This window comes from Microcoleus sp. S1D4, from assembly GCF_036700765.1.
Classification (GTDB): Bacteria; Cyanobacteriota; Cyanobacteriia; order Cyanobacteriales; family Microcoleaceae; genus Microcoleus.
This window is the reverse complement of record NZ_JAUBPP010000009.1, coordinates 150150-207820: the sequence shown is the minus strand read 5'-3', so window position 1 is coordinate 207820 and position 57671 is coordinate 150150. Positions and strand designations below refer to the sequence as shown.

At 45.5% G+C, this 57671-nt stretch carries 54 protein-coding genes, 1 pseudogene and 1 riboswitch (1 of these 56 only partly in view); of the genes and pseudogenes, 31 read left to right on the top strand and 24 right to left on the bottom strand.

Annotation, left to right across the window (positions count from 1 at the left end; all coding sequences use genetic code 11):
* Together QT998_RS12250 and QT998_RS12245 are read right to left on the bottom strand one after the other, a co-directional pair.
* Nucleotides 1-187 carry the beginning of an abortive infection family protein gene (locus QT998_RS12250; protein ID WP_333116888.1) on the bottom strand. 644 nt of this gene lie to the left of the window's left edge, so only the first 187 of its 831 coding nucleotides appear in the window; the start codon lies at nt 185-187; its stop codon lies beyond the left edge, outside the window.
* 215 nt (nt 188-402) lie between these two features.
* On the bottom strand, nt 403-1350 hold the full coding sequence (locus tag QT998_RS12245) for a class I SAM-dependent methyltransferase (protein ID WP_333116890.1): 948 nt from the start codon (nt 1348-1350) through the stop codon (nt 403-405).
* A 331-nt stretch (nt 1351-1681) separates the two neighbouring features.
* Between QT998_RS12245 and QT998_RS12240 the strand changes: the two genes are divergently transcribed.
* Entirely contained in the window at nt 1682-2584 is a 903-nt protein-coding gene (locus QT998_RS12240) for a hypothetical protein (RefSeq protein WP_333116892.1), read from the top strand.
* Nucleotides 2585-2643: 59 nt separating this feature from the next.
* On the opposite strand, the gene QT998_RS12235 is transcribed toward QT998_RS12240, so the two are convergent.
* Entirely contained in the window at nt 2644-2940 is a 297-nt protein-coding gene (locus tag QT998_RS12235; protein WP_172187606.1) for a type II toxin-antitoxin system RelE/ParE family toxin, read from the bottom strand.
* Nucleotides 2941-2943: 3 nt separating this feature from the next.
* On the bottom strand, nt 2944-3168 hold the full coding sequence (locus QT998_RS12230) for an addiction module protein (protein ID WP_333092869.1): 225 nt from the start codon (nt 3166-3168) through the stop codon (nt 2944-2946).
* Between the two features lie 234 nt (nt 3169-3402).
* Here QT998_RS12230 and QT998_RS12225 point away from each other — a divergent pair, with 234 nt between their 5' ends.
* The gene (locus QT998_RS12225) at nt 3403-4347 is read left to right on the top strand and encodes a glutathione S-transferase family protein (protein WP_333116987.1); all 945 of its coding nucleotides are present in this window, start codon (nt 3403-3405) and stop codon (nt 4345-4347) included.
* A gap of 389 nt (nt 4348-4736) precedes the next feature.
* A complete protein-coding gene (locus tag QT998_RS27490; RefSeq protein WP_442921610.1) occupies nt 4737-4922 on the top strand; it encodes a leucine-rich repeat domain-containing protein in 186 nt (61 codons plus the stop codon).
* Nucleotides 4923-5409: 487 nt separating this feature from the next.
* On the opposite strand, the gene purU is transcribed toward QT998_RS27490, so the two are convergent.
* Entirely contained in the window at nt 5410-6264 is an 855-nt protein-coding gene (purU, locus tag QT998_RS12220; protein ID WP_333092871.1) for a formyltetrahydrofolate deformylase, read from the bottom strand.
* Nucleotides 6265-6572: 308 nt separating this feature from the next.
* Here purU and QT998_RS12215 point away from each other — a divergent pair, with 308 nt between their 5' ends.
* A complete protein-coding gene (locus tag QT998_RS12215) occupies nt 6573-7112 on the top strand; it encodes an REP-associated tyrosine transposase (RefSeq protein WP_333092872.1) in 540 nt (179 codons plus the stop codon).
* 210 nt (nt 7113-7322) lie between these two features.
* On the opposite strand, the gene thyD is transcribed toward QT998_RS12215, so the two are convergent.
* Entirely contained in the window at nt 7323-8249 is a 927-nt protein-coding gene (gene thyD, locus QT998_RS12210) for a thylakoid membrane protein ThyD (RefSeq protein ID WP_333092893.1), read from the bottom strand.
* Between the two features lie 149 nt (nt 8250-8398).
* Between thyD and QT998_RS12205 the strand changes: the two genes are divergently transcribed.
* On the top strand, nt 8399-10030 hold the full coding sequence (locus tag QT998_RS12205) for a DUF3352 domain-containing protein (RefSeq protein WP_333116896.1): 1632 nt from the start codon (nt 8399-8401) through the stop codon (nt 10028-10030).
* Between the two features lie 394 nt (nt 10031-10424).
* On the opposite strand, the gene QT998_RS12200 is transcribed toward QT998_RS12205, so the two are convergent.
* The 3 genes from QT998_RS12200 to QT998_RS12190 all read right to left on the bottom strand — a co-directional run bounded on the left by QT998_RS12200 (nt 10425) and on the right by QT998_RS12190 (nt 11688).
* Nucleotides 10425-10622 (bottom strand): hypothetical protein, encoded by a 198-nt coding sequence (locus QT998_RS12200; RefSeq protein ID WP_172187588.1) that lies wholly within the window; start codon nt 10620-10622, stop codon nt 10425-10427.
* 198 nt (nt 10623-10820) lie between these two features.
* Nucleotides 10821-11237: a tetratricopeptide repeat protein gene (locus QT998_RS12195; protein ID WP_194066269.1), complete on the bottom strand. Its 417-nt coding sequence runs from the start codon at nt 11235-11237 to the stop codon at nt 10821-10823.
* Between the two features lie 97 nt (nt 11238-11334).
* The gene (locus tag QT998_RS12190; RefSeq protein WP_194011029.1) at nt 11335-11688 is read right to left on the bottom strand and encodes a HesB/IscA family protein; all 354 of its coding nucleotides are present in this window, start codon (nt 11686-11688) and stop codon (nt 11335-11337) included.
* Nucleotides 11689-11770: 82 nt separating this feature from the next.
* Here QT998_RS12190 and QT998_RS12185 point away from each other — a divergent pair, with 82 nt between their 5' ends.
* The 3 genes from QT998_RS12185 to ppk1 all read left to right on the top strand — a co-directional run bounded on the left by QT998_RS12185 (nt 11771) and on the right by ppk1 (nt 16894).
* The gene (locus tag QT998_RS12185) at nt 11771-11893 is read left to right on the top strand and encodes a hypothetical protein (RefSeq protein WP_333218018.1); all 123 of its coding nucleotides are present in this window, start codon (nt 11771-11773) and stop codon (nt 11891-11893) included.
* A 245-nt stretch (nt 11894-12138) separates the two neighbouring features.
* Nucleotides 12139-13785: a DUF6930 domain-containing protein gene (locus QT998_RS12180; protein WP_333092875.1), complete on the top strand. Its 1647-nt coding sequence runs from the start codon at nt 12139-12141 to the stop codon at nt 13783-13785.
* A 928-nt stretch (nt 13786-14713) separates the two neighbouring features.
* On the top strand, nt 14714-16894 hold the full coding sequence (gene ppk1, locus QT998_RS12175) for a polyphosphate kinase 1 (protein WP_333092876.1): 2181 nt from the start codon (nt 14714-14716) through the stop codon (nt 16892-16894).
* Nucleotides 16895-17216: 322 nt separating this feature from the next.
* Here the strand turns inward: ppk1 and QT998_RS12170 are convergent, their stop codons facing one another.
* Nucleotides 17217-17387 carry a hypothetical protein gene (locus QT998_RS12170; protein ID WP_194061315.1) on the bottom strand — a complete coding sequence of 57 codons (171 nt, stop codon included), beginning with the start codon at nt 17385-17387 and terminating at the stop codon, nt 17217-17219.
* 191 nt (nt 17388-17578) lie between these two features.
* Entirely contained in the window at nt 17579-17839 is a 261-nt protein-coding gene (locus QT998_RS12165) for a hypothetical protein (protein ID WP_194011035.1), read from the bottom strand.
* 319 nt (nt 17840-18158) lie between these two features.
* Here QT998_RS12165 and QT998_RS12160 point away from each other — a divergent pair, with 319 nt between their 5' ends.
* The 4 genes from QT998_RS12160 (at nt 18159) to QT998_RS12145 (ending at nt 20484) form a co-directional block, all read left to right on the top strand.
* Nucleotides 18159-18710 (top strand): DUF2854 domain-containing protein, encoded by a 552-nt coding sequence (locus tag QT998_RS12160; protein WP_333092877.1) that lies wholly within the window; start codon nt 18159-18161, stop codon nt 18708-18710.
* Nucleotides 18711-18799: 89 nt separating this feature from the next.
* Entirely contained in the window at nt 18800-18946 is a 147-nt protein-coding gene (locus QT998_RS12155; protein WP_333092878.1) for a hypothetical protein, read from the top strand.
* Nucleotides 18922-19992 carry an FAD-dependent monooxygenase gene (locus tag QT998_RS12150; protein WP_333092879.1) on the top strand — a complete coding sequence of 357 codons (1071 nt, stop codon included), beginning with the start codon at nt 18922-18924 and terminating at the stop codon, nt 19990-19992. The genes QT998_RS12155 and QT998_RS12150 overlap by 25 nt, the downstream gene beginning before the upstream one ends.
* Before the next feature lie 24 nt (nt 19993-20016).
* The gene (locus QT998_RS12145; protein WP_333092880.1) at nt 20017-20484 is read left to right on the top strand and encodes a hypothetical protein; all 468 of its coding nucleotides are present in this window, start codon (nt 20017-20019) and stop codon (nt 20482-20484) included.
* Nucleotides 20485-20624: 140 nt separating this feature from the next.
* Here QT998_RS12145 and QT998_RS12140 read toward each other — a convergent pair whose 3' ends face one another.
* The 4 genes and pseudogenes from QT998_RS12140 to QT998_RS12125 form a co-directional block, all read right to left on the bottom strand.
* Nucleotides 20625-20972 (bottom strand): DUF779 domain-containing protein, encoded by a 348-nt coding sequence (locus QT998_RS12140; RefSeq protein WP_333092881.1) that lies wholly within the window; start codon nt 20970-20972, stop codon nt 20625-20627.
* 158 nt (nt 20973-21130) lie between these two features.
* A pseudogene (locus tag QT998_RS12135) lies at nt 21131-22561 on the bottom strand (aldehyde dehydrogenase family protein).
* Nucleotides 22562-22955: 394 nt separating this feature from the next.
* Nucleotides 22956-24200 (bottom strand): sensor histidine kinase, encoded by a 1245-nt coding sequence (locus QT998_RS12130; RefSeq protein WP_333116899.1) that lies wholly within the window; start codon nt 24198-24200, stop codon nt 22956-22958.
* Between the two features lie 809 nt (nt 24201-25009).
* Complete coding sequence (locus QT998_RS12125) at nt 25010-25621, bottom strand: thylakoid membrane photosystem I accumulation factor (RefSeq protein WP_333116901.1); 612 nt, start codon at nt 25619-25621, stop codon at nt 25010-25012.
* 426 nt (nt 25622-26047) lie between these two features.
* Here QT998_RS12125 and QT998_RS12120 point away from each other — a divergent pair, with 426 nt between their 5' ends.
* Complete coding sequence (locus tag QT998_RS12120; RefSeq protein WP_333092884.1) at nt 26048-26950, top strand: undecaprenyl-diphosphate phosphatase; 903 nt, start codon at nt 26048-26050, stop codon at nt 26948-26950.
* Between the two features lie 80 nt (nt 26951-27030).
* Nucleotides 27031-27798: a class I SAM-dependent methyltransferase gene (locus QT998_RS12115; protein ID WP_333092885.1), complete on the top strand. Its 768-nt coding sequence runs from the start codon at nt 27031-27033 to the stop codon at nt 27796-27798.
* Between the two features lie 291 nt (nt 27799-28089).
* On the opposite strand, the gene QT998_RS12110 is transcribed toward QT998_RS12115, so the two are convergent.
* The gene (locus QT998_RS12110; protein ID WP_333092886.1) at nt 28090-28716 is read right to left on the bottom strand and encodes a Uma2 family endonuclease; all 627 of its coding nucleotides are present in this window, start codon (nt 28714-28716) and stop codon (nt 28090-28092) included.
* A 359-nt stretch (nt 28717-29075) separates the two neighbouring features.
* On the opposite strand from QT998_RS12110, the gene QT998_RS12105 reads away from it, so the two are divergent.
* The 9 genes from QT998_RS12105 to psbM all read left to right on the top strand — a co-directional run bounded on the left by QT998_RS12105 (nt 29076) and on the right by psbM (nt 37592).
* Nucleotides 29076-31634: a sigma 54-interacting transcriptional regulator gene (locus QT998_RS12105; protein ID WP_333092887.1), complete on the top strand. Its 2559-nt coding sequence runs from the start codon at nt 29076-29078 to the stop codon at nt 31632-31634.
* Between the two features lie 27 nt (nt 31635-31661).
* On the top strand, nt 31662-31883 hold the full coding sequence (locus QT998_RS12100) for a hypothetical protein (RefSeq protein ID WP_333116904.1): 222 nt from the start codon (nt 31662-31664) through the stop codon (nt 31881-31883).
* Nucleotides 31884-31966: 83 nt separating this feature from the next.
* The gene (locus QT998_RS12095) at nt 31967-32305 is read left to right on the top strand and encodes a hypothetical protein (RefSeq protein ID WP_333092889.1); all 339 of its coding nucleotides are present in this window, start codon (nt 31967-31969) and stop codon (nt 32303-32305) included.
* A 61-nt stretch (nt 32306-32366) separates the two neighbouring features.
* On the top strand, nt 32367-32699 hold the full coding sequence (locus tag QT998_RS12090; RefSeq protein WP_194066251.1) for a DUF433 domain-containing protein: 333 nt from the start codon (nt 32367-32369) through the stop codon (nt 32697-32699).
* A gap of 6 nt (nt 32700-32705) precedes the next feature.
* Nucleotides 32706-33059 (top strand): DUF5615 family PIN-like protein, encoded by a 354-nt coding sequence (locus QT998_RS12085; RefSeq protein WP_194066250.1) that lies wholly within the window; start codon nt 32706-32708, stop codon nt 33057-33059.
* Between the two features lie 239 nt (nt 33060-33298).
* Nucleotides 33299-34684 (top strand): TIGR03279 family radical SAM protein, encoded by a 1386-nt coding sequence (locus QT998_RS12080; RefSeq protein WP_333116908.1) that lies wholly within the window; start codon nt 33299-33301, stop codon nt 34682-34684.
* Between the two features lie 139 nt (nt 34685-34823).
* Nucleotides 34824-36719 carry a TolC family protein gene (locus tag QT998_RS12075; protein ID WP_333092891.1) on the top strand — a complete coding sequence of 632 codons (1896 nt, stop codon included), beginning with the start codon at nt 34824-34826 and terminating at the stop codon, nt 36717-36719.
* A 238-nt stretch (nt 36720-36957) separates the two neighbouring features.
* Nucleotides 36958-37254, top strand: a complete 297-nt coding sequence (locus QT998_RS12070; RefSeq protein WP_194065444.1) for a 2Fe-2S iron-sulfur cluster-binding protein — start codon at nt 36958-36960, stop codon at nt 37252-37254.
* 224 nt (nt 37255-37478) lie between these two features.
* Nucleotides 37479-37592: a photosystem II reaction center protein PsbM gene (gene psbM, locus QT998_RS12065; RefSeq protein ID WP_193970859.1), complete on the top strand. Its 114-nt coding sequence runs from the start codon at nt 37479-37481 to the stop codon at nt 37590-37592.
* 581 nt (nt 37593-38173) lie between these two features.
* Here the strand turns inward: psbM and QT998_RS12060 are convergent.
* Nucleotides 38174-39028, bottom strand: coding sequence for a universal stress protein (locus QT998_RS12060; protein WP_333091536.1), 855 nt, complete (start codon nt 39026-39028; stop codon nt 38174-38176).
* Between the two features lie 146 nt (nt 39029-39174).
* On the opposite strand from QT998_RS12060, the gene QT998_RS12055 reads away from it, so the two are divergent.
* From QT998_RS12055 to QT998_RS12040, 4 genes are all read left to right on the top strand, one after another.
* Nucleotides 39175-39675 carry an acyl-CoA thioesterase gene (locus QT998_RS12055; protein ID WP_194012814.1) on the top strand — a complete coding sequence of 167 codons (501 nt, stop codon included), beginning with the start codon at nt 39175-39177 and terminating at the stop codon, nt 39673-39675.
* 188 nt (nt 39676-39863) lie between these two features.
* Nucleotides 39864-40928, top strand: coding sequence for a DMT family transporter (locus QT998_RS12050; protein ID WP_333091533.1), 1065 nt, complete (start codon nt 39864-39866; stop codon nt 40926-40928).
* A gap of 22 nt (nt 40929-40950) precedes the next feature.
* Entirely contained in the window at nt 40951-42126 is a 1176-nt protein-coding gene (locus tag QT998_RS12045) for a D-alanine--D-alanine ligase family protein (RefSeq protein WP_333116910.1), read from the top strand.
* Between the two features lie 418 nt (nt 42127-42544).
* A complete protein-coding gene (locus tag QT998_RS12040; RefSeq protein WP_333116912.1) occupies nt 42545-45550 on the top strand; it encodes a right-handed parallel beta-helix repeat-containing protein in 3006 nt (1001 codons plus the stop codon).
* A 183-nt stretch (nt 45551-45733) separates the two neighbouring features.
* Here QT998_RS12040 and QT998_RS12035 read toward each other — a convergent pair whose 3' ends face one another.
* The 7 genes from QT998_RS12035 to metE form a co-directional block, all read right to left on the bottom strand.
* Nucleotides 45734-46690 (bottom strand): DUF6282 family protein, encoded by a 957-nt coding sequence (locus QT998_RS12035; protein WP_333091528.1) that lies wholly within the window; start codon nt 46688-46690, stop codon nt 45734-45736.
* Nucleotides 46691-46749: 59 nt separating this feature from the next.
* Complete coding sequence (locus QT998_RS12030) at nt 46750-47655, bottom strand: alpha/beta fold hydrolase (RefSeq protein ID WP_333116915.1); 906 nt, start codon at nt 47653-47655, stop codon at nt 46750-46752.
* 14 nt (nt 47656-47669) lie between these two features.
* The gene (locus QT998_RS12025) at nt 47670-48116 is read right to left on the bottom strand and encodes a SufE family protein (protein ID WP_333091524.1); all 447 of its coding nucleotides are present in this window, start codon (nt 48114-48116) and stop codon (nt 47670-47672) included.
* 357 nt (nt 48117-48473) lie between these two features.
* Nucleotides 48474-48668, bottom strand: coding sequence for a hypothetical protein (locus tag QT998_RS12020; protein ID WP_333116918.1), 195 nt, complete (start codon nt 48666-48668; stop codon nt 48474-48476).
* Nucleotides 48659-49123, bottom strand: a complete 465-nt coding sequence (locus QT998_RS12015) for a hypothetical protein (protein WP_333116920.1) — start codon at nt 49121-49123, stop codon at nt 48659-48661. The genes QT998_RS12020 and QT998_RS12015 overlap by 10 nt, the downstream gene beginning before the upstream one ends.
* Before the next feature lie 79 nt (nt 49124-49202).
* Entirely contained in the window at nt 49203-49643 is a 441-nt protein-coding gene (locus QT998_RS12010) for a hypothetical protein (RefSeq protein ID WP_333116922.1), read from the bottom strand.
* A complete protein-coding gene (gene metE, locus QT998_RS12005; protein WP_333116925.1) occupies nt 49627-51873 on the bottom strand; it encodes a 5-methyltetrahydropteroyltriglutamate--homocysteine S-methyltransferase in 2247 nt (748 codons plus the stop codon). The genes QT998_RS12010 and metE overlap by 17 nt, the downstream gene beginning before the upstream one ends.
* 568 nt (nt 51874-52441) lie before the next feature.
* Nucleotides 52442-52588, bottom strand: a riboswitch (cobalamin riboswitch).
* 718 nt (nt 52589-53306) lie between these two features.
* Between metE and QT998_RS12000 the strand changes: the two genes are divergently transcribed.
* The 4 genes from QT998_RS12000 to QT998_RS11985 form a co-directional block, all read left to right on the top strand.
* Nucleotides 53307-53561 (top strand): hypothetical protein, encoded by a 255-nt coding sequence (locus QT998_RS12000; RefSeq protein ID WP_333218015.1) that lies wholly within the window; start codon nt 53307-53309, stop codon nt 53559-53561.
* A gap of 59 nt (nt 53562-53620) precedes the next feature.
* Entirely contained in the window at nt 53621-54229 is a 609-nt protein-coding gene (locus tag QT998_RS11995; protein ID WP_333116930.1) for an adenylate/guanylate cyclase domain-containing protein, read from the top strand.
* A 108-nt stretch (nt 54230-54337) separates the two neighbouring features.
* Complete coding sequence (locus QT998_RS11990; RefSeq protein ID WP_333116932.1) at nt 54338-55273, top strand: spermidine synthase; 936 nt, start codon at nt 54338-54340, stop codon at nt 55271-55273.
* Between the two features lie 201 nt (nt 55274-55474).
* A partial coding sequence (locus tag QT998_RS11985) for a HEAT repeat domain-containing protein (RefSeq protein ID WP_333116935.1) occupies nt 55475-57671 on the top strand: 2197 nt, incomplete at its 3' end.

The window sequence follows — 57671 nt, the reverse complement described above, 5'->3', positions numbered from 1 at the left end:
AAAAGGTCCTTAATCGATTAGCTTTAGATCCGCTAGCGTAATCGTACTTGCCGTCATATATGTTAATCTTTGTATTTTCAATTATGAATTCCCGGAAAGTTCTGTCGGTAAAATCAAGAACATAACCACCTTCCATCTCAAACATTTTTTCAAGTTTTACTTTATCAAAGCTCGACAAGTCAGACATTTGCAGTAACCTGTTAATTCATAATTGATTGTAACTACTCAAGACCAATTAGATATGCGCTCGCTTTACTGCTTCCTGATGAGCCTCGGAGCCTGATACATAGCTTTACTGGAAGTTCCTCAGCCATAGGATGAAGCAGGCTAACTATTAATTGTACCGCAGTTGCGGTATAATAGACTTAAAATTTTTATTATACCGCAAACATTTTTAAAACATCAAACCGGACTATTTATTGCCTTAGCAACAATAGTCCGGTGTCGGACTGTATTGCAAGTGATTGTCGGCGCAGCAAAACCAGAATCAACTAAAGCTTGCTCAATATCCAACCCAAAATACTGATCCAAATAAGGCTCCGTACTCTTGAGCAAAGTCAAAATGTAAGGAGGCATTTTGGCATAAACTTCCGACCGAGGATTCATATCCATAATTGTCAAATGTCCGCCAACACGCAGCAAACGCCTCGCTTCCCGGAACACTTCTCTAGTAGCTTTCTGCGGCAATTCGTGACAAACTAGACAAATAGAAACTAAATCAAAAGCAGCCGCCGGCAAACCAGTAGATTCAGCAGCAGCGTGAACCCAAGTCGGAGATTTTTGATTTAAAGATTGGGATTCTCGCTGCTGGGAACGGTATTTAGCAACTGCTAAAAAATAAGGCGACAACTCCACCCCAGTCATCTTCGCTTCCGGGTAAACCTCGCCAAGAGCAAAGGTACTCATTCCCACACTGCATCCCAAATCAACAATATCCTGCGGTGAAGAAGCAATTTGAGATTTGATAATTTCGTGATAGCTGGCGCGGAGTTTAGCATCGCCTTCTGCACCCGCTTCCGGCCAAATTCCCGCGTGAACTGTACGGGCGGCTACTTCAACTTCTGTAGCAGCTTCCCAGCTCATATTACCTTGTTCGTAAGCGTGAAATGAAGTTAGATAATATTTCGGGTAAACCAGATCTGGATTTTGGACGCTGAGCAATTCTGCATCCCAATTTCGAGCTAAAAGTGCTTGGGCTTCTTGTCGCCAATGCACTCCGATTTTTTCGGCTCTTGTTATCATCATTTCCCGCGCTTGGTGCTTGGCTAGATTAGCCAAAGGTTTGATGGAAAGGATGCCATTTACTAAACGCGAAGCTAATCCTGGAGTTTTGTTAATTGCAACCGTCATATTTTATGTGTTTCTATTTTGCGCCATCTATTTTAACACAGTGCGAGGATTTTGAGTTGTTCGATATAATGAAACTTAACTTGGTGAGGGCGAGTGAAATGCAAATGTTTTGGGGGAAAGACTTTTTTTAATGAACCGCAGAGGGCGCAGAGAACGCAGAGGAAGAAAAGAGAGAAAAGATAAGAGTAGGGCAAAAGTGGCTCGGCTGGTATAATATTTATTTGTGCTTGCCTACTTAGTTCTGGGGAATTCATCTGGAATCTGGAATCGGATTTGCCGAAGTTGGAGTATTTGGAAGAACACTTTAAATCTGGCTATTAAGGAGTTTGTGATGAGCAAATCTATTGTGGAATTGGTTGACAATTTGCCGTCTGGTGGCGTCACTGTGAAGATGTTAAAATCTCTCGATTTTGTGGTTCCGGGAGAGTGGAACAATCTGACGGGTTTTGATAATACTATTGAAGCGGTGACAGGGGAAACAAAGCGCAAATTAGTGGGGAAAATTCGCGATCGCGCGATCGAGCTTTACGCCAACCCCAACGAGCCATATCAAGGCGTAGTCAGGCTTTACCAGTTAGCAGACAGCGCCGACAGTGCGTTAGGTGCAACGGCTATGGCGAATAAAATCGGCGAAAACATCGGCTTTCTTTCCTTTCTCAACCGCCTCACTCCCAAAGCTGACACAACTCAAACGATCGACTTGTGCGTCAAAGTGGCGATCGAGCTAATTGCCTACTGCAAACTTAACAATATTTCCCTTGACAATGTGGGAAGCTTTGGTAATTATTTATCTCATTACAAAGGCGAATCTCTGATGCGGATGGCTGCTTTAGTTTGTGCTGACGGTTTAATTCCCCTTGGCCCGGACTTCATTAGAGTAGCACAAAATACCATAGGCGGATTGAATCCTTCAACCTTGCAGCAAAACTCAACATTCCAAAATATCAGCAACCTAATTCCCGGCGCAAATAATTCACAAAAGTTCGGATTCGTGACAACAACTTTCGCTTCAGCCCAAGGTTGGATGAACAATTTAGTACAGTCTCGCGGCTTAACTCCGGCCATAGTTTTAGGCCATCTCAAACAATACGTTGATGTTACTGATGACAAATTGGATTATGTGGCGGCGTTTTTAGACATGACTACCAATTATTACGAACATACGGGAATTCAGACGGTTGCTCGCCAATTGATCGATCGAGCTTATGCCGAAATAGCCTTTGGCAGATTCTAGAAAAATCGTTCCCAGGCGAGGGAAAACAGCGAGGCAGAGCATGGTAACGAGGGAACTTGTTAGGTTCGCGTTTGCCATGCTGTTGAGTCTCTGCGACCATGAAAAATGGCGGTCACTATCACTCGGCTTGATACAATGCGATAATACACAGCATAGGGAAAGCGACGCACCACCGATCGCCGAACATCGCGATAGACAACTGGATAGGACTCCGGCATCTGGCAAATTCGATCGAGCATTTCGTCAATACAGTCTAAAAACTCGTCACCAAGTCCTAGTTGCTGACTTTCATACCAAGTGTATGCTTCATCAACTTCTTCACGAACTTCTGGACGGAATACTAACGCATAATTCATAGTTTATTTTCGTGCTTTGACTGAAGCTTTAACTTCTTCCCAAGTCAGCACATTATCAGGATTTGCTTCAGAATCATCAATTCGGCGATCGAGTTCCTGCTTTTGAAAGTCTGTCAGGTCTGGGTGAACCTGTTCTGCCGCTATACTCTCTAAGATTGCTTGTACAAGACGAATCCGATCTTGAACACTGAGGGCGACGATCTGATTTAAAGTGCCTTTGAAATCCATAAATTTAAGTTAAGCGCCAAGGACTTAGTAGATTATTATAACTCAAAACCAACATCGAGGCATAGCCTCGGGATATGCGTTCCCAGGCAGAGTCTGGGAGCGAGGGAATAAATATCGCAATGTGAGTTAAAATAAGCAGATTATGTTTAGCAAACCTCTTTTAATCGCATTGTGAAAAACAAATCGCTTCCTTCATCGGTAACAGTCAAGCTAGGCAAATTTGTCTGGACATCAATGTGGCAATTAATGATGTCAAAACTAGCGCCGCCCGATCGCACGGGAGCATACATTCGCCCCAGCAGCAGTTTCCGCAACTTTGTCAGCAATGCACCAGACAACCCTCACGGGCCCGCTGCGGGACGGTATCGCCTCTTCGTGGGTAAAGGGTGCCCTTGGGCGCACCGCACTCTGGTGACGAGGGCGCTCAAAGGGCTGGAAGATGCGATATCCGTGTCTCTTGTCTATCCCTCGGAAGGGGGAATGTGGGTGATGGAGTCGGAGACTTTTGGCTGCAATACGGTGCCGGAACTTTACCAGTTGGCTTTACCGGGCTATCAGGGGCGGTGTACGGTGCCGGTGCTGTGGGATGACTCGAAAAAGACGATCGTCAATAACGAGAGTTCGGAAATAATTGTGATGCTAAACTCGGAGTTTAACGAGTTTGCTAGCAATCCTCAAATGGATCTTTATCCTCTGGATTTGCGAGAACAAATTGACGAGTGGAATGAGAAAATTTACCAATCGGTGAATAACGGCGTTTATCGCTGCGGTTTCGCCCAATCTCAAGCTGCTTATGACTCGGCTTGCAGTGAATTGTTTGCTGTTTTAGACGAGATCGATCGATCGCTCTTGAGGAGTCGTTATCTTTGTGGCGATCGGGTGACATTAGCAGACGTGCGGCTTTTTACTACTCTATTCCGTTTTGATGCAGTTTACTACAGCTTGTTCAAATGCAATGTGCGCCGCATTCAAGATTACGAGCATTTGGGAGCTTATCTGCGCGATTTGTACCAGTTACCGGGAGTTGCGGGCACTTGCGATTTGGAGGCTGTGAAGCGCGATTATTACGGCAATTTGTTCCCGCTGAATCCCGGCTGCATTATCCCCGCTGGGCCCGATCCGGCGAGTTTACTCAAAGCTCACGATCGCGCGGGTATCAAAAACCCGGTTTCTTCGTAAAATCTCGTGAGGATGCGTAAATTATTGTAGAAACCCGGTTTCTGGGATTTGGGGGTGATGTGTGAAGCCTCAGAAACCGGGTTTCTCTCCAAAATCTGGTGGGGATGGCAAAATTATCGCAGAAACCCGGTTTCTTGGACTACGCCCAGGGACTCAAAAACCCGGTTTAGCTAGTTTACTTAAACCTCACGATCGACAAAATATTGATGTTATTTTGTAGTGAGATTAAGCAATATTCAAAATCAAATTATGTCTGGCGATCGCCCTTTTATCTCAAAAGGCGATCGAACTTAATATACAAAAATCAAAACAAGGAATTGGCAATGTTAGAAACTGAGGGCGATCGGAGAGCACAGCAACGCATTGAACAGGCGTGACAAGAGGGAGCAATAACACTCGATCTTAGCGGTCTGGAACTGAGGGAACTGTCAGAGGCGATCGCATCCCTCACCCAGTTGCAATGGCTTGACCTCTCCTACAACCAACTGAGGGAACTGCCAGAGGCGATCGCATCCCTCTCCGAGTTGCAAGTGCTTTACCTCCTAAACAACCAACTAAAATGGTTGACACCATAATTGCTGTGGCTCTTGATTTAATTAATCCGAAACATCTCAAAAACTGGTTTACTAATTGCTGCTACTGTACCTCATAACATCCAGAAGTGCTGTATGTCGCCACATTTTTGGATATGACTACCAATTATTACGAACATAGGGGAATTCAGACGGTTGCTCGCCAATTGATCGATCGAGCCTACGCTGAAACATTATTCGCCAGAATGTAACCTCCTGCAATAAATACAATGCGAGGAGCTCTTTCATGCACCTCGCATTCCCAAGATTGCTGATTTTCTTCTGCTTAGTCTCAAGCCGACGCGCATCTTTCTAGATGAAACTGCTAGACACAAGCACAGTCAAAAACCGGTTTTTTTACAAAAATTCACAGCTTATAGTCGCAAAATAAAATAAAAAACCCGGTTTTTTTGCCTCAAAGCGACTTACTTTGTCGCAAAAAATACCTTACCTGTGAAGTCACCTAAAAAACGCGAGTAAAATTCAAAAATTAAGCAAAAACAACAGTGCGATTGCCATAAACCAAAACACGATTTTGTAAATGATATCGCACCGCCCTTGCCAAAACAACTCTTTCTAAATCTTTACCTTTGCGAACTAAATCCGACACTGCATCGCGATGACTCACGCGCACAACATCTTGCTCAATAATTGGGCCAGCATCTAGATCCGGCGTAACATAATGAGCTGTTGCACCAATGATTTTTACCCCTCTTTCATAAGCCCTTTCATAAGGATTTGCCCCTATAAATGCTGGCAAAAATGAATGGTGAATATTAATCACGTTGGGAAATTTTATCATAAAATTTTGACTTAGAATTTGCATATACTTCGCCAAAACTACTAAATCTATGTTATAAGTTTTAAGAACTTCCAACTGTCGTACTTCTTGAATAGCTTTATTATCTTTAGTGATGGGAATATACTCAAAATCTATACCGTATTGTGCAGCAATAGGTTTTAATTTTTCATGATTACTGATGATCAGCGGAATTTCACCCCAGATTTCTTGAGAGCGCTGCCGCCAAATCAAGTCTAACAAACAATGATCTTGACGACTTACCCAGATCGCAATCCGTCTAACCTTTGAGGAGAAATGTAATTGCCAATTTGCTTGTAAATCCTGAGCAATTTCACTAAAAGCTGGTGTAATTTCTTCGGTTTTTAAGTCGAAATCGTCTAATTGCCATTCCAGACGACTTAAAAACAATCCTGCGGTAAAATCAGTATGGTGATCCGCATGAATAATATTGCCATTATGGGAAGCGATAAAATTAGCAAGTAAGGCGACAAGTCCTTTGCGATCGGGACAGGAAATTAAAAGGGTTGCAGTAGCGCTAGTCATGGTATAATAGCAGTTTAAAGTTTACAGCTTACAGTTTACAGTATACGAGAATTACCTCGTTCCCAGGCTCTGCCTGGTAACGCAGATCCAGAGGCTCCGCCTCGTCTTGATTACCTCGTTTACCTCGTTCCCAGGCTCTGCCTGGTAACGCAGATCCAGAGGCTCCGCCTCGTCTTAACCCTTTACCTAGTTTTACCTAGTTTTACCTAGTTTTACCTAGTTTTACCTAGTTCCCAGGCTCTGCCTGGTAACGCAGATCCAGAGGCTCCGCCTCGTCTTAACCATCTAAAAAACCCTCGATCGCCACAATGGGCAGAAGCAGATACAAAGTAATATATTCCGAGAACCAACCGCACTTTGTCACCTGTACAATTATCAACTGGATTCCTATATTCATTCAGCCAGAAATAGCACAAATAGTCTTAAATTCCTTAAGTTTTCTGCAACGGGAGAAGCGCTTGGCTTTACACGGTTACGTGCTGATGGAAAATCACTTGCATTTAATCGTAACTTCTTCAGAACTGTCAACGCAAATGAGGAATTTTAAATCATTTACTGCTCGCTCTATAATTGACTTGCTTGAAAAAAACAAAACTACCAACATCCTGGAGCAACTCGAATTCTATAAAAAGCTACACAAAAAAGACCAAAAATACCAGCTATGGCAAGAAGGGTTTCACCCACAAGCTATTTTGAACGAGGAAATCCTGTTGCAAAAATTGGAGTACATTCACAATAATCCTGTCAGGCGCGGCTATGTGGACGATCCAGCTTGTTGGAGATATTCTAGTTATCGAAATTATATCGATCGCGATGGATTGTTGGTAGTTGATGTGATAGATTGTTGAGTCGGATGATTTATTTAGTTGAAGGAGCGAGGCAGAGAGAGCCTCTGGATCTGCGTTACCAGGCAACCAGGCAAGGGTTAAGGCGAGGCAGAGCCTCTGGATCTGCGTTACCAGGCAGAGCCTGGGAACGAGGGAGGGAGCGAGGCGGAGCCTCTGGATCTGCGTTACCAGGCAGAGCCTGGGAACGAGGGATATCTAAAAAACCAGGATTTAATTACCAGCTAAAATCTCTTCGAGTGCTAACTTCAGCGTCGGATACTGATATTGAAAACCGCTAGCTAAAGTTTGTTTTGGCAAAACTTTCTGCCCTTCCAAAACAACTTTAGCACCGTCTCCCAACAGCAATTCTAAAGCAAAACTTGGCACGGGCAACCAAGAAGGCCGCTTTAAAACTTCCCCTAAAGTTTGACACAATTCATTCATCCGCACCGGATTCGGTGCTGTCGCATTCAAAACACCTTCAACTTGCGAATTTTGCAAAGCGTACAAAATTAAATCAACCACATCCTCGCGATGAACCCAAGAAAACCACTGTTTTCCTGTGCCAATTGGGCCGCCAGCAAATAGTTTAAAAGGTGGCAGCATTTTTGCCAGCGCACCTCCCATTCCCAAAACTATCCCCAGCCGCAAAATTGCTAGCCTTGTACCGGCATTTTTTGCAGGTTGGGCGGCTGCTTCCCAGTCTTTGCAAACTGCTGCTAAAAAATCGTTTCCCGCGAGGCTCGTTTCGTCAAACTCAGCGGTTTCGCTGGTTCCGTAATAGCCGATCGCCGATGCGCTAACAAACACCGATGGTTTAGGATTAGCATTGACGATCGCCTCGACCAATTTTGCTGTCGTCAGTCTGCGACTGTCCAGAATTGCTTGCTGGCGCGCCTCCGTCCACTTTTCCTCCGCAATCGGAACCCCAGCTAAATTGACAACAGCGTCGCAGCCTGCGATCGAGTTTTGCCAATCACCAGACGACGCCGGAGTGTAGGCGACAACTTCCAAATTCGGATAAGCTGAAGGCGGAAAAACTCGCCCAGCCTTCGCCGCATCCCTGCTCAAAACCACCACTTGATGTCCGGCGGCTTGCAGTTTCTCCACCAGCCGGCTACCTACAAATCCCGTTGCTCCCGCGATCGCTACTTTCATCTTTCTTCCCGCACTTGATATCAACAGCAGTTTACACGATCGTCCAAACTTGTTTTGAATTATACAAAAATCAAGAGCAGCCTCGATCGCCTCCACACCAGCCAACTAGATTTTCATTAAACTGATAAAGGACGCGAGAATCAAAAACAATGCCTGCAAAAAAACCAAAGCTTCTAATTGCTGCCGCCGCCGTCGCAGCAGGTAGCGTCGCGGTCTACTTTTACTTCCAGGGTTTGAGCCAACAAATATCAAACCCTCAAGAAAGTGCCAAAGTTGTACCCGACGAAGCAACGATGGCCGCCTTCATCTCCCCCAATCCCCAAGCGCTGGCTCAGTTGCAGCAATTTGGTACGCCAGGGGCTCAAAAGTTGGTCGGTCAGGGTTTGAAGGCCTTTCAAGAACAAAGCTTGGCAGGCACTCAAATCGACTTTGACAGGGACTTAAAGCCGTGGTTGGGGGGGGTGATGGTGGCTTTGCTGCCGCCTGATGCTGCTGCCAAAACCGAGGCTCCTGAACTGCTGGTTGTAGTCAGCGTGAAAAATAAAATTAGCGCTTGGAATTTTGCGAATAAATTAAAATCTCAGCAAGGTGCAACAATTCAAGAAACTGAGTATAAAGGAGTTAAAATTTCGGAAATAGCAGAGCCAACCGGCAAGCGCTACAGTGTGGCTTTGCTGAACGACCAATTAGTGATGGCTCCTTTGAGAAAGCCTGTGGAATTGGCGATCGACACTTTTAAAGGAGCACCTTCCCTCGCTACCCAGCAGAGTACAACTAAGTTTTTTTCCGAGAGTGCTGGGGTAAAGAATCCGATCGCAACTATTTACATTGCTGATTATTCAGCCTCCATGCAGCAGTTGAAAGCTAATTTTTCCGATGATTGGCAACCGCTTTTGACCGTGATGCAGCAGTTCAAACAAGTCAAGTCTTTGGTTGCGGGAATAGGGGCGGACAGTTCGGGATTGAGGGTAAAAACCATCGCTCAGCTAGACCCTAAATTACCTGAGAAAAATTCGCCAACCTCGTCGAAATTGTTGTCGAGATTTCCCGGCGAAACTATTGCTTTAGTCGGCGGTAAGGGACTGGATAAAATTTGGTCGCAGGCGACGGCAGAGGCAAAAGATAGCCCGGAAGTCGATCGGGGTATTCAGCAGGTTCGCGATAGTTTTAAGCGGTTGGATTTGGATGCGGATCGCGATGTTTTTGGGTGGATGAATGGGGAATTTGCGATCGGGGCGATCGGTTCGGATCGAGGTATTTTGTCTCAGTTGGGGATGGGGGCGGCGATGATTTTTGAAACTAGCGATCGCCCTGCTGCAGAAGCAACCCTGAAAAAACTCGATGCGATCGCCAAAAGCAATCCTACAGTCAGCGTCGCCCCCAGACAAGTTCAAGGAAAGGAAGTTACGGAATGGAAAATACCCCAGCAAGGCACTTTATTCGGGCACGGTTGGCTGAATGAAAATTCTGTGTTTGTCGCTTTCGGCGGGCCTTTAGTTGATGTGATTACTTCGACGCCACCCCAGCCGCTAAGCAGCAGTCCGAGTTTTCAGGCGATCGCCACTTCTTTACCGCAAGCCAACCAAGGTTACTTTTACATAGATATGGAAAAAACCATGTCTTGGGCCAACCGTTATTTACTCGCAGTACAGCCCAATTTAGTTTCGCCACCAGTGGCTGATTTGCTCAATTCTCTCCGAGGAGTTAGCGTAGCGACAACTTCGACAGAACCGACAACTGCTAAGCTTGAAATGCTGTTTGCCTTAAAATCTCACAATTAGGCGATCGGGAATTGGGAATTGGGAATCGGGAATTGGTAATTGGCGATCGGGAATTGATAATTTTTCTATCCATTAAATCCATTACAAAATCCGTTGCCCAACTTATTTCGATCCGTTACATCCCGTACACAACTTCTTCCCTCTTCCTTCTTCCTGATGACTGATGACTGATGACGGCAGGAGGGCGGGCACGCACCATCCACCGCCCCTACTGACTAATAACCAATAACTAATAACAAATAACCAATAACCAATAACCAATAACTAATAACTAATAACCAATAACCAATAACCAATAACCAATAACCAATAACTTCTCAAAAAAAAGTTGCTGCCTCTCCAGGGAGGGCAGCTACTCAAATAAAGCATTTTAATGTCTCTCAAAACTTATAGATTAACCTTCAGACATTCCCGACTTATTCGGCAATTGCAAGTCATCAGGATCTACATAGTGACAAACTGCTTTGTCCATGCAAATCAAGGCCCAGCCGGATTTATCGATGCTCATCAATTTGTAAGAAGCTGGCTGAATAAAGAAACCTTTGTGGTTGCGGGTAGCTGGTTTGATGTTAACGTGGCTGTCGTTGCTCATATCGTTACAACTCCTAGTTATTTATGGTAGTCAAGTCTAAAAACCGTTGAGCGGGTTTGTCGATCGTCTAAGTCTTCAAATACTAGCACTGACTTTCTGAGTTTTCCATAAAGTTATTTATTGATTTATTACGAAATCGTAATAAATTCCCAACCTTATTTCCTTGATCCCCGCTCACAACTCGGCTTTTATCCGCAGTTACGGCTCTAAAAGCCACTGCTTGACACGGGCGAGACTCTTCCAGTCCGGTTTTCTGCTTAATCCGTCTTCAAAATTTTTTTTAACTTCGTCCAGCAACTCTTCGGAAGCCATCAGAAGTTGCTGAGCGACTTCTACGTGGGGACGCACTCCTTTTTCTTTAAGATCGAGGATCGCGACTGCCAGGTTGATGCGAGCTTGGGGGTCGTGAGGGTTCAGTTTAACGGCTGTTTTGGCGGCTTTTTGAGCAGATGTGGGTTTATTTTCCAAGAGGTACAGCCACGAGAGGCTAGCCCAGGCGTTGCCATTTTTGGGAGCTTTTTCGCACACTTCTTTGAACACGGGGATCAGATTGGCAGGGGCTTCGCCAGCTTGGTAGCGATCGAAACCTTCTTTAAACAATTCTTCTGGAGTCATGCGATTTGAGATTGAGAATATGAGATTGGGAATGTTGGATCGATCGAACAGGGCATGGCACAATTAATAACTTTCGGTGCCACGCCCTATTTTAAGTTTAGGTAGAAAAAGAACTACCGCAGCCGCAAGTCTGAGTAGCGTTGGGGTTGGTAAACTTAAACCCGCCCCCGATCATGGCATCGCTGAAGTCTAGCACCAAGCCGTAGAGATAAAGAATGCTTTTGCGATCGCACACTACCTGAAAACCATCGTAGTCAAACACCTCATCGTCGGATTTCACAGTGCTCGGGTCTGCGAAGTCCATCACGTAAGACATACCAGAACAGCCGCCCTGGCGCACCCCTACCCGCAAGCAGAGGTCTGTACCTTGTTTTTCTCGAAGAGCTAAAACTTGACGGACAGCAGAGTCCGTCATTTGAATCCCTCGCTTTTGTGAAATGGCTTGAGTCATAATTTGCCGAACTCCTGAGACTGTCTAATGCTAAGAGTTTAATCTTATCCCTCTATTGTACAGGGAATTAGTCAGTAGTCGGTTGGCAGTTGGCAGTTGGCAGTTGGCGGTTGGTTGGCAGTTGGCGGTTGGCAGTTGCCGGTTGGCAGTTGGCGGTTGGCAGTTGGCTGGTGGCTGGTGGCTGTTGGCTGTTGGCGTTAGCTAATAACCACTGCCAACTAACCACTAACCACTAACCACTGCCAACTGCCAACTAACCAGTAACCACTGCCAACCGCCAACTAACCACTGCCAACTAACCACTGCCAACTAACCAGTAACCACTGCCAACTAACCACTGCCAACTGCCAACAGCTTGATGTCCTCTCCCCCCATAGGGTTTATGATTGAGAAGCAGCGGTTGACCGGCTACCGGCACCGCAACAATGCTTCACCCAACGGGCTTACTCTATGGCAGCGCTGAATCGCTCTACTCTTCGTCGGTTACAAAACTTACCTCAAATTCCCAGCGTGTGGGAGGGCGACCGCCGACCCTTATCTAATGCTGACTCGCACATGATGCTAGAGGACGACAACGATCCCGAAGCTGGTGGCGAGTGCATTCTCTGGGTGGACGGCTCTGAAGGCGTCGTGAGGGCTATGGACGTGGTAGGGCCAGATGCCGGCCCAGAGGCGATCGTCCGGGCTCTGCTGCGAGCAATGGAACATCCCCAAAGTCCGGCTCCCGCAGTCCGCCCCCAAAAAATAGTAGTCAAAAACCGAGAAATTCAATTTTACCTGCGCGGCGTACTTCAAGATTTGGCAATTTCCATTGACTACGTACCGGAATTGCCCCTAATTGACGAAATCTTTCGGGGAATGGAAGAGGTCGCTGTGAATCGACCTCCCGAATTACCCCCTCAGTACGCCGAAGTTCTCATGGAAAAAGCCGCTCAAATTTGGCATGATGCTCCGTGGCGGACTTTGAGAGAACACCAAATTATATCTATTGAAATCAATCAGTGGGATGTTGCCAGCCTCTACGTGTCTGTATTGGGACAAGGCAGAATGGATTACGGAGTTTTGCTGTACCGTTCTCTAGAATCCTTGAAGCGGTTTCGAGAGCGAGTCGTCAACGATGAGTCTTTTGAAGATTTAGAACAGGCTTTTTTAGGACAGGACTGTTTGTTTCTCACCTTTGAAAGTGCAGCCGATTTTGATGAAGATGATGAAGACGACGAAATTGATTTAGCCGATTTGCCTCCATCGGAAATTGAACCGAACTTTGGTAATTTGCATCCTTTAGAAGGATTGCGATCGATTCTTTACGAAGAAGAAGCTCTGACGATGTTAGTTGCTCTCGAAGCATTTCATCGCTTTTTCCGCAACAGTCGCCGGAAATTGGGAGCAGATACATTTCCCACTCTCAGCAGTCGCTACCGCATCCCCGTTCCGCAGCCTGATGGAGAAATTCAGCAGATATCCGTTAAAGTTTCGACAATGCCCGAGGTATCTGTCGAATTATTAGAGATGCTCGACGATGACGATGATGATGATGAGGATGATGAATTTGAAATGCCACTGTTGCGGGACGATTTGGTGCCGCCAAATTCATTCTTGAGTCTCGGTGTCGTACCTTGGCAAACGGTAGAGTTTCTGCGAGGAAATGCCCAGTTTCACCAAAGTGCAGAAGTTGATATTAATGCCGACGGAGACGGTTTGCCTGTGGTGATGATCCAAACTTCCAATCCGAAGGCAAAAACTATGATTCAGGATTTGAAAGAAGCTGGAGGGGTCAAGGCAATTTGTTTTAATCCGGGCGAAGATCCTTTTCAAGACGAGCAGTACGATTTGGGTATTTTGCAAGCTCAAAATGGAGAACTCTATTTATTTGGGGAGTTTAATGAAAACGACCCGGTGCATCAGGAAGCTCGCAAAAAATGGGAGCACCGCTGTCAGTTAACGAACGGTTGGTGCGGTTTGGTGATTGCTAAAGGCTTGATGGGTGCTTCTCGCGGTCAGCCTCAATTTAAGGATATGATCGCTTTATTTGAGGTGCGCTGGGTATCTGCTAAAGACCTGGGAATTGGCCCGCTTGAGTTGATGCCGATGTTTTGAAGGAAGAGGTGATATTTGATGGTTGATGGTTGATAGGAAAAGTTGATATAGCCTTTCGAGCGAAAGATGAGGTACTGTCGGCAATAGGGCATAGGCAAAACCGGGCATAGGGCATACCTCACTTTTTTGAGAAAGGTTATATCAGGAATAAGGAAGAGGAAAATGTAAAAATCATGTATGGTGCAGCGCACCATAGTTGTTTAATTCTTAGATTTATTTCTCAAAACTAGAAAATTGTTGTAGTCAAATACTATAAATTTAGGAATGAGAATTTAATAATTTAAGTGATTGCTCGTTACTAAACCCTTCCTGGTAATTGTTATGGGGCGATGAAGAGCCTCCTTCGATCTTGCAATTTACGGGAGAGAGGACTGTAGGAGTTGCTGAAGTTATTAAGTTTTCGATCCTTAGTTGTTTTGACCGCGAGGAGATGAGAGGTCTATTAAATGAACTTAAAAAAAAACAACCAAGAAATGCAGCGATTAGTAGGTGTAAATTATGAGTATCTAGAATAATTAATAGAACTCTGTACCCAACTATATCAAACAATTTTCTCCGCAGAGCCAGACATCCCCGCAATCCGCAACGCCACGGAATTCAAGGGATTAATTCTGCAGCTCAAAAACCGGCTGCAAAAACTGCACATTGATTTAATTACCGATATACCGCTGGAATTGCGGCTAACAAATTTGGCGGTGGATGGAGAAGATTTGTTGCAGGCGGTGCAGGATGGGATTGGGGGGATTGGTGCGTGATTTTGGGGGTTTCGGCACTCCGAAAGTCCGGTAGGGGTTGAAATCTCTGGCGGATTTTCGGGTTGTGCAATGCCTAAGTGCGATCGAGCAAAAACAGATACGAACAAATTCTTTAACCTACAATATTAATTCACCAAAGCCATCACGCTCGCCTCCCCCAAGACTCCCAAACCATGTCCAAGCCCAAAAAGACCACCACCAAAACCTACACCGAAATCAACCTCAGTGACCCGCAATACTACTTCAACCGAGAACAAAGCTGGCTGGAATTCAACAACCGCGTGCTCCACGAAGCCCTAGACCCCCGCACGCCCCTCCTAGAAAGACTCAAATTTCTCGCTATTTTTAGCTCAAACCTAGACGAATATTTTATGGTGCGCGTGGCGGCACTCAAGCAGCAAGTAGAAGCAAAAGTCAGCAAATTGACCTCCGATGGCAGCAAGCCCCAAGAACAGCTAGATGGCATCTACAAGCGCTTGTTGCCGATGGTTACACAACAACACGCCTATTTTGACCAAACCCTGCGGCCGAAATTAGTAGCAAACGGCATCCACATTCTCGACTACATCGACCTCAATCAAGAACAGCGCAATTACTTGCACCGCTACTTCCAAGAACAAGTATTTCCCGTACTCACACCCTTAGCAGTTGACCCCAGCCACCCATTCCCTTTCCTTTCCAATCTCAGCCTCAATTTAGCAGTTGTTGTCAGAGACCCGAACACCCAGGAGGAATTGTTTGCCCGCGTCAAAGTACCGCAGGTTTTGCCTCGATTTTTGCAGCTACCGGGGGATTTGCAGTGGCAGCAAAAAGGCAAGTCTCCTGTGTGGACGGGGGTACCTCTAGAACAGGTAATCGCGCACAATTTAGAGGCTTTGTTTCCGGGGATGGACATTCAGGAATATCACCCGTTCCGCATTACTCGCAATGCTGATTTGACTGTGGAGGAAGATGAGGCGGAGGATTTGCTGCTGGCTATAGAACAGGAACTCCGCAAGCGTCGGTTTACAGGTTCTGCGGTGCGCCTGGAAATTCAAGCGGTTATGCCGCCTGCTGTGCGAGATATGTTGAAGGATGAGTTGGATCTCGGGGAGCAGGATGTTTACGTCGTAGAGGGGCTGCTAGGCCTCAAGGATTTGATGTCTTTTGTCGGGCTGCCGGTGCCGGAACTGAAAGACCCCCCGTGGACTCCGGTGGTGCCGCCGCGCTTGCGGAATTCGCAATCGCCAGTTTTAGGCAAATCGATGTTGGATGTTGAGGATGGTGAGGATATTTTCACGACTATCCGCCAGGGAGATGTGATGCTGCACCATCCCTATCACTCGTTTGCGGCGACGGTGCAGCGGTTTATTACTGAGGCGGCGCACGATCGCTCCGTGTTAGCCATTAAGATGACTTTATACCGCACTTCTGGTGATTCGCCGATCGTCAGTGCCTTAATTGAAGCAGCGGAAAACGGCAAGCAGGTAGCCGTTTTAGTCGAGCTTAAAGCCCGGTTTGACGAAGAAAATAATATTAATTGGGCTCGCAAGTTAGAACAAGCTGGAGTGCACGTTGTTTACGGTTTGGTGGGACTAAAAACCCACACCAAGATTGTGATGGTAGTGCGCCGCGAGGACGGATTTATTCGTCGCTACGTCCACATCGGCACGGGAAATTACAACCCGAAAACGGCTGGACTGTATACTGATGTGGGTTTGTTGAGTTGTCGCGAAGATTTGGGTGCGGATTTGACGGACTTGTTTAATTATTTAACCGGTTATTCGCGGCAGATATCTTATCGAAAATTGTTGGTTGCGCCGGTCAATATGCGCGATCGATTTTTAGCATTAATCCGCCGCGAGGCAGAATTCTGTCGGTCGAATGGTGATAGCGGCATGGGTAGCTGCGGCCGGATTGTTGCTAAAATGAATGCTTTAGTTGACCCTCAAATCATTGTTGCTTTGTACGAAGCTTCGCAAGCGGGAGTTAAAATTGATTTGATTGTGCGGGGGATTTGCTGTTTGCGTCCGGGCGTTGAGGGTGTTAGCGAAAATATCAAGGTTATCAGTATTATCGGCCGCTTTTTAGAGCATTCGCGGATGTTTTATTTTTTCAACGGTGGCGACGAAGAGGTGTATATTGGTTCTGCTGACTGGATGCAGCGCAATCTTACAAGACGGGTTGAGGCGATCGTCCAAGTGGAAGATCCGACTATAGTGATGGAGTTACAAGAAATTTTGGGTGTGATGTTGGCGGATAACCGTCAAGCCTGGGATTTGCAGCCTGGGGGACACTATTCTCAGCGGCGGCCGCCTGCTAATAACCCGGAGGTTAGTTCCCAACAGATTTTGATGGATATGGCGATGAATTAGTTGTTAGTGGTTAGTTGTTAGTGGTTAGTTGTTAGTGGTTAGTTGTTAGTTGTTAGTTGTTAGTTGTTAGTAAAATTTGCAGTTAGCAGTTGTCTGTTCTTGTTACCTAAGCTATTGTGCATTTAATTTTCAATGTCATGGCGGGTTCTGGGGGCCACAAAATTTTTACTAACATAACTATAAAAATTAAATGCGCTGCCGCTTAGCTAACAACTAATGACTAATGACTGATGACTGTTGACTGTTGACTAACAACTAACAACTAACAACCAACAACTAACAACTAACAACTAATGACTAATGACTAATGACTATTGACTGCTTAACTGTTAAAAGTACGCTTAAATTCTTCTAACAAATCGTCAATTTCCTCGATCGCCTGACTGACATCGATTCTCAGAGCTCCCAAGTCCGATCGGTCTAACAGCCGCACGAGAGATTCCCGCTTGATTTCGATTTCTGCTACGCGCTCTTTAATTGTCTGTGCATCCATTGTTTTTCGCCTTTGCTACTATTAACAAAAATATTTGACATTCCCCCTGCGAACAGACGAGAATTTTTAATTCGCCGACATAGATTTCTGAGTTCGTCCTTCACTGTTTTTTATATTGTAAGTGACGAACGCGATCGGGGTTTTTGAATCTGTGTTATATTTTGATTGTACCTCAAAAAATTAGCTAAACTTCAACGCAGAAAAGGCGGACGTTTAGAATCTGCGGGTTTATTTTTCATCACTTCAGTTAAAAATCGCTTCAGAGCTTTCTCGCGATTTTTCATAAAAGCCGACCAAAATCCCGGTTGATATTCGTCCATCGTCTTGGCTAGGGCCCAGACATCGATCGCTAAGATATTATAAAGCCTTTCATCTTCGCGTTTGAGCGAGTTAATCTGCTCTAGAACCGACTTGTTTGTTACCGCAGTTTTTCTGTCTTCGTCTTTGATCATGTCCGAAAATTGGTTGAAAGGGCAAGATGGTCGATCGCGAGTTCAAATCTCTATACTTTAATGATACTGCCGATCTCGATTGCCTTCTGGAACCCGCGCCACACAATTTACACGGATATTTACCAGTCGCAAGGCCGCTGGGGAAAGCGGGATAAGTTTTGGCGACGAGAGACAAGATTGTGCGTGCACAGCCCTCCCGCCCTTATTGACGCTAGCAGTTTTCGCAGGTGTTTTGGCAAAAAAACTAAATTTTTTCCATACTTTTTGCCCGATAATAATTAAAGTATCTTGTTTCTGTCGGACTACTTACCTCACGAATATGTTACGTAAAACTTCTTTAGCAAGCCTAGCCTTAGTTGTGGGCGGTATCCTAGCAGTAGTCGGGTTCTATGCCTACTTCACCGACAAACCTACCCTAAATCTAGCCGGCTTTTTTTATGGAATTCCGCTGTTGTTGGGAGGATTGGCGCTGAAAGCAGCCGAACTCGAACCAGCCGAGTTCACCGAACCCACCTCTGGCGAAGTTCTCCTTCTGCGAGAAAGTCAAGCCACGGAGACTCAAAACCAAGTCCGCAAAGATATCACCCGATTTCGCTACGGCCAACCCGCGCACTTAGATGATGCTCTGGAGCGCTTGGGGCTGGCCCCGACAGACGAGGAACGGCCTGTCCTCCAAGGGTTGCGGGAAGTAGATGTGGATGGTGCTTACGGGTTAATTCTAGAGTTTTATTCGCCGCTGATACCGATCGAAGTTTGGGAAGAAAAGCAAGAAAAAATAGCTAAATTCTTTGGCCCGGGTTTGGATGCAAAAGTCACTCAAAAGCCTGATGAAAAAATTGAATTGGCTTTAATTAAAAATACTGAAGCTTAAAGTATGCTTAAGTTTTGAAGGCGAAAATTTTGAAGTCAGCAATTAATAATTAATCCTGCATCGGCCCAGATACTCAATTTAGCGGCAGCTTGAAACCTGTCGCTATCAGCAAAAGCTCGATCGGCAAAGGGGCGATCGACCAAATTGGATTTTCCTTAACTACAATAATGGTGGAGAAGCGATCGGCAATCTTAAATCAGGAGAAGCACAAATGGTTTCGTCCCAGAGTAGGATAGGTATTATCGGCGCAGGAACATCAGGAGCTTATCTGGCAATTCTGCTGATTCAACAAGGGTTTCAGGTTGATTTGTTTGAAAAAGCACCCCATCCGCGCACCGATGGCTGCGGTATCCTGATCGTACAAGCAGGTATGGAAGCGCTGCATCAAGGAAACCCTCAAATTAGCCAGAAAATTATTAACTCAGGCGATCGAGTCAAAGTATTCGAGTTTCGCAACCTGCGGGGCGGTGTCATCAATTCCGAACCCGTCACCTACGAAGAAAATGAACTCCCAGGAATGCTGGTACACCGCAAAGCTATTCTAGAAGCACTCCTCGACGAGTTACCGCCTGACACTATTCATTTTAATGCGGAATTAGCATCGATCGCCCAAACCGAGCACAGTGCGATCGCCCACTTTAAAGACGGCACTAAATGGGAAGGCGACCTGTTAATTGGTGCCGATGGAATCGTCTCAAAAGTTCGTCAATTTATAGTTCCCAACGTAGAACTATTCTATTTAGGCGATATCGTTTGGCGAGGAATAGTCGAAGATAATAGCTTCTGTCCCGAAGGAAACTTTTTTGTGTATGTACGCGGTAGGGGAATTTATGCCAACTTCTTTCACATTGGTGGAGGTCGCACTCATTGGGGTTTCTTTATTGAAAAAGAGCGCACAGAATCCGAAATGGGGAAGCTGCAACCTAATAATATTACCATTCCTCCCGAAGAACTAGCAAAACTCCCAGACGACGCGCGAAAACTGATTGAATCAACCCCAGTCGAAAATATTGTCTGTCGTTTTTCCTATGACATTGACCCCCTACCAAAAATCTATGATGGTCGTGTTATCTTAATAGGAGATGCGGCCCACGCCAAAAGTTCCACACGCGCTAGAGGAATGACTTCTGGTTGGGAAGATGGTTTGTATTTAACCAAACATCTCGCAGAGAGTGCGAATATTCCCGAAACGCTCGAAAAATTCCAAACCGAAAGATTACCGATTGTCCACGAATATCAACGTACTAGCCGTGAAATGAGTCTAAAAATAGGTCGCCGCTAGAAATAGCAAATAGGAGCAATCCCGATGTCAGAAAATATATCTTACCCTCCTGATTTAGAAAAAGTACCGGAAATTTTCACACGTCACATTGGCACTTGGCAAGGCGAGTACATTAAAACCGATACTCGCGGACATTTTTCTCGCAGCTTCTTCGGAAATTTTACCGTAACGATTGAAGGAAGTCACTACCGACAAATTAATAATTACCAATACTCAGACGGTTCTCGCCTCCAGCTTAATTTTCAAGGAGAGTTTGAAAATCTGATTTTGAAACTGTCTTCTAGCAGTTATTCTGATTTTGCAGCAATTGCGTGGGATGCGGGCCAAGAAACCGTTTGCTTTCGGGCAACTAAAACCCAAGATAACGAACTGATAACCTTCGTTGAAACAATGACATTACTCAGCGAAAATCAGCGAGTTCGCAGCACTCAAGCCTTTAAAAATGGCATTTTTGATGGTATCTCCTTTATTGAAGAAATACGTTTGCCCTAAACAAATTAAACACAGCAAAAAACGCCCAACTTCTCAATAGAAATATTATTTCTCTCTTTCCTCTTTCTCTGCGCTCTCTGCGCCCTCTGCGGTTCATTGCAAATAAAATTGCTATAGTGCAAAAATCAAACTAAACAAAGTCAATCAGCATTAACAAACAAGCGAGAACGAGTAATAAAACGCTCTCCATCCGGCCCTTCCAGGGAAAAATCGCTGCCTCCGGGCCCGGATGCTACGTCTATAATTAACTGCGTGTGTTTCCAATATTTGTATTGCTGCGCTGCAATATAAAAAGGACAACCGCCTATTTCGCCCAGCAATACGTCACCATCACCGATTATCAATTCCCCATCGGGAAAGCACATGGGCGAACTACCGTCGCAGCAGCCGCCGGATTGGTGAAACATCAATTCTCCGTGTTGAGTTTTGAGATAGTTGATTAATTTTAAAGCGGCTTCTGTTGCGGTGACTTTTGGGATGGTTTCCATTTTATCCGGTTTTTATGGCAGTTTTATTTTGTTTGTGAATGAGATTTTTTTTTATTAACCGCAGAGGGCGCAGAGAAGGAGAGGAAAGAGAGAAAGAAGGAGTTGACGAATCATTGAAGTTTGTTCTTCTTCCTTTTTCCTTCCCAATGACTAAAACTTTAGAAAAAACCTAAAGCTTTCGGGCTGTAGCTGACTAACAAATTCTTAGTTTGTTGGTAATGATCCAACATCATTTTGTGATTTTCGCGGCCGATTCCAGATGATTTGTAGCTGCCGAAGGCTGCGTGGGCGGGATACAAATGATAGCAGTTTGTCCACACGCGGCCTGCTTGAACGGCGCGGCCCATGCGGTAGGCGGTGTTGATGTCGCGAGTCCAAACTCCTGCACCTAAACCGTAGAGAGTATCGTTGGCAATTTCCAATGCTTCGGCTTCGTCTTTGAAGGTGGTGACTGCTAATACTGGGCCGAAGATTTCTTCTTGGAAAATTCGCATTTTGTTGTTTCCTTTGAAGACTGTCGGCTGGAAGTAATAGCCTTATTGCAAGTCGCCGGATAGGATGTTTCTTTCGCCACCTATCAGACATTCTGCGCCTTCGGCGTGTCCGATTTTGACGTATTCGGCGATTTTTTCCATCTGGTTGGTGGAGACTTGCGCGCCTAGGGCGGTTGTCGGATCTAAGGGGTTGTCTTGTTTGATTTGGCGGATGCGATCGATCGCCCTTTCCATGAATCGATCGTATATTGACTCCTGAATTAACGCCCGCGAAGGACAGGTGCAAACTTCGCCTTGGTTGAAAGCAAACATCACAAATCCTTCGACTGCTTTGTCGAGGAATTCGTCGTCTTGGGCGCAGACATCTTCAAAGAAAATGTTGGGGGATTTGCCGCCTAATTCTAGTGTTACGGGGATCACGTTTTGGGAAGCGTACTGCATAATCAGCCGGCCCGTAGTTGTTTCGCCGGTGAAGGCTACTTTGGCAATCCGGGGGCTGGTGGCGAGGGTTTTGCCGATTTCGGCACCGGGCCCGTTGACGACGTTGATTGTGCCATCCGGTACTAAGTCGGCGATGATTTCCATCAGTACCAAGATTGAGGCGGGGGTGGGCCCGGCTGGTTTGAGGACTACGCAGTTGCCGGCGGCGAGGGCTGGGGCGAGTTTCCAGGCGGCCATTAGGATGGGGAAGTTTCAGGGGATGATTTGTCCGATGACGCCTAGGGGTTCGTGGAAGTGGTAGGCGACGGTGGTTCCGTCGAGTTCGCCGATCGACCCTTCTTGAGTTCGGATGCAGCTTGCGAAGTAGCGGAAATGGTTGATCGCCAGCGGGATGTCTGCTAGGCGGGTTTCGCGAATTGGTTTACCGTTGTCCCAGGTTTCGGCGATGGCGAGGCGATCGAGGTTTTCTTCCATGCGATCGGCTATTTTGTGCAACACCCGCGCCCTGTCTGCTGGGGAAGTCTTACCCCACTTGTCTTTTGCGCTGTGGGCGGCATCCAGTGCCAATTCTACATCCTCGGCGCTCGATCGGGGGATTTGACAAATTGATTTTCCTGTAATTGGAGAAAGGTTTTCCGAGTATTTTCCTTTCATCGGCGCTACCAACTTACCGCCGATAAAGTTGTCGTAACGAGCTTGAAAAATCGACTGATTGCCGGATTGAAAAGGTGCTGCTACTACCATTTTATTACCTGATTTAAACTTATTTTTGCGAAGGTTTTAAATCTCTTAAATATCAACTATCGTTTATTTTTTATAACTTCGCTCATTTACTATACATAATTTTACATTATGAAAGTATTTAAGATTAAAGTATTTTGTGGATTTCCCAGTCTAACCCATAACCTGTGGGACTTAGTACGGACTAAAGTCCGCACTACGAACCTTATTAATTGCGATCGACCAACCGGAGATGATTATACTCGCGAACGAGACAGCTTTGAGAGCATAATTCCCCAGTTACCCAATTTGAGACAGCAACTATTAATTAAGTGTGCCTGAGCGGAATCTCTATCGTAAATTTAGTACCTTTCCCAGGTTCAAAAACATACTTCAACTCTCCTTTATGCTGCTCTACAATTATCCGATAGCTGGCAGCAAGTCCCAATATGCTGCTGTCTTCTATAGGTTTTGTTATCAAAAATGAATCAGAAATTTGCGCGGCAATATTTGGGCTAGTTGCCATGTCGTTATCAGCAATTTCAATAGCAATCCGCTGAGTATCTATCACCTTAGTGCCAATCACAATCATCGGCTTAAATTTGACCGATTCCGACTCCCCCAGCTCTTGACTAGACTCTTCTAAAGTATCGATCGTGTAATTGATAATATTCAGAAAAGCTTGATTGAGCTGACCTGCGTAACACTCAATTTGCGGCAGATTTCCGTATTGCTTTATCACCTTGATATCCCGCCTCCCCTCGCGGGCCGGTAAGCGGTGCTGCAACAATAACAGAGTGTTTTCTAAACCGTCGGAAATATCAAATAACTGCCAGCCAGAGCGATCGCTGCGGGAAAAATCCTGTACCGATAAGATAATTTGCCGGATGCGATCGCTCCCGGTTCGCATGGAACTCACAATTTTTAATAAATCGTCGAGTACAAATTCTACATCCATATCTTGCTGTTTTTGCAGAATCTCCGAGTCGGGATTGACTAGGTATTTTTGATACAATCGCAGCAGTTCTATTAAATCGGTAGCGTAAGTTTGGACGTGAGTGAGATTGCTGTAAATAAAAGTAATGGGGTTGTTAATATCGTGGGCGATACCAGATACCAATTCCCCTAAACTAGACATTTTTTCAGTTTGCAGCATTCGCTCGCCCGACAGTTGCAATTTTTGCTGAGTGCAATCCAACTCCAGCCTCAAATCCCGCGCTCGCTTCCCCGCGCGTACCCGCCCCAACAATTCCTGCTTAACTATCGGTTTAAACAGGAAATCGTCAATCAGCCCCTCCAATTCTTGAACTTCTGCAAATTGCTGTGGTGTTGTCAGCAGCACAAAATAAGTAGCCGCCAATTCTCGCTCGGCTTTCACCAACCGGCACATCTCCAACCAGTTGATTTGAGGCGAATTCCCGTCGCAAACGATCGCATCCGGGGAGAATTCCCTCGCCAAATCTAAACCATCCTTACCGTCGAGGGCGACTCTCACTTGATGTCCCTCCCTCTCCAGTAACTCTTGCACGACTTCAAAAGTCGCAGCATCCGCGATCGTCAAAATCTTTGCCATAACACCATCTCCACAACTTATTCTTTAGGATACAGCCACCAGAATTGCACAGCGTTTAATCACATTGGATTCTTAGCTTACGCTTCTTTTTTTTAATTCACTTCTACTTGTTTTTTAACAGCTCCTAACTTTTCATTAATATAATATTGTCACCACAGTTACCAAACCCCAGCCGAGAGTCACCATCACCGCCAGCCAGCTTTTTTATTATAATAAAAGCGTAACTTTACTGCAAAATTACCAGCGGAAAAAGAAACTTTAAACCAAGCGTTTGAGACGGGGAAGACGGGAGCATCTCCTGCATTGCAATAAGCGAGTACAATAAGCGAGCGAGGACGCTCGCACTATTATATATCAATGCAAAACACCAGATGCTCTCAGCCAAACTTTCTCTAGGCAGGGCTAATTAATTCTTACTAAACCCGCCAGGGAATAAATTTCCTGTCTGCAAGGGAAAGTCGTCAGTCGCCGACTAAAATACTGATTTATAGTTAGTCGCCGACGACTTGGGAGCATCTCATTTTTGTACAAAGCATTTTTTTATTATAGTGCGAGTAGCCCGATCGCAAGTATATCCTCGCGAGCGGGGACAGCACTATAATTACACGCAAAACACCCGATGCTCCCGACGACTTTCACTATAAGATTTTGGTTCAGTAAAACCCGGCCTGGCTATAGCTTTAAGGAGAATAAATTAACCCGGTTTTTCTGGCTGCGATGCAGCGCACCTTACACCAGTATGACACCGAAAAATATCTTTCTGGAATCATTTAAAATTGCAGCAACAATTAGCAGTCGGCAATTAGATATTACTTCGACAATTCGACGTTGAGTTCGTTCACTACACGGCGTTTCAACGGGAGGGATTTTTCTCGGGGCAGCAAGTCGAATACTTTCCGAAAGGCATCGTCTACTTGTTCAAACGGTATTTGTCCTTTCTCGTTAAAAACTACTTTTCCAGATTGGTCTAAAATGACGGTTTGAGGTACAAAACCTTCGTAATAATGACCGGGTTCGGTGAGTTCTGGTGACGGTTGCGGAGGCAAAGAGTCAACGCTTATCGGCATAAAATCGGCTTCGCGGCCGTAAAATTCCTGGAGTTGAGAAACGACGATCGCGTATTGCTTGCTGTCGCTGCTGTCGTCTGTGTAAAACACTAACAATGCCGGTTTGTTGCGTTTGAAAGAATCTGTAAGCTTGACTTTAGGAGGAACTAGGGAACCGTTGCCGGCGTAGAGGGCATAGATAGTGCCGTCGAAGCGATCGTCCGTGAGACTTGCGAAGGCTGGCGGTGTGCCGGCGAACAGTATCAAGTTAAAGGCGATCGCCACTGTTAAAATACTGGCTGACAAGATTCGCCGCAGCAAGCGGATGCCAGAATCAGCATTAACAGTTAATTTTTTGGATGCAGAAAATATCATAGGTTGTTGGCAGTTGCTGTAAGCTGGCTTCATCAAAAACAAAAACTTTTTTAAGTTTATCAGCAAATGTATGCAAATGTTCCTGAGTAGGTTAAAGTAGTTGGGAATAGACTATGATAATTTGCTTGTTGTTGCGATCGACCGCCCGGATCTCAATTAATGCAAAAAGTATGTTGTTATAGTACCATCCCCCCGATCGAGTATCGTATATTCTCCCTAGGGGGCGACAAAACAACAAATTCAAAACTGAGATGCTACCCTACAGACAAGGCGATTCAACTGACAAAATATCGCTATTTGGGCTTTTCAGCGGAGGGCTGGAAGTTTCCGCACCACAAGAAAAATTATTTGTTGTGGGCTTGACTTCTAGCTTCTGAAAATAGTGCAAAATGTCCAATTCAACTGATAACTAGAAACAGACAACTAATGATAGCTTTGCTTGACGCATTCCTCGCCCAAACGCCCGCTGCTGATGTTGGCGGGCCCGCTCCACTCAATTTGGTGCAGACGATTGTTTTAGGAATTGTACAGGGATTAACGGAGTTTTTACCAATTAGTAGCAGCGCTCATTTGAAGGTAGTGCCGATCGCCCTGGGATGGGGCGATCCGGGGGTTGTTTATACTGCTGTGATTCAGTTAGGCAGCATTGTCGCCGTGCTTTGGTATTTCTGGAAAGACTTGACAAATATAACTCTGGGTGCAGTCAACGCTGTGGTGCAGCGCGACTACAAATCGCAAGAGTTTAAAATGGCATTGGGGATTGCTTTGGGAACAATACCTATAGTCTTTTTTGGGCTGCTAATCAAGATATTTGTTCCAAATTTTGACAAATCGCCGCTGAGGAGTTTGGCAAGCATCGCCATTGCTTCGATTTTCATGTCGCTGCTGTTAGCAATAGCCGAAAAAATTGGCACGCGCGATCGCACTTATGAAAAATTAACCGTCCAAGATGGGATTTTGATGGGGTTAGGTCAAGCAATGGCATTGATTCCGGGGTGTTCGCGATCGGGTTCTACCCTAACAGCAGGATTGTTTATGGGACTGGAAAGGGCCGCCGCCGCGCGGTTTTCTTTTCTATTAGGAATTCCGGCAATTACTCTGGCTGGATTAGTGGAATTGAAGGGTGCTTTGAGTTCAGGAATCGACAGTGCTGGACTTGTGGCTTTGATAGTGGGAACGATTTCGGCCTTTGTGTTTTCCTATTTGTCTATCGCGTGGCTGATGAAGTTCCTGCAAACTCAGAATACGTGGGTATTTGTGTGGTATCGGCTGGCCTTTGGCGTGGCTATCTTGACCGCGCTTGCAGGTGGAGCATTGAGAAATAGTTAATAGGTGAAATAAGCTTAGCAGGAGCGATTTTAGCCGCTCCTGCCCTACAAAATAGCAGCAAACAAGGACAGAATTAAACTATGAGCGCACATCAAAAATCCATCATCGACCAATTCACCCGTCAGGCTGTGCCATTCTCCAACTTATACGGCCATACAAATCAAGAATCTCTGGATTTATTGATAAAAATGGCCAACGTATCTGACAAGGATACAGTTCTAGATGTTGCTTGCGGCCCCGGTATTGTTGCTTGTGCTTTTGCGGCAGTTTCCCATCACGTTACTGGCATCGATTTAACACCAGCAATGCTAGAACAAGCCCAGATTTTGACCGAGCAAAAAAATTTGACTAATCTCTCGTGGTTGCAAGGCGATATCGAGACGTTACCGTTTCCCGATGATAGTTTTTCCATTGTGCTGAGTCGTTACGCTTTTCATCATTTTTTACGGCCGGATGTTGTGCTGTCGGAGATGGTTCGGGTGTGTCGGGCGGGCGATCGCATTTTGATTGCTGACGTGGCAATGCCACCGGAAAAAGTTGATGCTTACAACTATATTGAAAAGCTGCGCGATCCATCTCATACTCGCGCCTTGACTCTGGAAGAGTTGCCTAAATTAGTCGCGGATGCCAATATTCAAAATGTTAAGTTGGCATTTTATAAGGTAGAATTAGAGCTAGAACAGCAGTTAGCTGCTTCTTTCCCAAACCCCGGCGATGACGATAAGCTGCGACAAATTTTTAGAGATGATATTGGTGTTGACAGTCTGGGAATTGGCGCACATTTGCGAGGCGATGCAATTCATTATGCGGTTCCCATCGCTGTGATTGTGGGGGAAAAAGCAAAGTGATAGTTAACAAGTAAAGGGAGCATCTCAGTTTGGCAAAAAGATTTTTTTTGTAGTGAGAGCGTCCCCGCTCGCGAGTGGTACAATATGCGAGCGGGGACGATCGCACTATAAATGCAAAACTGAGATGCTCCTACTGGTGGCAAAAATCAATTAAAATTAAATAATTTCTCCTACACCAAGCTGCACAATTCTATTTTCGCCGAGGCTAAGCGATGTCTACCGAAAAATTAGTTAACTGGCTCGAATCAAACACCGAATTAGGCATATTATCCCGCGAGATTTTACAGGCGATCACCCACCAGCCCTCAATACTTTTTCCGCCGTCAGTTTCAACCCTGGAAAAGTTGGAGAAACGATCGCCTGATTGCCTCGAAGCTTCTGAATTTCATACTCTCCATCCACTAGAGTACAGATCGAGAGGGTAGGCTGTTTGGGTTTCCCTATGTGTCGAGTACCCCCCAATCCTGCGTAGTCTGCAATCCAATATTCGGGGATGCCTAAAGCCGCATAGTCTTCAACCTTACGGGCATAATCGTTTTGCCAGTTGCTACTCACAACTTCAGCCACAAATTTAATCGAACTACCTAAAGTCAGGATCGACTGTTCAGACCAAAGCAGTTCTTTGGGAAGTTCCTCTCGATTGACAACTGCAATGTCAGGTCGAAATGCTGTCATACTACTATTAGAAGGGCGCAATAGTCCCCGCTGAAGGACAAACCAAGGCAAACCTATTCCGTCGATCTGAACACAGATTTTTGTGGTAATGAAGGCTGCAACTTCTTCATGCGGGCCTGTGGGTTCCAAATCAAACACCTCTCCATCGATCAGTTCATAGCGGTTATCGCCACCATAACGATCGAGAAACTCGTCAAAGCTGAGTGGCTTCTGTTGTATTGGTTGGTCGATCGCAATGGTCATAAGTCAACTTAGCCCAATCAATGCCTTCAGTCTACCAGAACAAATAGACTGGTTGGGTTATAAATTCAAAAAACTCTGAAGTCAAAAGCCTAGCAAGCCTTTTAGCGGTTATTGTCTCGAAGTGCCTGAAACTTAATGGTGACAAACTTTTCAGCGATTTTCTCTGTTAAATTCCAACAAGTCTAATCATTAGATCGAGGTCTAAAAGCGAAAAGCGAAGAGTGTCCTCCTCCCCTCTCACCGATACATTCAAGGAATTTAACAAACAATATCAAAAAACAATATAATTATTTCCAGGTTTCTGACCAGAATCAAATTTATTATCCATACTACGATTCTATTTTCGCCGAGGCTAAGCGATGTCTACCGAAAAATTAGTTAACTGGCTCGAATCCAACACCGAATTAGGCATATTATCCCGCGAGATTTTACAGGCGATCGCGCTGGAAATGGAAATGGCAACTTTTCCCCCGGGATTTCGAGTGGTAATCGAAGATACGCCCGTCACCAATCTCTACATCCTAGAAAGAGGACAAGCCGATCGCTACCGGCGCAAACAACCCGGTTTAATGTGGGGGAGTAGTTTGTTACCGGGGGCGATCGTCAATTTATCCGCCCTCCAACGATCGCAACCGGCAGATAGTCGAATTATTGCCCGTACAGAATGTCAATTTTGGGTAATTAGTGCCTCGCGCTGGCGCAGTTTGCTAGAAAGATATCCACGCATCACCGAAGCCTACGCTCAACGCTTGGCCGCGAAATTAGAGCAGCTAGAATCAGAAATCGCCTACGAAAGAGAGCGTCAAAACGCCCTCCGCAGCTATCTAGTACCAAGGGCGAAACGCGGAGTAATTGGAAATAGCCGTTATGCAGTGAAATTGCGCCAACAAATTCGCACAGCATCGAGTGACAATCGATCGGTATTAATCTCTGGCGAACCGGGTTTAGAAAAAGATAATTTAGCAGCTTTAATTCATTTCGGTTCCCACCGCCGCAACGAGCCAGTTATTCAGATCAAAAGTGCCTTGCTGCAGGCTAATGGAGCAGAATTATTCGGGCGTTTGGGCGGCAAACCAGGATTGTTGGAATGGTTGGGCGAAGGGACGTTAATTTTCAATGACGTGCAAGAATTACCAGCTCAATTATGCCCCCAAATTCAGCAACTATTAACCGAAGGAACCTATACATTAGTAGTCAAAGAAGGACAAATACCACCGCCACCGCGTTCTACTAATGCCCGCATTATTTTAATCTCAGAAATTGTGCAGCCCAAGCTAGATAAGCTGACACAACACAAGATTAAAGTCCCATCCTTGCGGGTGCGAAAAACAGATTTAGAAGCACAAGTCAACTATTATCTCAATATCATTGGTCGCAAAAAGAAATTAGTCAAGCCCCAAGTCACACCAGAAGCAATTCGCCGCTTGCAAGCCTACGATTTCCCCGGTAATTTGCAGGAATTGCAGGGAATGGTCGATCGCGCTTTAGTTCAAGCCCAGGGAAGTCAGGTACTAACCGAAGAAGTATTTTGGGCCCAAGCGGCAAAAAAACAAAGATTTCGCCTGAATTTATTAAATATCTATCCTAAATTTAGGCAATTTTTGCGGAGTGATTGGTATCCCGATCGCGTAAATTATTGGTTTACAAGTTGGGTATTTGCATTAGTAGTAATTATTCTATTTGTTGCCCCCCAAGATAGGGAGCATAATTTTGCTCTGAACATTTTCTGGGCCTGGTGGTGGCCGTTGATGTTATTATTATTCCCCCTAGTCGGGCGATTGTGGTGTGCCTTTTGCCCATTTATGATTTATGGAGAAATCGTCCAAAAACTATCGCTAAAATTTTTCCCGCGAACTCTCAAAAAATGGCCGCGCCAATTAGCTGAAAAATGGGGTGGTTGGTTTCTATTCGGACTATTTACCCTAATCTTTCTCTGGGAAGAGTTGTGGAATTTAGAAAACACTGCCTATTTATCCAGTTGTTTGTTATTGCTAATTACGGCGGGCGCGGTAATTTTTTCGCTGATTTTTGAAAGGCGGCTTTGGTGTCGATATTTATGCCCCATCGGAGGGATGAATGGATTATTTGCTAAACTTTCAATCATCGAATTGCGCGCCCAACAAGGAACCTGCGCGGCGGAATGCACCACCTACCAATGCTATAAAGGCGGCCCGGGCTTGGGGGAAGGATTAACCACTAATGGATGTCCAATTTATTCCCATCCGGCCCAATTAACTGATAATAAAGATTGCGTCTTGTGCATGACTTGCTTAAAAGCTTGTCCCCATCGATCGGTAGAATTAAATGTGCGCCCTCCGGGAATCGAATTATGGACAACCCATGTTCCTCACAGTTATGAAGTTGCCTTGTTATTTCTATTATTAGGCGGTATCTATCTCCATCGCTTACCGGAAATCGATAGTTTGTTGGGGTTGGGCATCAATTTAGAGCAATTTTTACCTCACTTAGGAATGTCGCTTGCGGTGTTAATTATCCCGCCGCTGATTCCGTTAGTAGCTTATGCCGTCATGCAGGCAATTTACCGATTGGGACAAGCAAAAACTATCCCATTTACAACCTATAAACCTCTCTCATTTGTCTTTCTTGCCTATGGATATCTACCCCTAGTCTGGGGCGGTAGTTTGGCTCACTATTGGCGATTGGGTTTGCAGGAAGGCGGGCGATTGATTCCGGTAACTTTTGCCACTTTCGGACAAATTAGAGATGATTTGCCGAGTTTTGTAGGAGATCCAGCGGTGATTAGCTTTTTGCAAGGTTTTACTTTGATTGTCTCATTGTTGGTGACGATATTTGTGACTCAAAAAATTGCTAAGCGATCGATTAAATCTTTGATTCCTCAGCATTTAGCGAGTTTGTGCCTGATGGTGAGTTTGTGGTATGCGATCGTGGGTAACTAATGTAAAATAAAACCAGGAGGATTTACTATGAATTCACAACTTCAACAAGCGATCGATCTTGCTCAGTCACTGTCACTGACAGAACAGCTTGAACTACTTAAAACACTATCCGGTATTATCCAACGCACCCATTCTCTGGAAACTCAAGCTGCAATAACAGAGGAAGATACAGATTTTTCAATAGCAAGCTTTCGCCAATCTTGGCAGCAAGCCATGACTGGACAAACATTACCCCTTTCTCAACTTTAGGAGGGTTTAGCACAACTTCTGAAGAATCAGATGCTTTAGTCTTTTCGTTATAATCCCATGAGTAAACTGGCTGGAAGCAAACTATGTCAATACCGAAAAAAGGAACAAGAAAAATTATTGTAGATGGGGAACCTTTCGTCTGGCTAATCCGAAGACAAGCTGCTAATATGCAAGCAGAATCGGGAAATCTTCATGTTGCTGTCGAACACGCTGATAGATCGGGATCGGTGTTAGTTATTATCACCGATAGAGCTCATTCTCAAGGTTGGAATCCAACAACTAACTGTACATTTATGCCAGTAAGACCCTCTGATGTAGCACAATGGATACGGCAAGCGGTGCAACTCGGATGGCAGCCAATGCGATCGGGAATAACTTTTCAGGTGCAGATTGCAGGAGGATGTGCAGAAAAAATATATTAGAGCCGGGAGTGTCGATCGGCTATGCTGAAGATAGAAAATTCACACCGCCCTCAATCTCAAAATGCTACTCGTTCCTACGGCTGAACCAATTCCGCTTGTGGCTGATGCAAACGGTGTCATCCGCATTAGCACAACCAGAGTCACCTTAGATACAGTCCTTACAGCTTTTCTAGAAGGAGCCACAGCAGAAGAAATCCGGGAACAGTACCCGTCTCTTGAACTTTCGGATATTTATTTTGCGATCGGCTACTACTTGCGACACCAATCCGAAGTTGATGCTTATCTGATGGAACGTCAACGTCTTGCCGCAGAAGTTCAGCAGGAAGCAGAAAAGCGTTTTAACCCAGTTGGAATACGCGATCGCTTATTAGCAAGACGCAACCAAAAAGGGTAGTTTTATATGCTGCGATTATTGGCTGATGAAAACTTTAACAATCAAATTGTTCGGGGTGTTTTGCGGCGGAATCCCGATGTTGAGATTGTCCGCGTTCAAGATATAGGACTCAGAGAAGCAGACGATCCAACAGTCTTAGAATGGGCTGCGCTGCAAGGGCGGGTTGTACTAACTCATGATGTAGCAACCATGACAAACTTTGCCTACGATAGAATCGAAGCTGGTTTGGCGATGCCAGGGTTATTTGAAGTCAGCCGCCGTGTTGCAGTGGGTTTGGCGATTGAGGAAATTTTGCTGATTTCTGAGTGCAGTCTGGAAGGAGAATGGGAAGGACAAGTGCGATTTTTACCTTTACGCTAACTGCCATAAAATTGTCATAATTCAATTAATGATACAGATTTAATGTGACTTAATAAATACAATAAATCATTTGAAAGCTTGTGGATTGTGGGTCGATCGCACTTCACAAACACATATTTTTTACTAGGCATCCTGCTTGACAAATGGTATAAATTATGATATGAGTTGAGACTTGATTAAAATAGAAAATTAATTTTTGAATAGCAATTTATCAAACTTGAAAATGCAAGCGCGAACTTATGAGCGAATCCTCAACCAAACCCGCCAGAATTACCAAAGTTATTCCCGACAGCATCGCAGCAGAAATGGGATTTGATGCCGGAGATTCCATCGTCGCTGTCAACGGCCAAAAACCCCGCGACTTGATCGACTATCAATTTCTGTGCGCCGACGAATTTCTGGAACTAGAAGTTTTAGATGCTAAGGGCAAAACTCACAAATTAGAAATAGAAAAAGAGTATGACGAAGACTTGGGCGTTGAATTTGAAACTGCCCTCTTCGACGGACTAATTCAGTGCAACAATCGCTGCCCTTTTTGCTTTATTGACCAACAACCACCGGGAAAGCGGGAAACTCTCTATCTCAAAGATGATGACTACCGACTTAGTTTTCTTTACGGCAGCTATCTCACTCTCACCAATCTGACTGAAAAAGAGTGGAAACGAATCGAACAAATGCGGCTTTCTCCTCTCTACGTCTCTGTGCACGCTACGGAACCGGACGTGCGGATTAGGTTGCTGAAAAATTTCAGGGCTGGGAAGATTTTAGAGCAAATTAAATGGTTTCAAGAACGCCGCTTGCAAATTCACGCTCAAGTTGTGGTTTGTCCGGGAATTAATGATGGCGAACATTTGGAACGCACTTTGTTAGATTTGGCAAAGTTTCATACCGGAAATATCCCGGCTGTGGCATCGGTGGCTGTAGTGCCGGTGGGTTTAACTCGGTTTCGCCCTGCAGAAGATGAATTGATTGCTGTAACTGCCGAAAAAGCGCGGGAAGTTATCGCGCAAGTGCATCAAATTCAAGGGGTTTTGAGTCAGGGGAAAGGCCGCGGAAAAGCCAAGAAAAAGAATTCAAAATCTGGCTGTATTTGGCTGGCTGATGAATGGTTTTTAATCGCGGGTTTGGATTTGCCGTCGGCGGCTGATTATGAAGATTATCCCCAAATTGGTAATGGTGTGGGTTCTATCCGCCAGTTTATTGGGCAGTTTGAAGCGGCTTTTGCTAAGCTGCAACCGCTGCCGGTTATTGGGCCGCGCCAGTTGGTTTGGGTGGTGGGGAATGCTGTTGAAAAGGCTTTTGGGCCGATCGTACAACAACTAAACCAAATTCCCGGCTTGTCGGTCAACATGGCCGCACTCTCCAGCCGCTACTGGGGACAAACTATCACCGTCACGGGTTTGCTCACCGGGCAAGATTTGCTGGAAGCTTTGCAGGGGCGAGACTTGGGAGATGGCATCTTGCTGCCTTCGGTTATGCTAAAACAGGGTGAACCTCGTTTTCTCGATGACATGACCGTAGAACAGCTAGCTAGCTCGCTGAAAACCCGGATTTTGCCGGTGAGCGGAGTAGAGGAACTAATCTCAGGGGCGATCGGTCTGGCAACTGCTGAAGTTCAATTCTAAATTTTGAATCAAGCATTCAAAAGTTTAAGATGAGTAGGTAATTGTGACTTGTAAATGTTTAGTCCCGGCTACAGACTCGAAAATTGAGAACTCAATCTTGCTCTAAAATTGTCTCTAGAATTGCAGTAATTAAAAAATTATGCGTGTTTTTCGTCAAATCGTCGTGGTCGGAGTGGGCGCTGCAATTACTTTCAGCAACGCCGCACAAACTGCTTCGGCCCAGCCCCCGGCTCAATCTCTCGACAGCTCTGCCAGCTTAAATCAGCTCGAATTAGGCCCGAATATTCGATCGACCTCAAACACAGCGTCAGAACCAGCATCAGAGCCCGAAGAATCGATCGCCCTTAACCCCCCAACCTCCGAGGCGGATCGGCAAGGGGAAGCAAATATCGCAGCAACTGAGCCAACCAAGCCCGAGCAAGCATCAAAGCCCCAACAGGCTGCTCCGGCTTCCCCTGCAACTCAGTCTGCACAGAAGGCGCAGTCTGGAACGCCCGCAAATACAGTCTCTCAGCAGCCAATTCCGAGCGGCCCAAACAGTGTTCCGGCGCCCAATTTGCCAGCACTAACTCCCCGCGGCACTCCCATCGAAAGTTTCCCCCCAGTCACCCCGAAGGGCATTTTAGAAACCAACCCTCCGGCTTCCCTAGAACCCAACCCGAATCCGCTGCTGTTTCCGACAAAGCCCGAGGATGTCAGGATCGAGCAAACAGAGTCAATTACCTTGCAGCAGGCTATAGACCTCGCCCGCCGCAACAGTCAAACTTTGCAAATCGCCGAGAAACAACTCGAACAAAGTCGATCGGCCGTGCGCGAACAACAAGCTGCTTTATTTCCAGACTTGACTTTTCAAATGAACGCGAGCCGCCAAGTCAGCGCCAGCGGACAGATTGGGGTGCAGTCCCGGCTACGCCGCAATGAGACTTTGCCGGCCAACCAACAACTGCCGGCGAATTCTCCCGAGTTCGACAATTTCGGCAGCACCAGTCTCAACAACAGTTTGCAGTTGAGCTACGACCTCGACATTTTCGGCCGCCGCAATGCTAACATCCGCGCGGCTAGGGAACAGTTGCGCTTTCGGGAACTCGATTTGGAGCGCCAAGCCGAGCAACTCCGCTTCGACACTGCTGAGGCTTACTACAATTTGCAAAACTCCGACGGACAAGTTGCTATCCGCCAAGCTTCTGTGAGAAATGCCCAGCAAAGTTTGCGGGATGCTGAAGCTTTGGAACGGGCCGGGGTAGGAACCAGGTTTGCGGTGTTGCAAGCTCAGGCAAATTTGGCTAACGAACAGCAGCAACTCTCGGTGGCCCGCCGCGACCAGCGAGTGGCCCAGCGCCGGCTGGCTGAGCTTTTGAATATCAGCCAGTCGGCAAACTTGACGGCGGCTGACCCGGTGGAGCAAGCTGGCTCTTGGCGGCTGTCTTTGGAAGAGAGTATCGTGCAGGCTATTAAGAATCGCCCTGAGTTGGAACAGCAGTTGGTACAGAGGGATATCAGCAAGCAGCAAAGGCGATCGATTCGGGCGGGGGGACTGCCTCAAGTCAGTGTCAGCGGTTCCTACAACTTCCAGGGGGTAACTTCTGACAATCCAGACCCGTTTTCTACTCGCGGCTGGGGAAGCGGCTATGCGCTGCAAGCGAATCTGACTTGGAATATCTTTGATGGGGGTGCGGTGAGGTCGAGGATCAAACAGCGGGATGCTGATATTGCGATCGCCGAAAGTCGATTTGACCAACTCCGCAACCAAGTGCGCCGGGAAGTGGAACAAGCGTATTTTGGCTTGGAGTCGAGTTTTGAGAACATCGAAACTTCTGAGGCGGGGGTTTTGCAGTCGAGGGAAGCTCTGCGTCTGGCGAGACTGCGGTTTCAAGCTGGCGTGGGTACTCAGACGGATGTGATTCAGGCGGAAACTGATTTGACTAGGGCTGAGAGAAACCGATTGTCGGCAATTGTCACCTACAACCTGGGGCTTTCGTCTCTCCAGCGGGCTGTGAGCAATCTTCCCAGTAATAACCTCTCGGATGCTCCTTGATAGGAGTTTGCCCCAAAAAATGCCACTGTAGGTCAACTCCAAACCCATATCCGATCGGTCATTCCCAATTTTCAAATCTCAAATCTCAAATGCTATGAGATTGGGTTGGGTTGGCTTGGGTTGGGTTGGGGCGATCGACCTTTAATCGCAAAGGATGAGACATCGGGTATGAAACGTTCGACACATTAGTTAATATTTGGTTAGAGAGCTCCATGTCAACTGCGTTAAGGAATCGGTAATGGCCAATATCAAGTTTGTGAAGGAAAATCAGGAAGTCATCGCAGCAGATGGAGCCAATTTGAGGCTCAAAGCTCTAGAAAACCGCATCGACTTGTACACGTTTTCGGGAAAGATGATGAATTGCGGGGGCTACGGTCAATGCGGCACCTGCATTGTGGAAATTGTCGAGGGAAGTGAAAACCTCTCGCCCCGTACTGATTTTGAGAACCGCAAGCTCAAGAAAAAGCCCGAAAACTATCGGTTGGCTTGTCAAACTACCGTCAACGGCCCGGTGAGCGTGAAGACTAAGCCGTAGCTAGGGTTTGCCAAGTTCTAGGGAAGAGGAAGAAGGAAGGAGGAAGACGGAAGACGGAAGGCGGAAGAGGGAAGAAGCTGTAGACTTCTGGGGTTCTCGGGTTCTCGGGTTCTCCGAGGCTCCGAGGCTCCGAGGCTCCTTCTGTCTTCGAGTTTTCCTTTGGCCTTTGAGTGGTATCCTAGTAGTGTGTGTTTTCCTATTTTTTGATAGAGGCGGGGGTCTTCATGGAAGTTAATGATTTAGGTTTTGTGGCAACCATTCTGTTTGTATTGGTTCCCAGCGTTTTTCTCATCATTCTGTACATTCAAACGGCTAGCCGTCAAGGTGGAAAAGAATAGCAATTGCTGCTATTTTTGTCTGGCAAAAGCTAGTAGTCAAAAAAAGCGCCAACAGTTTTTTTCTGGGGCGCTTTTTTTGTGAACTGTTTGGGAACGAAAATTTAATTATATCAATTTCGGTTGCACTCATACATGATGTTAACTGTTAACTGTTAACTGTTAACTGTTGACTGTTGACTGTTGACTGTTAACTGTTGACTGTTGACTGTTGACTGTTGACTGTTGACTGTTGACTGTTGACTGTGAATCGAACAACTGAAAATTGCACCGAGATAGGTGGTGACTTATAAAAATCATTCATGAATTTCTCTCTAAGTTATCACCTGACAATGCAGCCGGAAACGATATTACTTAGGAATACAATTTAGTAATTGCTGGTTACCAGACTTTTGTCGCTAACAAGCAAAATAAGCAAATCGCTTAAACGATTTGCTTGCCATTCCTAGGAAGATTTTAGCTACTTTCTTCACAATCTCAAAACTGACGCACGCCGGGAATAAATGGTGCTGAGGTTTTGAGATTGCTAGCGGATGATCGAGAATTACTCGCACTCGCCGCACCCCACCGCTGGCGGTGAGAGTCTAGCCGACGACTGTGCGGGCTAGCAAGACGGGACAGTTGGCGTAGACTCTCACGTAGTCCGAGAGGGAATTTCCTAGGAGTCGATCGAGATCCAAAAAGTTTTTGGCAACATTGGGCCGCCGATCCGGGGAACCGATTACTAATAAATCGGCATTCACTTCGTCTGCAATCCGACAAATTTCTTCCCCGGGCTTACCTGTGGCACTCACGCAGCGGTAGCTAACTCCCAGTTGTTTCGCGAGGGCTACTGCGGAAGCTAATACTGGGTCTTTTTCAGCATTTGCTGTTACATCTTCGGTGGATTTTCCAGTCAAATCTTTGGTGACGTGCACTAAAATTATCTGTCCGCCGCTGACTTCTTTGACAAAAGATAGGGCTAGTTCTAAGGATTGTTTGGCGGATTCAGATGGGTCTAGGGCCACCATGACTCGCCGGATTTTTTTGACGTAGATGTCGTCTTTGACCAACAGCATCGGTCTGGATGTTAGCTGGAAAACGTACTGGCTGACTGAGTTTTCCAAAATCGATTGCAGCCGTCCCAATCCCCGAGAACCCATAATCACTAAGTCGGATTGTTCTTCTTCTGCGACTTGGCAAACTGTGGTTTTTGGGTCTCCCTGTTTCAACCGGGGATTGACTTTGTTGGGATCGATTTTTAAGGACTGGACTGCTTGTGCTAAAATCTTGCCTCCTTCTTCCAACTTTTGGGCCATGCCGTCGGATGTCACTTGGGGCGGCACGACGTGCAATACGGTGACAGAGCTTTGTTGCAAGGAAGGGATGTCCATCAACATATTAAACATCTCTTCGCACAAGCCACGACCGGCGACGGCTACTAAAATTTTTTCTATCATGGTTGTTTTTTGCAGTAAAAACAGTTGAGTTTTCTTGTGCGACTCTCTCACTAGAGCGTTGGTACTCTAGGGGGTCAATGTCAAGCATAGGCCTGAAGTTTGCTTTATGATTTGTAGAAATGTAGCGTTTTGGAACAATTTGTAACGTGTTAGAGAACGATCGAACTCAACCAGAACTCGCACCGACTGGTGCTATTCAAAATCGACCCGGTATGGACTCTGAGGGCTGGTTTGAATATTTGGTGCGAGTCTACCCTCACCATACTGACTATTCGGGTATGGTTTGGCACGGGACTTATCTGGCTTGGATGGAGGAAGCGCGGGTGGAAAGTTTGCGCTCTCTCGGTATTGAGTATGCGGAGTGGGTGGCGCAGGGTTTGGAATTGCCCGTGGTGGAGCTTTCGCTGCGCTACCACCGCTCTGTGCAAATGGGTCAATTGGTGGCTGTCAGAACGCGGGTGGCGGCGAGTGAGGGTGTGCGGCTGCTTTGGGATTACGAAATTCGATCGCCCGATACGCAGGAATTATACGTGACGGCGCAGGTAACTTTGGTTGGTGTCGATCGGGACAAGGGCAAGATTATCCGCCAATTGCCGCCGGCGCTCAAGGAAGCTTTGACAAAACTTTCTGTTAAACCTTCAACCTAAGCTGCTGTTAACTACCAAAAATATAGTCCTGCACGGGTCGCCAGAAACTGGGTTTTTTGCCAAAAATTTGGTTGTAGCCCTTGATGCCAACAAAAAACCCGGTTTCTTAAGTAAGGAGTGCGTAATTCCTGACCGGGTTTTGGCATTCTTCTAATTTATACTTTCAGCCTTGGTGGGACTTTTCAATAATGTCAAAAAAATTGGAATTAGCCGAAGAAAATATTGACATTCAGCACAATATTTTGGCAAATAATCAGTTAATACCTGCGTCAATAGCAGAAGAAACAACGATTGTTTCTGGAAACCCGGACAATTTAAACAACGGTGAATTAGCTGACGACAGTCAAGGTAAAATTTGGGCGATCGTCTCGCTGTCTGTGGCGCTGCTGGCGGTGTCCCTGGCGGCCATTTTTATTCGGTTGAGCGAACGGGAAATCAGTCCGAATGCTACGGTTTTTAACCGCTTGTGGATAGCAACTGCGGTATTTGGAATTTGGAACGGGGCGGGGGAAGCGCGCCGCCGAATGTCTGGGAATGTAGTTGAAGCGCGATCGAACTACACTCTGAAGGATGTGATGTTATTAACAGCCGTCGGCGTGGTTTCTTCTGCTTCTCTCGGTTTCTGGGCCTGGTCGCTAACTCAAACTAATGTCGCTAATTCTACCGTACTTCGCAACTTAACTCCTTTATTTACTACTTTGGGGGGATGGCTGCTGTTGGGACGGCATTTTGACAGCAGGTTTTTGCTGGGATTGGTAGTGGCTTTGTCAGGCGCAATTGCGATCGGCACTACCGACTTACAAATCGCGGGAGACAATTTTACCGGGGACATAGCTGCTTTGTTATCCGCAATGTTTTATGCAGCAAATCTGCTGATTGCGGAAGATTTGCGAACCAAGTTCCCGGCGACAACTATATTGATGTGGCGCTGTTTGATTGGTAGCCTCTTGATTTTGCCCTTGGTTTTGCTGGAGGGCGATCGAATTTTCCCTTATTCTTGGGAGGGATGGCTGACTGTAATTGCCTTAGCCGTGATTTGTCAAGCTTTTGGCCAAGGACTTCTCATCCACAGTCTCGGCACTTTGTCATCGGGATTTGTCGCCCTTTTTCTGCTCCTAGAACCAGTAATTACGGCGATTATTGCCTGGATGCTATTTTCGGAAAATTTGAGCTTGTTTAATTGGTTCGCTTTCTCTGTAGTTTTGGCTGGAATATATTTAGCCAAATCGAGCAAATATGCCGATCGCAAATAAAACAAAAAAGGAAAAAACTTAAATGGTAGCAACATCAACCGGTATAAATTCCTGGCATTACGAATTGAGTTTGCTCCCTCAATACTTAGAAAAGCTGTTTGCCAAACTGCGGATTGCTGTGGTATTCGGCGGCAACTGCGATCGCCAGGGAGCCGTAATTTACAAAACGCACAATCCCCGTTCTTGGAAAAGCTACGAAATCGTCGCCCGCGAGATTGCCCGAGCATTAACCGAAATCGGCTTTCAGCACGTCTTTGTCATCCCTGATGACATGAACTTGCCCGCACAACTAAAAGAACAAAAAATCCATTTAGTCTGGCTAAATACGGGCGGAGTGCAGGGCTACAATCCTGTTTGTCACACTCCCGCCTTGTTAGAAATGTTGGGAATGCCCTATGTCGGTCACAATCCTTTAAACAGTTCTACTTTAGACAACAAACACGCTTTTAAACGGGAACTGCAATCAGTCGGAATAAAAACTGCTCCGTTTATGACTTGGCACCCTTCCCAAGGAATTTTTAAACCTAATTTGCACGAGCGTTTTGCCATAGTCTTCGGTGATTATCGAGGGCCTTTTATTGTTAAACCAGTATCCGGCCGGGCTTCGCTGCAGGTTCATTTTATTGACAAAATTGAGGGCTTATCTCAGGCGGTTTCAGAAGTTCACCGAGAAACTCATAATACGGCTTTAATTGAAAAATATTTGCCAGGAAGAGAATTTTGTGTAGCGGTTTGTGGTTATGTAACTCATGCTAAAGGCTGTTTTACCAAAAATCCAAAACCCTTTGCCTTTTCCACGGTAGAACGAGTTTTTGAACCGGAGGAACGCATCTTTACTTCTATGGATCAAAAGGCGATTACGGCAGATCGCGGGCGGTTGATGGGGGAGGAAGAACCAGAACTCAAACAAAGGTTAATTGAGTTAGCTTGCAAAATATATTGGGAGTTTAGTTTGAACAGTTTGGTGCGGATTGATGTCAGGAGTGATGCTGAGGGTTCACTTTATGTTTTGGAAGCAAATCCGAAGCCAGATCTAAAACATCCAGACGAAAATGTGACAAGTTTGGTTACTTTGGGCTTGGCGGAATACGGGATGAGTTATAACGATTTAATTTTTAGTTTGCTGGCGGATCGGTTGGATTATTTGTTGACTCAACATATCGCGATTATTCCTCATATTGTGGATTTACTTCGCTAATTGAACTTTGACAAAACATCTTGTAGGGCGTGCATTGTACGCCGTTGCATTCAAATTTATTGCCAATCTACTGTTGGAGGATTATGCCTTCGCTCCCCCGCTGCCCCCGCATCGAAAAGGGGAGCGGAAAATATCAAAGTCAACCCCTACTCCCAGACTATCCGGGGGAGTAGGGGGGTATGGGAGGGGGAGCGAGACGCGCGTATCAACGAGAAATACAAAGGTTTTTAGGGTTGACTTGACAGCAATGCAACAGACACCTTACCTGTTGCATTTATGTAAATAAATATAAATTGCCGAGCCAAGTAAAAAAAATGCGCGCAAGTTGTGATAGCTTTGAGCAAGAACACGATTTGTGGATGTCCATTTTTTGGGCAAGCATCAGGGCAATTCAATTTATATAGATTAGATAAACCAAATGGAAGCATTACTTTTATTAATAGGATTTGGAGGCGGGGCATTAGTCTGCTGGCTAATTTTGAATAAGCGAAATTCACGAAATTTGGTGCGGATGCACGGCTCGCAGGAGGCTATATCGAAGTTAGCGTCGCAGTTGGATGCCAGAACTTCGGAATTGCGCCAAAAAACCGAGATGGAAAATCAGCTTAATTCTGAATTGTCTCAGTTGCAAAATCGCTTGGAAAGTGTCACTAGCGAGCAGGATTTATTAAATAATCAGGTGTCGGAATTGGAAGGGTTTATGGCCCAAATTGCTGAAGAGCGATCGCAAGTTGATGCTTTGATTGCTGATTTGCAGTTTCAGTTAGAAAGCGCAGGGCAAGCTCAGTCGCAGTTACCGGAATTGGCGGAACTTCAAAATCAGCTAGAAGTTGCGGATCTGGAGCGATCGCAACTTGTAGCTCAAATCCTGGAAATGCAAGCAGAGCGAGAGGCGCTGGATGCAGAGAGTGCTCTATTTCGCGATCGGCTGTCGGAATTTGGCAGTCAGTTAGAAACAGCCAGTCAAGGTAAATTGCAGCTACAGTACCAGTTGTCGGAAATTCAAATTAAGTTCGAGCGCTCAATTCAAGAGCGGGAGCAACTGCATTCTCAACTGTCGAATTTGCAAGCTCAATTGGAAAGTGCAGAACAAGAACAGGAAATACTCAATTCTCAATTGGAAACTGCTCGCCAACAAGCACAACAACCTCAATCTGAATTATTAGAGTTGGAAACACAGTTAGAAGCTGCCAATCGAGATAAAATGCAGTTAAACTCTCAATTATCTGAGCTACAAAATCAATCACAGACAGTTATTGGAGAGCGAGAAAAACTGCTTTTGCAGTTGTCAGAATTGCAGGCTCAAGTAAATCCCAGCGAGGGAGATAACTCCCAACTTCTGTCTCAATTATCGGAACTGCAAGCTCAATTAGAAACTGCTAACACTGAGCGATCGCAGCTTGCGGCTCAACTCTCGGAATTTCAAACTCAAATTGAGCAAGCAAACCAAAATCAAAATCAACTGCAATCTCAAATATCCGAGTTAGAAACCCAGTTAGAAAGCGCGCATCAAATTCGCTCAGGATTGGAATCACAGCTTGCGGCTCAACTCTCGGAGTTCCAAAGTCAAGTCGAGCAAGCCAACCAAAACCAAAATCAACTGCAATCTCAAATATCCGAGTTAGAAACCCAGTTAGAAAGCGCCCATCAAATTCGCTTAGAATTAGAATTGCAGCTTGCGGCTCAACTCTCGGAATTTCAAACTCAAGTCGCGCAAGCCAACCACAATCAAAATCAACTGCAATCTCAAATATCCGAGTTAGAAAGTCAGTTAGAAAGCCCGAATCAAATTCGCTCAGAATTGGAATCGCAGCTTGCGGCTCAACAGTCGGAATTCCAAACTCAAGTCGAGCAAGCCAACCACAATCAAAATCACCAACAATCTCAGATATCTAAGTTAGAAACTCAGTTAGAAAGCGCGACTCAAATTCGCTCAGAATTGGAATCACAGCTTGCGGCTCAACAGTCGGAATTCCAAACTAAAATTGACACAGCCAACAAAAATCAAAATCAACTGCAAGTTCAAATATCCGAGTTAAAAACTCAGTTAGAAAGTGTGACTCAAATTCGCTCAGAATTGGAATCACAGCTTGCAGCTCAACAGTCGGAATTCCAAACTCAAGTCGAGCAAGCTAACCAAAACGAAAATCAACAGCAATCTCAGATATCCAAGCTAGAAACTCAGTTAGAAAGTGTAAGTCAAATTCGCTCAGCATTGGAATCACAGCTTGCAGCTCAACAGTCGAAATTCCAAACTGAAATTGACACAGCCAAGCAAAACCAAAATCAACTACAGTCTCAAATATCCCAGTTAGAAAGTCAGTTAGAAAGCCCGAGTCAAATTCGCTCAGAATTGGCATCTCAGATTGCAGCTCAACAGTTGGAATTTCAAACTCAAATTGACACGGCCAACCAAAATCAAAATCAACTACAATCTCAAATATCCGAGTTAGAAAGTCAGTTAGAAAGTGTGACTCAAATTCGCTCACGATTGGAATCTCAGTTAGAAACTGCTAACAGAGAACGATCGCAACTTGATGCTCAAGTCTCAGAACTTCAAAGTCAAATCGAGACACCCAACGAGAATCAAGCTCAATTGCAACGTCAAGAATCTGAGTTAGAACATCAGTTAGGAACAGTCAATCAAGAAAGCTTGGAGTTACAATCGCCAATTGTCGAAAAGGGCGATCGAGAAATTCCCAAGGCTGAATTAGCAGACAAAATTGAAGAATCCGCCTCACAAACAATAGTTGATAAAAGTCAAGGCCTTGTCGTTTGCCAAAAAGGTCAAGGCGATTATACTACTATTAGCGAAGCGGTAAAAAATGCGGCTTCGGGTACGCGCATTTACGTACAGCCCGGTTTGTATCGAGAAAGTTTAATCATCGACAAATCTGTCGAAATTATCGGCAACACAGAAGCGGGTAGCGTCACTGTGGAAAGCACCGACTCAAACTGCATTCAAATGCAAACCGACAGCGCTTTAGTCCGAAGTTTGACACTGATCGCCACGGGGAAATATTATGCTGTAGATATTCGTAGAGGCGAGTTAATTTTAGAAGACAGCGATATCACTTCTGCCAACTATTCTGTGGTGGTAATTTGTGGCTCCGAGGCGAGTTCGGTAATCCGCCGCTGTCAAATTCACGATGCAATATGGAACGGGATTTTTATCTCGGATAATGGGAAAGCAACGGTGGAAGATTGCAATATTTATAATAACGGCAGTCTGGGAATCGGTGTCGGATTGGGAGGAAAATTGATCGTGCGCCGCTGTCGGATTAATAGTAATGAAGGTGAGGCGATTGTAGTTTACAGAGATGGCATTGCTACAGTAGATGATTGCGATTTAACGGGTAATACTGGCGGTGCTTGGCGGATTGCAGATAACGGATATGTGCGCGGTAAAAATAATCAAGAATAGAAGAAGGCAGTAGTCAGTTGGCAGTTGGCAGTTGGCAGTTGGTAGTTGGTAGTTGGCAGTTGGCAGTTGGCAGTTGGCAGTTGGCAGTTGGTAGTTGGCGGTAGTCATTAGTCCTTAGTCCTTAGTCATTAGTCCTTAGTCAACAGCTAACAGCTAACAGTCAACAGCTAACAGCTAACAATTCTAAATCCCTAACAAGCGAGCGGGATTTTTTTTCATCATTAAATCAATTTCAGGTTGAGAAATGCCTTCATCCATCAACTTTTCTACAAATAATTTGTAACCTTCTGCAGGTAAAGGATCGGGTTTTCTTCCCAAATCTGTGCTCAGAATAAAATGCTCGGCTCCGATGAGTTTAATGGCTGCTACCATCTGATTAATGGAAACGTGATGCCAGTTTTTGTGTCCGTCATCGGCGGCATTTTCTCCCATCAAATCGTTGACAAATGCTAATTCTAGAAACGCTCCCATCTGGGCTGCTGTTTGCATATTTTCTAGGGACAAACCGGGTACATCTGCCATTGCGTGGGTAATCAGGATGTTTTTAATGTTGAGAAGTCTGGCTTGCCGGACAACTGCCATAACTTCGGCTGAGGAAATGTGTCCGGTTTCCAATACTAAATTATCTCTAGCTACTATCTTGAGTACCGCTGCTGTTTCTGGTAAAAGTTTGCCGTTTTCTGCTACTTTAATCCCGATTCCCGATTTGTGAAAAACCTTTAAATGATGATTGGAATCAACGGTTGGCAGCCACACTACTTTACCGTATTTGCCGCCGATGCGGTGCATTGCTTCTACAGCTTGGGGATTAATCCCGCCTACGGAATGATTGAGAACAATTCCCCCGAAAACTTCGATTTGCGGTACAATTTTATTGACTAGAACTGCCCGTGCTGCGGTGCTGCCATAGTGATTTTTTAAGACAACTGCTTTCATGTGCGCGCTGGCGGCAAATTTAGCTACCTCAAAATCATCCAACCTGCGGGGAATCACATCAGGAGACGAATGGATGTGAAAGTCGATCGCACCTTCAATGATACTTTTTTGTGAGTCCATCGGCTGCAACTGTCCGACAGCATAAACTGGCAGACAAAACCAATAGCAAAAAATTAAAACTAACGTAAAAAAAACAGCCTGCATTCATCCCCTCTTTGCTTCTCTCCTCTGCGCCCTCAGCGTCCTCTGCGGTTCATTACCTCTTAAATAAAAGACTTAACCACACTTGCCAAATCTTCTGCAAACTCTTCATGCAAACCCAAAGTTCCCGGAATAACTCGCGATTCCACTCCCGGTAATTGAGCTAATACTTCCATTTCCGCCTTAGATTTGGGCGGCGCTTTTTCCGCAACTACAACCATCACCGGTACTGTCAATCCTTGGAAGTTGGCGACAAATTCTTCCCGCGTTTTTGCCGGATCTAAACCACCAGTCACAAAAGCCGCCGAACCAAATCTCGCGCCTGCTTGTTGAGTGACTTTCCGCTTATTTTGAATGAAATCCGCTGTGACTTTGGCGTCATCGGCGTAGACGTGGCGGCGGTACATCAAACTCAGGAATGACGGCGCAGTGTTCAATTTGTACAGGAATTGACCGATTAAGGGTGATCGTACTAATTCTCTCACCATTCCGTGCCAACCCCTTTGCTGTTTGCTCATTGTCGGCAAAGGCCCGCGCCAAGTCGGTGCAGCTAACACAATCTTTGACCAAACATTCGGCTTTGATTGCGCTAATTGCATCGCATAACCCGCAGCGTGACCGGCCGCAACTACAGCCACAGGAGTTTTAAAAACTGACTCTACAAAATCCTTCAAAAACTGATGGTATAATTGCGGTTCGTAGTCGGTGCGCGGCCGCGAAGATTCGCCGAAACCAGGCCAATCTACACTCACAACTTGAAAATTGGGAGCTAACAACTCTGCTAAAGGACGCATTTCTTCCCGCGTTGAAACCGTACTGAAAGCCGGCAGCAACAATACGGGTTTTCCTTCTCCTCTGGTTTCGTAAATAACATCAATCTGTGTTTCTTTCCAGTTCCAGAGATATTTCTGAACAGTCGCGGGATAGTTGCTAGAATTAGATTTGGTTAAATCTGCAGTCTGAATCATGGCTGTTTTTCCGGTTAGTTTGCTTCTGCTTGCGCGCTCAATTCGCAAGCCACTGCTTTATTTTTCATCATTTGAAAGATGTTATAAAATCCGTTAGCGCGGGAAGGTGTCAGGCTCACATTCAATCCCGTATCTTGAATAAAATCTGGGGTAATGCTAACTATTTCAGCAGGCGTTAATCCGCTCAAACCTTCCACAAGCAAGCCAACTAATCCTTTGACTAACTGAGCGTCAGAATCGCCTTGATACAAAACTTTTCCGTCGGTCAAATTTGCGGTAATATAAACTTGCGATACGCAACCCGAAACTTTGTTTTCTGGGAGTTTATCGCTTTCGTTAAATGCTGGGAGTCGCTTTGCATACCACAGCAGTTGTTCGTAGCGCTGTTTCGGATCGGAGTGTCGCTGAAAGCGCTGGACGATTTTAGCTAGGGCTGCGGGTAGCGCGGTATTTGCGGACATGATTTCGAGTAGCGGTTGAATTTGCTGATCTTGTACATTCTATTGTACCAGTAGGGCGATCGATATAGTCCTGGATGCACCGATCGCCAGAAATCGGGTTTCTGACACCCGCGCACATCCAAGAAACCCGGTTTCTGCGATAATTTACGCATCCCCACCAAAATTGAGGAAGAAACCGGGTTTCTGACACCTCGCGCACATCCAAGAAACCCGGTTTCTGCGATGCTGTTGTTAGTGTTTTGCGGTACTAAATTAGTAGCAAAAAAATTAAAAACGATAGTATTTCCCGCCGTTACAATAGCGCAACAGATTAGCTAAAAAACCCGGTTTTTTTGGTCTTGATGTGTCAGTCCTGAATTAGTCAGATCGTTTAGGTAGAGAATCCTGTTTAGGAAGATGCAGCTTTGCTATTTGCGATCGCACTATTGCTATTGGGACAAACAATGCACCGCTAGCCAAACCGATCGCCAACCGAAACCCCAACTCTAAAAAACCCTCTAGCTTCCGTTCTGGAACTGGTTCCATCGCAACTTTGTATTGAATCAATTGCATCGGAGATTTTCTTCGTTCAAAGGGGTGGACTGAGGTTGGAATTCTTCCCATCCTTTGCAGATTTGCTCGTAACATTGCGAGGGCGAAATCGGTAGATTTCGCAGATAAAAGAACGTGACTTCCCGACCGGATTCCAGCAGCAGAATGATGTCTTTACTTGGGTTATAGGTATCTGCAGCTTGCAAAATATGACCGTTCATGTGGTGATTTTGCAGGATGGCGGTGTCGGGAGCCAATAACCAAGCATTGAGAAAGGGAGCCAAACGACTGCGGGGAACAAAATGCGATTGGAATGTTTCACCAGTAACTCCCATCAATGGGTTATTAAGACTACAAATTACTGCGCCTCGTTCACCATTCAGATAGCCAACCCAAGCGTTATAGCCTAACACCAGCAGATTAGTTGCAATAAAGGATTGCTGCCAATCTTCGCTATTTGTTTCAGATGTCATCATCTATTAAATATCCAGTATCAAGTTATCAACCTATGCGAAATATGAATTGAGTTGAATTTAGGCATTAAGAGCGAAAGTTTTAGGGTGTCAAACTTGGTTGAAATTCCTCCCATCGCCTACAGACTTGTTCGTAGCAATCTGCAGGAGGAATGGCTAGTTTGCTTAATAGATTTACCTCTGTTTGACGACCAAATTTCAGCAATAGCAGAATATCTTGCTCTGGATTGTACTTAACAGTTGCTGCTATCACAGATGGAATATTCGATGAGTCAACGGATAGCGATCCCAGATAAAATTCCATCAAATTCACAGGAATAAACTGAATGTCAAAAGGAATTGATTCGAGGCTTGTCATTGTAGAACCAAGAACTTGAGTATCTACATCACAGACCACAACACCCCGCCCGAAAGACTCAAATCCCTTCCATCCTGTATAACCAATAACCAGCAAATTGGTGTGAATAAATCCCTGTTGCCAATAGCCAAAATTTCCTTGCCAAACGCTATTTTCCGGTCGCATTTACTTCCTCCCGCAGGATTTTAGCAGCTTCCACCATATTTTTTAGCGCCGGAATTACTTCTTCCCAACGTCGTGTTTTCAAGCCACAATCGGGATTTACCCAAATTTGTTGAGTTGGTAGATTAGCAATGCCAGTTCGCAGTTGTTGCAAAATCTGTTCTGTCGTTGGCACCACTGGACTGTGGATGTCATACACGCCATTACCCACTTGATAGGTGTAACCTGCGGCGGTTATTTCATGCAGCGTTTGGTTATTGCTGCGGCTATTTTCAATCGAAATTACATCGGCATCTAACCGTTCAATATCTTTGATGATATCGCCAAATTCGCAGTAGCACATATGCGTGTGAATTTGAGTTTGAGGATGAGCGCTTGCGGTAGCCAGAAGAAACGCATCTACAGCCCAAGACAGGTATTGATTCCAGTTTTCTACTTTCAGAGGTAAGCCTTCGCGCAATGCTGGTTCATCTACTTGAATTACTTGCGCTCCTGCTGCTTCTAAATCTGCTATTTCATCGCGCAATGCCAAAGCTATTTGAAATGCTTGTGTCTGTCTGGAAATATCGGTGCGCGGATATGACCAATTTAAAATTGTTACGGGGGCTGTTAGCATTCCCTTAACGGGTTTTTGCGTCAATGATTGCGCTACTTTGAACTCGCGTACAGTCATTGGATCGGTGCGAACAACATCACCGTAAATAATCGGCGGACGCACGTAACGGCTGCCGTAGCTTTGTACCCAGCCATTTGCCGTGAAGGCGAATCCATCCAACTGTTGTCCGAAATATTCCACCATATCGGTGCGTTCAAATTCGCCATGCACCAACACATCTAGGCCAATTTCTTCTTGGATTTTAATGCTATCGGCAATTTGAACGTCGATCGCAGCTTGATAGTTTTCTTGACTCAATTCACCCTTTTTGTAGCGCAGCCGCAGTTTTCGCACTTCCGGGGTTTGAGGAAACGAGCCGATCGTTGTGGTGGGAAAAATGGGCAGAGAAATCTGTTTCGACAACCGCAAGCCGTAGGATAATTTGCGTTGAAAGTCATTGGTTGTCAGGCTGTTCAGGCGTTCCTGTACGGCAATATTGGTAGGGCTAAACTCCTCGAAGGTTGTCCAAGCATTGCTAATTTTAGCGCGATCGCTTCCAGTCTCTTCTCCGGCTAAACTGCGTGCCAAAAACTTCACAGCTTGCAGTTTTTGTTCGGCAAAACTCAACACGTTGCGGAGAGGTTCTGGCAACTTTGTTTCCCGTGCGGCATCGTAGGGAACAAACTGCAATGATGCCGACGGCTGAATTACAATATCCGGCGTAATTCGCTGAATCTGTTGCAGCACTGGCAGCACTTGTTCTGGACGAATTTGCCAAATATTGCGAGCATCTACAATTCCCACACCCAATCGTTTATCAGCAGGAAATCCCTGTTCTTTAAGCAATTTTAAATTGCATCCGCGAGTGAAATCTAAGCTAATTTTAGCAACTGGTAACTGTATCACCCAAGGATAGGTATCTCCCAAATCATCAAAGTAAGTAACTAAATCGATGGGAAGTTTAATTTCAGCGAAGGAAGTATAGGTTGACTCAAAGGCTTCTTTGAATTGGCCAGCATCACCCAGAACTAAGGCAGGTTCGTGAATTTGCACTTCAGAAATACCCAAGTTTTTTAAGGCTTTCAGCAATGCCAGATAACGCTCTCGCAATCTTGAAATTGCTTCATTCAAGGGTATGTCAAACCGACTCAATCGCAATAAAGTAATGGGGCCTAAAACAATAGGAATTACTTTTTCGCCTAATAAAGTTTGAGCGCGATTAACTGTTTCGAGAAAGTCGCTAAAATCAGCAGGCTGCCATTCTGAGGGAATTTCTGGCACTAGGTAGTGATAGTTGGTGTCGAACCATTTAGTCATTTCTAACGCAGGTATCCCTTCTTTGCCCCGCGCCATTGCAAAGTAGCGCTCTAAACCTGATAAATCCCGAAAGCGATCGGGGATTAACCCCAGGCGAACTGTCCAATCCAGAACACTATCGTAAAGGGTAGTATCGCCAACACCGATGCGATCTATACCTGTTTTTAGCTGTATTTGCCAGTTTTCTATTTCTACTTTTCTGACTGTTTGCAGTAAATTATTGGCATCTAATTTGCCACTCCAAAATGCTTCTAGTGCGATTTTAACTTCGCGATTTTTACCAATGCGAGGATATCCAATTGTTGCAGTTAAAATTGACATGATTTTTCTCTCTTAAGTATGGGTTTCAATAGCATCATCAGTACAAATAGCGATATTACAAAGAGCGATCGCAATTGATATCGTGTCCGATTGGTTCGTAGTACGGACTGAAGTCGGCACTACAAACGGTTTTTGTGATGGTAATGAACCGGACATTAGATGACTGAATTTTTACTATTGATATTTGCTGAATGATCCAGTTGAGTCTTTGATATTCCATAGAAACTCTGTCGGAAACTAAGGGGTATCCGATGCAGAATTTTCTACAGCAATGTCATCAGAATGTAATGTGACGCCTCAAAGGTGAAACCGTCTGAATATCTAACATCGCTATCACAAAGCTGTTAGAAATTACAGCAGGCAAAACCCCGCGCAATATTTCTTGCGTCTAAAACTAGATAATGCTGTTGAGGCTAACTTTTTTAACTCGTTATGTTGCTCTAGAAACCAATTGCACCAAAGGTTTCTCACGGGTTAAGGAGCATAATAGCCGATCGCGCAACGTCTGGTGAAAAACAATCGAATCGAAAACAAAATGCTGAAGACATCCGTACCTCGCAGATGGGTTAATAGAACGATACAATCGGCGGGCATCCTGACTAAGAAGCTACTCTACGCTTCATCACAGTTGCGGGACAGCGCCGGGTTTGCACCGAACTTTCCCCCTTTCGTCTAGTGGCTGATCTCCACGAGAACCGATTAGGTCATACCATAGCACATTTTCCAAAATATGCAACCCCTAAGATCGGGTCGGGCGATCGAATATCATCAATAATCTTGAACACCTGCGCGATTTGAAACCGGGTTTTTCATCAAAATCCTTCGTTGCAGCCAGCAAATCAGGCCAAAACCCGGTTTCTTTGGTGTCGATGCGTAAGTCCGGCTCGAAATCATTTTCCTGCATCTTTAAGATTATAAATTAACGGCAGAATGGGATTCCCGCAACCAAATCCTGGAAGTTATAATCATGAAAGATACACCGCCAAAATATTATCAGCGCATGGGTTTTTCAACTGTTTAATTTTCTCACTTCCACCGTCTAAAAATATGTTTAGTTTGAGTCTTGCGAAGTTAGGATGAGTCGCTGCTAAGCTAATCAATATTTAAATTATATTTCAACAAATAATCAAATTATTGTAGGGTGGAAGGCGATCGCCTCAAGTCAAGTCCAAGGGCGGCAAACGGCGCAACTATCGCCGGGAATTGACGCAAAACTGACAGTCGCAGCCAAATAGCAGCGCTGCTGCATCGCTTTCTTCTGCCGTAAAATGCAGCATCGCCACCTCTTCGTCACCAAGCCGCTAAGCTGTTGTGCATCCCAATTGTGTATGGTGAGGGGGAGAGGGAGAAACGGGGAGAGGGGCCATTCGGCTTCGCGAGGGGGTAAAGAGGGGGAGAAGATTTTTGATCTATAGTCGAAATATACAATTTAAATGCACAACAGCTTGCCAACAACTTCTCGGTTGAAAATTTGCAGCAGCAGCTTTTCCGGGAAGGCGATCGCAAATTCATCCAATGCGGGTAAAATAATTTCAGTAATGATAACTCACAGCAGCGAACGAGTTCACCTCAAAAAACAGGTGGGGAGTGATAAGTACAGTTTTAGTGGTGGAAGATTCCCGCAGCCAGCGAGAGTGCATTTCACATCAGTTGAGATGCAGCGGATTGAACGTAATTCAGGCAGATGACGGCTTGGAAGCGCTGAATAAAATTGAGAAAGATTACCCAAATTTAGTATTATTAGCTAATGAAAACAAATAACCGCAGTTATTTAGAAAAATTGCTGCAAGAAAGAAACGAACACCCCGAAAGAATGGCAGAAATTGATGAAAAAATTAATGCCACATTCCGCCAAACCCACGCAATTTTAGTAATGGATATGTCGGGGTTTTCGCGAACAACTGTCCGCTACGGAATCATCCACTTTCTGGCAATGATTCACCGGATGCACGGAATTGTCAAGCCCGTAATTTCGGAATATAGCGGCATTGTTGTTAAAGAAGAAGCCGACAATATTTTTGCAGTATTTCCCGATGTGAAATCGGCTGTTGAAGCTGCAATTGACTGTCTGAAACAAACGGGGGCTGTCAACACAACTCTGCCGCCGGAAATGGATATTTACCTCTGCATTGGAATTGGCTACGGTGATATTTTGATGCTGGAAGGAGAGGATATGTACGGATCTGAATTCAATCTAGCAGCCAAGCTGGGAGAGGATTTGGCGGAACGGGGAGAGATTTTGCTCACCTCCGCAGCGTTTGAAAATTTGGAGGGTGAGAAGGAAGATTGGGAAAGAGTTGATTTTTCGATTTCTGGTTTGGAGTTAGTGACTTACAAGCGCGTACAGCCTGCTTAATCAAACTCAAGAAACCGGGTTTTTTGCTGAATCTGCGGGCGGCGAAGCAGGATTTTCTCCAAAAACCCGGTTTCTGACTGCCCCTGTGTGCCATAAAATTTAAAATTAATGATTGACCAACAAAAAAACTGGCAAACTCTCAATTTAGCGAATATTCAACAGCGGCTGGCTTGGGTGCAACAACAGCCGGATGGAGTTATTTTTTGTCAAGAGTCGGGAGTTCACTATGTTACAGTTAATAAAGATAAAAATAAAATAAAATTCTCTTTGGTAGAGAAAGTGAATTTGCATACATATTTGTTGCAATCTGTCATCGACCTCAACAATCCCCTGCATTTAGTTTCTGAATATACCCAAGCGATGATGTTAGGTTTAGTTTGGCAAAATCAACCCAAAAAAGTCTATATAGCGGGGTTTGGCGGTGCCAGAATTCCGTTAATCCTGCACCACTATTTGCCGGAAATTGTTATAGAATGTGCTGATGTGGACCCGATCGCGATTTCAGCAGCCACAAAGTGTTTTGGAGTGCAGTTTGACAGCCGACTCAGCGTCACAATCCAGGATGGGAGAGAATATCTAGAACAGCAAAATCCAGATATTCAGTACGATATCATCATGACCGACGTGTTTTGTGGCAACGGTTACTCTTCGCACCGGCTGGCTACCAAAGAATTTTATCAACTCTGCCAAAAACACTTGTCAAGCGCCGGAGTTGTGCTGGTAAATCTGCTGCAAAGAGATGAGTTTTATGCCGAAAAGGTGAAGACTTTTCAAAGCGTGTTTTCTCAGGTGTGCGTGTCTCCTTGGAAGGATATTAATAGCGTTTTAATTGGGAGTAACGGCCCTATTTTAGAGAAAGACGAGATTGTTTCCAGAGCAAAATATTTGCAAGATGGGCATGATTTTTCATTTTCCTTAATCGATAGGGCGCTTGATATTAGAGTAGGTAGAGAATTGGCTGAAATTATACCTAATTTAGATAAAGCTCAAGTTTTGCATGACGATTCGCCGCCTGTTGGTTATTTTGATTCTTGGTTATTTTGATTCTTGATAATAAGTCTGGGTTTACTTTTTGTGGAACAGGCTAGAAACCCTGTTGCTGATGCGGCTTTCACGCGAGACTAAGAGAAAAGGGGGTATGAAAACTGGATTTGATATGATGTGATTTTGTCCCGAATTTTTAGCATCGATCGCGTATTTAGAAAAAACTCTATAATCAATCCATATTCTAAAATCTATAATCGGATGGCGACACCAGTTGATTTTCCTAAATATCTGCAATCCCTGGTTGATTCCTATGAAACCAAATATCGTCGATTCTACACGCTGACAGATTTACAGGTAGAGGTGCGGGTGGAAATTTCACCGGAAGATCGATCGCCCCAAACCCCAAAAAATAAACCAGAAACGAAAATCGATCGCCTGGAAGTGCTCGCGGGAATCCGCAAATACTTGCACAAGGGAAATGTGCTGTTAGTGGGGAAGCCCGGTTCGGGAAAATCGACGGTTTTGCAGCGTTTTCGGTGGGAATTGGCACGGGAAGCACTCAAGGATGCCGATCGCCCGATTCCGATATTAGTGCAGTTGAGGAGCGATCGGTCGATCGTACAAGCAATTTGTGCCGAATTTCGCCAAGCAAAACTCAGAGTTAGCGCGGAAGAGGTGGATGATTTGCTGTGGGATCGCAAGTTGCTGCTGTTGCTTGATGGCGTGAATGAGATGCCATCGCAAAAACGGCGGCAGGAGTTGCAGCTATTCCGCGACGACAATTCCGATACGCCGATGATTTTCACGACGCGGGATTTGGCGCTTGGTGGGTTTTTCGGGATTGAGAAACAACTGGAAATGTGCGCGCTGACTCCACGGCAAATACGGGAGTTTGTGCACAAACATTTGCCGCAACATGGGGATTCGCTGCTGCGACAATTGCGCGATCGGCTGCGAGAAATTGCCGAAACGCCGTTGCTGCTGTGGATGATGTGCGAGGTGTTTGAAAGTAGCGGGGAAATTCCCCAAAGTAAGGGCGAATTGTTTCAAAAGTTCGATCGCCAGTATGACGAATTTAAGGGCGGTGCGTCGGTTTCGGATGATTTTCGGCGCTTCAAGTCGGAGCTTTTGCAGCAGTTGGCTTTTGTGATGTTGCAGGGGGATTTGCAGCAACCTGCGGATGGCTGGGTGGTAATTTCTCGCGATCGGGCTGAGGGAATTTTGGAGTGCTGGTTGCGCGATCGGGGGGTGCTGGATGCGCCAACGAAGGCGAAGGAATGGCTGGAGGATTTGCTGGAACATCATCTGTTGCAGGTGGCGGCAAAGCGGGAGGAAATTGAGTTTCATCACCAATTATTTCAGGAGTATTATGCGGGGCGGGCGTTGCGGAAACTGTTGGTTGAGAAGCATCCTGATGCGATCGATGATGAAAGGTTGCAGCATTTCTATTTGAATTATTTTAAATGGACTGAGCCTCTGGCGTTCATGCTGTCGTTGTTGGGGGATGAAGTGCAGGCGGTGCGGGTGGTACGGCTGGCTTTGGAGGTGGATGTGATGTTGGGGGCGCGGCTGGCGGGGGAGGTGCAGCGGGAGTTTCAGCAGCGCGCGGTTGGGTTGGTGGATGGGTTGGATGTGCCGGGGTGGTTGAAGGTTGAGCTTTTGGAGGAAGTGCGATCGGATGAGGCGATTCCGGGATTACTTAAACTCGTTGAAGATTCAGACTCTGATGTGCGTAGGAGCGCGGCATATGCCTTAGGCAAAATCGGTGGCGAGAAGGCGATTCCGGAATTACTTAAACTCCTTGAACATTCAGACTCTGATGTGCGTAGGATGGTGGCAGATGCCTTAGGCAAAATCCGTGACGTTCAGGCGATTCCGGGATTACTTAAACTCCTTGAACATTCAGACTCTGATGTGAGTATTATCGCGGCGGAAACCTTAGGCAAAGTTCGTGACAAAAAGGCAATTCCGGGATTACTTAAACTCCTTGAACATTCAGACTATTATGTGAGTATTATCGCGGCAGAAACCTTAGGCAAAATCGGTGACGTTCAGGCAATTCCGGGATTACTTAAACTCGTTGAAGCTTCAGACTCTTCTGTGCGTAGTAGCGCGGCAGGTGCCTTAGGCAAAATCGGTGACGTTCAGGCAATTCCGGGATTACTTAAACTCGTTGAAGATTCAAACTCTTATGTGCGTAGTAGCGCGGCAGGTGCCTTAGGCAAAATCGGTGACGTTCAGGCGATTCCGGGATTACTTAAACTCGTTGAACATTCAGACTCTTCTGTGCGTAGTAGCGCGGCAGATGCCTTAGGCCAAATTGGTGACATTCAGGCGATTCCGGGATTACTTAAACTTCTTCAAGATTCATACTTTAATGTGCGTAGTAGCGCGGCAGATGCCTTAGGCCAAATTGGTGACATTCAGGCGATTCCGGGATTACTTAAACTTCTTC

What these genes read in the sequence shown, in the direction of transcription:
- QT998_RS12245 (WP_333116890.1), bottom strand. Translation starts at nt 1,350, where the DNA reads ATGACGGTTGCAATTAACAAAACTCCAGGATTAGCTTCGCGTTTAGTA.
- QT998_RS12240 (WP_333116892.1), top strand. Translation starts at nt 1,682, where the DNA reads ATGAGCAAATCTATTGTGGAATTGGTTGACAATTTGCCGTCTGGTGGC.
- QT998_RS12235 (WP_172187606.1), bottom strand. Translation starts at nt 2,940, where the DNA reads ATGAATTATGCGTTAGTATTCCGTCCAGAAGTTCGTGAAGAAGTTGAT.
- QT998_RS12230 (WP_333092869.1), bottom strand. Translation starts at nt 3,168, where the DNA reads ATGGATTTCAAAGGCACTTTAAATCAGATCGTCGCCCTCAGTGTTCAA.
- QT998_RS12225 (WP_333116987.1), top strand. Translation starts at nt 3,403, where the DNA reads ATGTGGCAATTAATGATGTCAAAACTAGCGCCGCCCGATCGCACGGGA.
- purU (WP_333092871.1), bottom strand. Translation starts at nt 6,264, where the DNA reads ATGACTAGCGCTACTGCAACCCTTTTAATTTCCTGTCCCGATCGCAAA.
- QT998_RS12215 (WP_333092872.1), top strand. Translation starts at nt 6,573, where the DNA reads ATGGGCAGAAGCAGATACAAAGTAATATATTCCGAGAACCAACCGCAC.
- thyD (WP_333092893.1), bottom strand. Translation starts at nt 8,249, where the DNA reads ATGAAAGTAGCGATCGCGGGAGCAACGGGATTTGTAGGTAGCCGGCTG.
- QT998_RS12205 (WP_333116896.1), top strand. Translation starts at nt 8,399, where the DNA reads ATGCCTGCAAAAAAACCAAAGCTTCTAATTGCTGCCGCCGCCGTCGCA.
- QT998_RS12200 (WP_172187588.1), bottom strand. Translation starts at nt 10,622, where the DNA reads ATGAGCAACGACAGCCACGTTAACATCAAACCAGCTACCCGCAACCAC.
- QT998_RS12195 (WP_194066269.1), bottom strand. Translation starts at nt 11,237, where the DNA reads ATGACTCCAGAAGAATTGTTTAAAGAAGGTTTCGATCGCTACCAAGCT.
- QT998_RS12190 (WP_194011029.1), bottom strand. Translation starts at nt 11,688, where the DNA reads ATGACTCAAGCCATTTCACAAAAGCGAGGGATTCAAATGACGGACTCT.
- QT998_RS12180 (WP_333092875.1), top strand. Translation starts at nt 12,139, where the DNA reads ATGGCAGCGCTGAATCGCTCTACTCTTCGTCGGTTACAAAACTTACCT.
- ppk1 (WP_333092876.1), top strand. Translation starts at nt 14,714, where the DNA reads ATGTCCAAGCCCAAAAAGACCACCACCAAAACCTACACCGAAATCAAC.
- QT998_RS12170 (WP_194061315.1), bottom strand. Translation starts at nt 17,387, where the DNA reads ATGGATGCACAGACAATTAAAGAGCGCGTAGCAGAAATCGAAATCAAG.
- QT998_RS12165 (WP_194011035.1), bottom strand. Translation starts at nt 17,839, where the DNA reads ATGATCAAAGACGAAGACAGAAAAACTGCGGTAACAAACAAGTCGGTT.
- QT998_RS12160 (WP_333092877.1), top strand. Translation starts at nt 18,159, where the DNA reads ATGTTACGTAAAACTTCTTTAGCAAGCCTAGCCTTAGTTGTGGGCGGT.
- QT998_RS12150 (WP_333092879.1), top strand. Translation starts at nt 18,922, where the DNA reads ATGGTTTCGTCCCAGAGTAGGATAGGTATTATCGGCGCAGGAACATCA.
- QT998_RS12145 (WP_333092880.1), top strand. Translation starts at nt 20,017, where the DNA reads ATGTCAGAAAATATATCTTACCCTCCTGATTTAGAAAAAGTACCGGAA.
- QT998_RS12140 (WP_333092881.1), bottom strand. Translation starts at nt 20,972, where the DNA reads ATGGAAACCATCCCAAAAGTCACCGCAACAGAAGCCGCTTTAAAATTA.
- QT998_RS12130 (WP_333116899.1), bottom strand. Translation starts at nt 24,200, where the DNA reads ATGGCAAAGATTTTGACGATCGCGGATGCTGCGACTTTTGAAGTCGTG.
- QT998_RS12125 (WP_333116901.1), bottom strand. Translation starts at nt 25,621, where the DNA reads ATGATATTTTCTGCATCCAAAAAATTAACTGTTAATGCTGATTCTGGC.
- QT998_RS12120 (WP_333092884.1), top strand. Translation starts at nt 26,048, where the DNA reads ATGATAGCTTTGCTTGACGCATTCCTCGCCCAAACGCCCGCTGCTGAT.
- QT998_RS12115 (WP_333092885.1), top strand. Translation starts at nt 27,031, where the DNA reads ATGAGCGCACATCAAAAATCCATCATCGACCAATTCACCCGTCAGGCT.
- QT998_RS12110 (WP_333092886.1), bottom strand. Translation starts at nt 28,716, where the DNA reads ATGACCATTGCGATCGACCAACCAATACAACAGAAGCCACTCAGCTTT.
- QT998_RS12105 (WP_333092887.1), top strand. Translation starts at nt 29,076, where the DNA reads ATGTCTACCGAAAAATTAGTTAACTGGCTCGAATCCAACACCGAATTA.
- QT998_RS12100 (WP_333116904.1), top strand. Translation starts at nt 31,662, where the DNA reads ATGAATTCACAACTTCAACAAGCGATCGATCTTGCTCAGTCACTGTCA.
- QT998_RS12095 (WP_333092889.1), top strand. Translation starts at nt 31,967, where the DNA reads ATGTCAATACCGAAAAAAGGAACAAGAAAAATTATTGTAGATGGGGAA.
- QT998_RS12090 (WP_194066251.1), top strand. Translation starts at nt 32,367, where the DNA reads ATGCTACTCGTTCCTACGGCTGAACCAATTCCGCTTGTGGCTGATGCA.
- QT998_RS12085 (WP_194066250.1), top strand. Translation starts at nt 32,706, where the DNA reads ATGCTGCGATTATTGGCTGATGAAAACTTTAACAATCAAATTGTTCGG.
- QT998_RS12080 (WP_333116908.1), top strand. Translation starts at nt 33,299, where the DNA reads ATGAGCGAATCCTCAACCAAACCCGCCAGAATTACCAAAGTTATTCCC.
- QT998_RS12075 (WP_333092891.1), top strand. Translation starts at nt 34,824, where the DNA reads ATGCGTGTTTTTCGTCAAATCGTCGTGGTCGGAGTGGGCGCTGCAATT.
- QT998_RS12070 (WP_194065444.1), top strand. Translation starts at nt 36,958, where the DNA reads ATGGCCAATATCAAGTTTGTGAAGGAAAATCAGGAAGTCATCGCAGCA.
- psbM (WP_193970859.1), top strand. Translation starts at nt 37,479, where the DNA reads ATGGAAGTTAATGATTTAGGTTTTGTGGCAACCATTCTGTTTGTATTG.
- QT998_RS12060 (WP_333091536.1), bottom strand. Translation starts at nt 39,028, where the DNA reads ATGATAGAAAAAATTTTAGTAGCCGTCGCCGGTCGTGGCTTGTGCGAA.
- QT998_RS12050 (WP_333091533.1), top strand. Translation starts at nt 39,864, where the DNA reads ATGTCAAAAAAATTGGAATTAGCCGAAGAAAATATTGACATTCAGCAC.
- QT998_RS12045 (WP_333116910.1), top strand. Translation starts at nt 40,951, where the DNA reads ATGGTAGCAACATCAACCGGTATAAATTCCTGGCATTACGAATTGAGT.
- QT998_RS12040 (WP_333116912.1), top strand. Translation starts at nt 42,545, where the DNA reads ATGGAAGCATTACTTTTATTAATAGGATTTGGAGGCGGGGCATTAGTC.
- QT998_RS12035 (WP_333091528.1), bottom strand. Translation starts at nt 46,690, where the DNA reads ATGCAGGCTGTTTTTTTTACGTTAGTTTTAATTTTTTGCTATTGGTTT.
- QT998_RS12030 (WP_333116915.1), bottom strand. Translation starts at nt 47,655, where the DNA reads ATGATTCAGACTGCAGATTTAACCAAATCTAATTCTAGCAACTATCCC.
- QT998_RS12025 (WP_333091524.1), bottom strand. Translation starts at nt 48,116, where the DNA reads ATGTCCGCAAATACCGCGCTACCCGCAGCCCTAGCTAAAATCGTCCAG.
- QT998_RS12020 (WP_333116918.1), bottom strand. Translation starts at nt 48,668, where the DNA reads ATGCAATTGATTCAATACAAAGTTGCGATGGAACCAGTTCCAGAACGG.
- QT998_RS12015 (WP_333116920.1), bottom strand. Translation starts at nt 49,123, where the DNA reads ATGATGACATCTGAAACAAATAGCGAAGATTGGCAGCAATCCTTTATT.
- QT998_RS12010 (WP_333116922.1), bottom strand. Translation starts at nt 49,643, where the DNA reads ATGCGACCGGAAAATAGCGTTTGGCAAGGAAATTTTGGCTATTGGCAA.
- metE (WP_333116925.1), bottom strand. Translation starts at nt 51,873, where the DNA reads ATGTCAATTTTAACTGCAACAATTGGATATCCTCGCATTGGTAAAAAT.
- QT998_RS12000 (WP_333218015.1), top strand. Translation starts at nt 53,307, where the DNA reads ATGCACAACAGCTTGCCAACAACTTCTCGGTTGAAAATTTGCAGCAGC.
- QT998_RS11995 (WP_333116930.1), top strand. Translation starts at nt 53,621, where the DNA reads ATGAAAACAAATAACCGCAGTTATTTAGAAAAATTGCTGCAAGAAAGA.
- QT998_RS11990 (WP_333116932.1), top strand. Translation starts at nt 54,338, where the DNA reads ATGATTGACCAACAAAAAAACTGGCAAACTCTCAATTTAGCGAATATT.